Raw genomic sequence first — 57,671 nt, 5'->3', positions numbered from 1 at the left:
CGCGACCGAGATGAGCGCGCGCATCGGGCTGCCGGTGCTGCTCGAGCACGATGCCAACTCGGCGGCGTGGGCCGAGTACCGGTTCGGTGCCGCATCCGGTGGCCGCAACGTGGTGATGGTGGCCATCGGTACCGGAATCGGTGCGGCGTTGTTGATCGACGGCAGGATCTACCGCGGCAGTCATGGGGTGGCTCCGGAGCTCGGCCACATCCAGGTCGTTCCGGACGGTCGGGCGTGCCCGTGCGGTAAGCGTGGGTGTTGGGAGCGGTACTGCAGCGGAACCGCATTGGTGGACACCGCGGTCGAGTTCCTTGCTGCCGATCCGTCGTCGTCGACGACTTTGGCCCGTGAGGTGTTTCTCGATCCGGGCTCGCTGACGGGGCGGCGGATTGCAAGCGCCGCACACGACGGTGATCCGATCGCCCAACGCACCATGGAGGACTTCGCGCACTGGCTCGGAGTCGGGCTGTCCATGGTCGGTGATGTGTACGACCCGGATCTGATCGTGCTGGCCGGGGGAGTGGCGACGTCGTCGAGCCAGTTTCTCGCCCGCGCCACCGACAAATACGCGCAGCTTGTGACCGGTGCGGGCCACCGGCCGCTGGCTCGTATTCGCAGCACCCAACTCGGTGAGGCGGCGGGGATGATCGGGGCTGCGGAGCTGGCGCGGGCCCAGTTCGTCACCAGCGGACGCTGACCTTCTCGGACCGTATCCTGTGTCCTCTGTCCCTCGGAGGCCGACGATGTGGCTGGTGTCATAAACCGTGGGTACAGTTCACTACGCGGCACGGTTCGAGGATGCACGGCCGCAGTCGATTCGCTTCGGGGCGAAGCGGCACCAAACGATTTCCCGACCATCATCAGGGAGCATGTCAATGTGGTACTGGCTGGTTAAGTACATTTTCATCGGTCCCCTTCTCATCGCCCTGGGTCGGCCCACGATCGAGGGTGCGGAGAACATCCCGACGGAGGGTCCGGTCATTCTGGCCAGCAACCACAAAGCCGTTCTCGATTCTTTCTATCTCCCGCTCAAAACACCTCGACGCATCACCTTTCTCGCCAAGAGCGAGTACTTCACCGGACCGGGGCTCAAGGGCAAGTTCCAGAAATGGTTCTTCACTGCGGTCGGGCAGGTGCCGATCGATCGCACCGGTGCCGACGCGGCACAGGACGCGCTCAACGCAGGCGTGCGCGTGATCGAGGCAGGCAAGATTCTCGGCATCTATCCCGAGGGCACGCGGTCACCCGATGCGCGGCTGTACAAGGGCAAGACCGGGATGGCGCGTCTGGCGCTGCAGACCGGTGTTCAGGTGATACCGGTTGCGATGATCGGTACCGAGAAGATGAACCCGATCGGTTCGCGCGTGTGGCGTCCGGCGAAGGTCACCATCCGCGTCGGAAAGCCCATCGACTTCTCTCGGTTCGAGGGAATGGCCGGCAACCGTTTCGTCGAGCGCGCCGTCACCGACGAGGTGATGTACGACCTGATGCTGCTGTCCGGACAGGAGTACGTCGACGTCTACGCTGCGTCCATGAAGAAGGCCGTCCCGGTGGACGATTCGGCTCCCGTGGCTCGGCGTATCCCCGACTCCCAGGCCAGCTGACCACCGCGCCGCGATCAGCCGATCGTAGCGGCAGTGTTCGTTGTCCTGGTGCGCGACAAGTCGACCACTGCGAGGGCGACGATCGACACCAGAGCCCACCACACGTATCCCGAGGCGGCGAACTGATCGACGAGCGGCCAGCCGAGTCCGCTCCATCGTCCCTCGCCGAGATTCCAATGCGGCGGATACAGCATCAGCGCCAGTCCGACTGCCACCAGAGCCAGCAGAAGTGCATTGCGGCGGCGATAGCCGAGCACGGCGAGCACGATGGTGAACGGAACTGCCCACACCCAGTGATGCGACCAGGACACTGGTGAGACCAACAGGCCCAACATGGCGTTGATCGTCAGGGCGAGGGCAATCTGACCGGCTGCGAACGCCTTTCGTATCGCCACCGCAGCAACGGCCAGGACAATCACCGACAACGCGAGCCACAGGATGGACCGCGGTAGCTCGTCGAATCCCAGACGCGCGAGCACGCCGGTGATCGACTGGTTCGGTGGGTAGGCCGGGCCACCGATCCGATCGGAATCGACGATGGTCTCGGTCCAGTACTTCACCGAGTCCGACCACGTCAGCGCGAAGCCGACCGCGGTGAACACCGCAAAACTCAGAACCGACACCACGGCAGCACGAAAATCTTTGCGCAGCAGGAAGAACAACACGAATACCGCGGGAGTGAGCTTGACGGCGGCCACGAAGCCGATCAGCAGCCCTCGCGGCCACGGTGTCTTCTTCGGCAGGCAGTCGAGTGCTACGAACGCCATCAGGACAATGTTGATCTGACCGTAGTTCAGCGTCGAGGTGACCGGCTCGAGTACGAGCACCGACACTGCGAACGCGGCTCCCGCGGACCACCACACAAGCGTCTGGGGACGAATCCCGAGCGAGGTGAGTGTCGCCACGACGGTCACGAACAACAGAAGCATCGACAGTGCAGTCACCGTGATCGATGCGGCGTAGAGCGACACCGACGACAGCGGGCTGAACAGAGCTGCGGAAATCGGGGGGTAGGTGAACGGCAGCGTCGTGCCGGTCGCGATCGGGGGCAGCTGCCCGTAGAGATCCCCGCCCTCGGCGAACACCTGGCCGCCCAGTCGATACACATCCAGATCGAGTCGGTAGTGCTCACCCAGAGGGCGTAGACCCGGAAAGCCGTTGAGGTGAAACAGGACACCGATCGAGGCGGCGATCACGGCGACGATCCTGCTCACCGCGACCACCCATCGCGGCCATCGACGTGGCGTCGGCCCGGCCGGTCCCGATGCCTCGGCGATCGGACGGTTGGTGTCGGGCGAAGTCACTGTCGTTCCCTTTCAGGGCTTGTTCGGCTCGGTTCTTCGGTGCGTGGGAGACGCGCCCGGGCACGCGCTAGGGTGAGCCGCGTGCGCTACTTCTACGACACAGAGTTCATCGAGGATGGTCGCACAATCGAGTTGGTCTCGATCGGTGTGGTGTCCGAGGACGGTCGCGAGTTCTATGCGGTGTCCTCCGAGTTCGACCCCGAGCGGGCGGGCCGGTGGGTCCGGCGCAACGTCTTGCCCAAGCTGCCACCGTACTCGTCGCCGCTGTGGATGAGCCGATCCCGAATCCGCGAAGAACTGCTCGAATTCCTGGTCCCGCACTACGGTGCCGAGGTCGAATTGTGGGCGTGGGTAGCGGCGTACGACCACGTGGCGCTGTGCCAGCTGTGGGGATCGATGACCGAGCTGCCGCGGTCCCTGCCCCGGTTCACCCGCGAGCTGCGTCAACATTGGGAGGATCGCGGCAGTCCCGAGCTGCCGTCGGTGCCCGACGACGCACACGACGCCCTGGCCGATGCCCGCCACAACCTGGCCAAGTTCCAGGCGATCGAGGAGTACTCGCACCGCGGGTGAACACCCGTTGTCCTGCGACGACGGCGGTGCGAATATCCTGAAGCGGTGAACTGGACTGTCGACGTACCCATCGATCGCTTGCCCGACCTGCCGCCGCTGTCTCCGACGCTGCGCACTCGATTGGACGACGCGTTGGCCAAGCCCGCTGCGCAGCAGCCGCAGTGGGATCCCGAGCAAGCCGGCGAGATGCGCAAGGTGCTCGAGAGCGTTCCGCCGATCACCGTCGCAGGTGAGGTCGAGGCGCTCTCGGACAAGCTTGCTGCCGTCGCCCGCGGCGAAGCATTTCTGCTCCAGGGTGGCGACTGCGCCGAGACGTTCGTCGACAACACCGAACCGCACATCAAAGGCAACATTCGCACGCTGCTGCAGATGGCCGTGGTGCTGACCTACGGGGCCAGCATGCCGGTGGTCAAGGTCGCGCGTATCGCCGGCCAGTACGCCAAGCCTCGCTCGTCGAACATCGATGCTCTCGGCCTGCAGTCCTACCGCGGCGACATGATCAATTCGTTGGTGGCGGACGACAGCGTCCGCGGCCACGATCCGTCACGGCTGGTTCGCGCCTACGCCAACGCGAGTGCGGCGATGAACCTCGTTCGGGCACTGACCGGCGCCGGCATGGCCGACTTGCACAAGGTGCACGACTGGAACCGCGAATTCGTCGCGCAGTCGCCCGCGGGAGCTCGCTACGAGGCGCTGGCCGGAGAAATCGATCGTGGCCTGCGGTTCATGGATGCCTGCGGCGTCACCGACCCCAATCTGCACACCGCCCAGATCTTCGCGAGCCACGAGGCGCTCGTTCTCGACTACGAGCGCGCGATGCTGCGGCTCGACAACACCGACGATCATCCCAAGCTCTACGACCTGTCGGCGCACTTCCTGTGGATCGGTGACCGCACTCGCCAGCTCGACGGCGCGCACATCGCGCTGGCAGAACTGATCTCGAACCCGATCGGACTCAAGATCGGGCCCACGACCACTCCCGAGATGGCCGTCGAGTACGTCGAGCGTCTCGATCCGACCAACAAGCCCGGTCGCCTCACCCTGATCTCCCGTATGGGCAACGGCAAGGTTCGCGACATTCTGCCCGCCATCATCGAAAAGGTGCAGGCCACCGGCCACCAGGTCATCTGGCAGTGCGACCCGATGCATGGCAACACCCACGAGGCGTCCACCGGATACAAGACACGTCACTTCGATCGCATCGTCGACGAGGTGCAGGGGTTCTTCGAGGTGCACAACGGTCTCGGCACCCATCCTGGCGGTATCCACGTCGAGCTGACCGGCGACGACGTCACCGAATGCCTCGGCGGAGCACAGGACATCTCCGATCTGGACCTCGCCGGCCGCTACGAAACTGCCTGCGACCCGAGACTGAACACGCAACAGAGCATCGAGCTGGCATTCCTCGTCGCCGAGATGCTTCGCGACTGATTCGTCCGCCGGTCGGGCTCAGGGGAGCGAGACGACCGTGACCTCGGAGCCCGGTTCCACGCCGGAACCGGCTCCGGGGCTCTGGGTTATCACCAGCGACCCGTCTGTGTCGACCACCTGACGGACGTCGATCGTCAGGCCCAGGGCCGCGAGGGTGGTTCGAGCCGAGCCCACCGAACGCCCCAGCAATGACGGTACGGTCACGGCGTTGGACACCTCGAGCACGGCGGTGGTTCCCGACCGGACCGTCTGCCCGGCCTCCGGAGTCGTTCCGATCACCTTGCCGCCATCGGTTTCCTCGTCGAACGTCTCACGAACCTCGCCGACGGTGATGCCCACCGATTCGAGAGTCGTCCGTGCCTGGTCGACGCTCTGGCCGCGAACGTCGGGCACCTCGACGGGAGGTGCCCCCTTGCTGCGAAGCACCGTCACCGAACTTCCGGTGGTCAGAACTGTGCCCGGAGGTGGGTCCAATGCGGCGACCCCGCCGATCGGCGTGGTGGTGCTGAAGGCCTCGCCGCCGTCGACGGGAGTGAACGTTCGATCCCGCAAGAGCTGTTCCATGTCGTCGACCGATGCGCCCGAGTCGATGGAGGGGACACTCGGGCTGCCCAACGACACCAGAAGGAACACGGTGTCGCCCTTCGCGATTCGTGATCCACCGGTGGGGTCGGTGCCGATGAGAAGGTCGGTGTCCACGGAATCGGAGTAGGTTCCGCGTACCTCCGCCTCGAGTCCGGCCGCCTCGACGGCACTGGTGGCACCGGTGGTGTCGAGCCCGTCGACCATCGGAACGGCCGTGTAGCGACCGGACCCCATCCACCAGCCACCGAAGCCGACGAGGACCGCGAGCAGCGCGACGACGAGAAGCCAGACCACTATTGCTCGTCGCGAGCGCAGTCGGTCGGCCTCGAAGTCCGGGAAACTGTAGTGCCCGCGGCCGGTCGCGGGTGGGTCCGCGGCCGGCGCATCGTCATCCTGTCGGTACTCGACTTCTCGGGAGTTCGGCGACGTCACCGCTCGGGTGTGCTGCACCCCGTCCTGAGCGGGCGGGGAATCGTGGACCACCTGGGTGCGAGTGGACGGGGCCCGATCGCCGGCGACCGTGGTCGGAGCTCCTGCAGCCACGGAGCTCAGATGTTCGGCCGATCTCGTCGGCGCAGGCACGCGGTAGTCGGGCAGCGCCAACGCCGACGCAGCGCCGCGAAGCGCGCGGGCCATGTCGTCGGCGTTGCGATAACGGTGCTCCGGGGCGCGGACTGTCGCGTGTTGGACCACCTCGTCGAACTGCGGCGGAACGCCGGCGATGAACGTGGACGGACGGGGCACGTCGTTGTCGATGCGCTGATAGGCGATGGACAGTGACGTATCGCCGGTGAAAGGGGTGCGTCCGGTCAGCAGCTCGAACAGCACCACACCGACGCCGTACACGTCGCTGCTCGCGGACGCCGAGCCGGTCGTGACCTGCTCGGGGGACAGGTATGCGGCGGTACCCAAAATCACACTGCTCGACGTGACCGTGGACGCCGCAATGGCTCGCACCAGACCGAAATCGGCGATCTTGACGTCGCCGTCGTCGCTGATCAGGATGTTCTCCGGTTTGATGTCGCGATGTACAAGTCCTGCTCGGTGAGCTACTGCGAGCGCTTCGAGCACCGGCCGGACCACGGCAACCGCGGCGTGCGGTGGCATCGGGCCACGTTCGCGGAGGAGCTCGCGCAGAGTTCCGCCCTCGACGAGTTCCATGACGAGGAACGCGTGTTCGCCATCTCGCCCGTGGTCGTACACGGCGACGAGGCCTGGGTGGCTGAGCCTGGCCACCGCTCGGGCCTCGAACTCGAAACGTTGGACGAACTGTGGATCCTCGGCGAACTTCGGATCCATGATCTTCACCGCCACCGGGCGATCGAGCCTGGTGTCGAGGCCTCGGAAGACCGTCGACATACCGCCCCGTGCGATCGGCCCGTCGATACGGTACCGACGATCGAGCATCGAACCCGGGATCACCGAACCTCCTCTCGTCGTACCTACTTCGTCTGCGTTCGTGCCGGACCTCCGACGCCGATCGTATCGGTGCGTCGTCCAGTGGCCGGCGATCGTGTTCCTGCTCTCGCGCCGGCCCGCCGTTTTCGAGTCTGGACGCCGGACCCGTTAACGTTACCTGCGTGAGTGCCATTCCCTACGCCGACGACGTGCTCGATCCGTCGGTGTCTCTGTTGCAATTCGCCGACGTCGCGAAGATCCTCGACGTTCCCAAGACCCGCGTCGAACAGCTCGTTCGAGATCGTCAGTTGCTGGCTCTGAAGCGTTCTCGCGTGCCCGGTGTTCCCGAGCAGTTCTTCGACGTGAACAAGGGCACCATCGTCAAGGGCCTGCCCGGTCTGTTGGCCGTACTGCACGACGGCGGCTACGAGGACGAGGAAATCCTGCGGTGGCTTTTCACCGAGGACGAGAGCCTGCCCGGCGCGCCCGTCACCGCACTCCACGGCGATCTGATGCGCGAAGTCATCAGGCGTGCACAGGCGATGGCCTTCTAGCGAACTGTCGCGCGCTTGAAGCCGGTGACGGCGAACTGAGGAAGTGCGATCCGGGCTCGGGTCCACTGCGGCACCGTCGCCCGCTGAGAGAGTACGCGGTAGCCCTGCGACTCGACCTCGTCCAGAATTCGCCCGTACAGGATCGACGCCGTGCGCATGGACGGTCGCACTCGCGGATCCAGCATGTCGATGCCCGCGTCGGATGTGCGATAGATCGAGCGCGTGACGGCGATCAGGTGTGCGAGAGCGCGGGTGACCCGAGCATCCACACTCCCCGTCGTTCGGCACCAACGAAGCAACTCTTCGTCCACGCCGAAGGCCGCCAGCTCATCGGTGGGGAGATAGATGCGATCGCGATCGAGATCCTCGCCCATGTCCCGGATGAAGTTGGTCAACTGGAACGCCTCGCCCAGCGCTGCAGCAGGGGGCTCGGCCTCGGACCGTTCGACGACCGTGCCCAGAATCGGCAACATCTGCAGTCCGATGACCGCAGCAGAGCCGTACATGTATTCACGCAACTGTTCCATCGTGCGGTAGCGCGAGACGAACACATCGCTGCCCGGTATGTCCATGCGCATCGAGTGCATGAAGGCGAAGAAGTAGTCGTGTGGGATGTCGTACCGCAACACGGTGTCGCACAGAGCGCTCAATACCTGGTCGGTCACGCTGTGCGGCAACGGCTTTCCGGCGAGGGCGTCGCGCACTCGAGCTTCGATCACGTCGAGTTCGACGATGCGGCGGGCGTTGAGCTCGTCCGATCCGACCGCGATGTCGGTTCCTTCGAGGTCGACTATGTCGTCGACCATGCGAGCGAATCCGTACAGCGCATGCACCGCCGCACGCTTGTCGGTCGGCAGCAAGCGGGTGGCGAGGAAGTACGTCTTGCCGTGCTGGGCGTTGAGCTCGCGGCAGATTCGGTACGCCTCGTGCAGCGCCGGATCGATGTTGTCGAGTTCTTTCATAACGAATTTCTCATGACGTGGACTCATCTTCGGCCGGTACGGGTGCGGAGGACTTGGGGGCGTTCGGCACGGCTCGGTGCTCCCTGGAATGGTCGGAGCGCAAACGAAGCGGGTCGACGCGTGTCAGCGCGAGGGCAGCCACCACGGCCGCGACGATGGCGAGTGCGACATGCACGACGTTGTACAGGCCGATGGCACCGTCGGGTTGAAAGACGAGCATGAGCCAGGTCGACAGTCCGGTGAGAATCATCAGCGTCGTTCGTGACAGTGCGAACCCGGCGGCGATCGCCAGCGGCCACGAGTAGTACCACGGCAGAGCGGCGGGGGAGAGTACGACGGTGGCGACGAGGGCGATCAGGATGCCCTTGACGGCATTCCGCTCGGATTTGCGGCCCCACCACCACGCTGCGACGAGGACGGCGAGCAGGGCGATCGAGCACAGCAGCCGCGTGACGTAGAGAACCGGATCCAGGCGCAGATCGAGAAACCACGAGGTGCCGACGGTCACCAGGTGGGCGAGGATCGTCGGCAGCGAGAGCCAGTTGATGATCTTGGCCGATCCCGAGAGCGCTGTCAGCCACCCGATTCCGACGCCGGCCACGAACGACGAGACGGCGAACACAGCGACGAAGACCGATGCTCCGATTCCGGCGGTTCTCGTGAACATCAGCAGCGGCGATGGCGGCGTCCGGCCTTCGGTGCGGGCCTTGTCCCGGATGTGCAGCATCCAGATCCACACCAGGAACGGCAGAGCCAGGCCGGCTGTCGCCTTGATCGCTACCGCGATCGCGACCAGGGCAATACCGGCGACATGGCGATGTGCGAGGGACAGCACGATGCCGGCCGTCATCAGACCCACCATCAGCAACTCGTTGTGTACCCCGCCGATCAGATGGATCAGGACCAGCGGGTTGAGTACCGCGAGCCACACGGCAGTGGTCGCCCGGCCCCCGAGGTGATCGGCGAGCCGCGGAACTGCCCACATCATCAGCGCCAGACCGGGCAGCATGGTCAAACGCAGCAGCATCGTGCCGGCGATGACGTTGTCACCCGTCACAGTGGTGATGCCCTGGCCGAGTAGCAGGAACAGGGGCCCGTACGGTGCCGTCGTCGTGGTCCAGACATTGCTGACGTTGTCGAGCAGAATCCCGGGATTGGCAACGGGGCCGACGCCGTACGGATCGAACCCGTCACGCAGCAGTGCGCCCTGAGCCAGATAGGAGTAGGCGTCGCGGCTGAACATCGGTACCGAGAGCAGCAGCGGCGCGGTCCACGCCGGAACGATCCACCTCAGTTCGCCGACAGTGGTCCGACCGTGCAGGGTGGCCCGCCCGAGCCGGACCCAGGCGGTGATCATCAGCAACACGCCGACCCAGACGATGATGGTCGACAGTACGAATCCATGGCCGAATCGTAGCCACGACAGGTGCATTTCCTCGAGGAGCGGATCGCGTCGGCGCACGCTTCCGGCGCCGAACCCGCCGAACGTGATGCAGACGGCTCCGACCACGCCCAGAATTGCCGCTTTGCCCTCCGGGCTGCGCAGAAAGTTTCCCGTGGCGGTCATCCTCGACCGTGACGTGGTCGACGACCCGGGTGCGTCGTCCGGGGATCGACCCTCGGAGGTGGAGTGCGACGAAATCGAAGACATTGCCGCCTGCTCCTCCTCTGCGTTCTCGCCGGTCGTCGAACGATCATGGTCGCAGCAATGAGCGCGACCGGCAAACGATCGCGCTCAGCTTAGTTGGTCGGTGCAGTGAATCGAACGAACCCAGCGCGCTAGCGTCCCGTCACCCGCTCGGCGGCGAGCTTTCCGGACACCAGAACTGTCGGCACGCCTACGCCCGGCGTCGTACCCGAGCCGGCGAGAACCACGTTGTCTAGTCCGGCGACCATGTTCTTGCGTCGGAACGGACCGGTCTGCCGGAACACGTGCGCGGACGAGAACGGCGAGCCTTCGATCATGCCTTTCTCGGCCCAGGTCTCGGGTGTGTCGATGTGGTCGAGCACGAATCCGTCCAGAAGTCCGCTGTATCCGCGTCCCTCCATCGTCGTCATGATCTCGCGGAGATAGGGCTGCGCCAATTCGGTCCACGCCAGCGGAGCGCTGTCCAGGTTGGGGCACGGTGCCAGAATCGATACCGGCTCGCTGCGGACGCCGCCGCGCATCACTTCGAGTGTCGGATCGCTCACAGACGGGCGGGTGATGAGCAACGAGGGATCGGCCATCAACGAGCCCTTACCGGATTTCGCGGTGATCCGGCGGAAGGTTTCGGCCCATTCGTCGCCGAAGTCGATGGTGTGATGCGCACGAGCGGGCCATGTCGCGGTCGTATCGACGGGAACCGTTCCGTGCGCGACGACCGCGGACGGTGAGACGACGCCGTAGCCGTTTCGCCTACCCTTCTTCGACACCGACGCGCGGTCGAGGAGTCGATCGACGACGGGCAGATCGGCGGTGAGAACGAGTGCGTCGCACGCAATTCGATGGCCGGTCGCGGTGAGGACCGAATCGGCCCGACCGCGGTCGACGGTGATGTCCACGATCTCGGTGCCGAGCTCGAGTGTTCCGCCCGCGGTGACGAAGGCATCGGCCATGGCCCTGGCGATGGCCGCCATGCCGCCGTCGGGGAAGAAGACGCCGAGGGAGGTGTCCATGTGTGCAATGGCCCCGTAGACCGCGAGAGCCTTCTGCGGTGCCATGCCTGCGTAGAGCGCCTGAAAGGTGAACACGCGTCGCAGGCGGGTGTCTTTCAAGAACTTGTCGACGCGTGGTCCGAGCTTGCCGAACCCGCCCAGCTTGAGCAGCGATGCGGTGTCGCGCGCGGCCGCCTTGGACCCCACGAGATCGAGCGGGGAGTCGAAGTTCGAGTCGATGTACCGGTCGAACTCGGCGTCGAAGATGTCGGCGAGCCACTTCCGCAGATCGCGGTACCCCTGCGCCTCGGCGGGCCCGCAGGTCCGTTCGACCTCGGCTGTCATCGTTTCGGGGTCGGAGTAGACGTCGATGGACGTGCCGTCCGCGTACCGGGTGTGGTAGGACGGCGATAGTGCCGTCAGACGGATCTGTGGTGTCGTCGACTCGAAATCGGCACCCACAGCGGCCAGCGCCTCGAGTACGAGATTCGGCATGGTCAACACGCTCGCGCCGTTGTCGATGTCGTACAGGTGCGAGCCGTCGGTGTCCGATACCGGGTACACCCCGACTCGGCCGCCCACCGTCTCCTCTCGCTCGACGATGGTGACTTTCCTCCCGGCACCCAGCAGATGCAGTCCGGCGGCCAATCCGGCCAATCCGGCTCCCACCACCACGACCGTGTCGGTGGGTCCGGTGACCGTGCGAACAGAAGACATGACGCCTACTTTCAGTACTGCCGCTTGATAGCGGCGGTTGCCATGGCGCGCAGATGCGCCGCAGCGGCTGGTTCGATCGAACTGTTGTCCAGGGCTGCGACGGCCCGAGCGCCGAGCTCGTCGATCTGCCGTTCGACTGCGTCCACTGCGCCGAGTTCGACCAGAATCGAGCGAATATCGGCCACCGCATCGGCGTCGAGTTCGGTTCCGAGGCTGGCCCGGATCGTGGCTGCGTGATCGGGCCGGGTCTCGTCGGCCTGCTTCAGAGCCGACGCGATGAGCACGGTGCGCTTGCCCTCGGTGATGTCGTCGCCCGACGGTTTACCGGTCACTTCGGGATCGCCGAACACGCCGAGCAGGTCGTCTCGCAATTGGAACGCAATGCCGATGTCCGCTCCGAAATTGCGGTACGCGCCAATCAGGTCCTCGTCGGCATCGGCCAGAACTGCGCCGAGGTGCAGCGGTCGCTCCACGGTGTACGCGGCGGTCTTGTAGCGATTGACCCGCATCGCAGCCTCGATGCCCTCGTCGATGCCTGCTTCGGCCTCGATGTCGAGGAGTTGGCCACCCAGAACCTCGGTCCGCATGGCCGACCACACCGGCTGGACCCGTCGCATCGCGTCGTCGTCGATGCCCGATTCGCGGAGGAGGTCGTCAGCCCAGCACAGTGCGAGATCACCGACGAGAATGGCTGCCGACTCACCGAAGTGGTCCGAGGAACCCGACCAGCCAGCGTCTCGATGACGTCGAGCGAAGCCGACGTGCACAGTCGGAAATCCGCGTCGCGTACTGGACGAATCGATGATGTCGTCGTGGATCAGGGCGCACGCCTGAATCAGTTCGAGCGCCGAGCAGGCGCGAAGCACGGCGTCTGCCCGCGTACCGGTTCCTTCGCCGCCGGCACCGAGCCAAGCGGTCCAGGCGAACGCGGGGCGCATGCGTTTGCCGCCGCGGAACACGAACGCTTCGAGATCCGCCACGGCTGCGGGGTAACCGCCGCCGACGGTGTCGACGACTGCGCGACGCGAGGCGAAGAACTCGGCGAGTCCGGCATCCACGGCACTGCGCAGGGCGGTCGGTCCGGTTGCGATGGTGGGGGTGTCGACGACGGGCGAAGACAAGTCTTCGGACAGGACGATCCTCCAAGGTTTGCAGTGGGTACGTCGGAATATGGTTACCAGACTAGTGGCCCTCCGGACCGGCGCGCCGACGCGCAGCGAACACCGACGCCAGGGAGGCCCGACGGGCTGTGTTCGCGCGCAACCTATGATCTTCGGGTGAGCGAAGAATCCGTCCGGGGGCGCGCGAGTCGAGGTTTTGTGACGAGGACTCCGTCCATCGTCGACCGACTACGCACCGAACCGAACGCCAGAATCCCGTTCTCGGTGGAGTTCTCACCGCCGCGCGATGCCGCCGCCGAGGCCAGACTGTGGCGGGCGGTTCGTGAATTCGAGCAGCTTGCACCCGCCTTCGTGTCGATGACGTACGGCGCAGGCGGGTCCACGCGCGATCGAACTGTGCGGGTCACCGGCGAAATCGCCGAGGAAACGACGCTGCTTCCGGTGGCGCATCTCACAGCCGTGTCGCACAGCGTCGACGAGTTGCGGTCGATGGTCGGGTCCTATGCCGACCGCGGCATCACCAACATTCTCGTGCTGCGCGGAGACCCGCCGGGGGATCCGCTCGGTGACTGGGAGAAACATCCCGACGGAGTCGAATACGCGGAGGAACTCGTCCGGTTGGTACGAGATCTCGGCGACTTCCACGTCGGTGTGGCCTCGTTCCCCGAAGGACACCACCGCGCCGACGACCTGGAACAAGACACCAGATGCCTGGTCGGCAAGCTCCGTGCCGGTGCCGAGTACTCGATCACCCAGATGTTCTTCGACGTGGACGATTATCTGCGCTTGCGCGACCGGGTGTCTGCGCACGACGCAGAGCAGGGTGCCAAGCCGATCATCCCCGAGATCATGCCCATCACCTCGCTCCGGTCGGTCCGTCGGATGCTCGAACTCTCGGGCACGACGCTGCCGTCATCCCTGGACGAGAAATTCACTCGGGCAGCGGGATCCGGACCGGAGGAGGACCGCGCAGCCGTCCGGGAAGTGGGCATCGAACTCGCCACGAACATCGGCGAGCGGCTGATTTCCGAGGGTGCGCCGGGATTGCACTTCATCACATTGAACTTCGCCCGTGCCACCCGTGAGGTGTTGAGCAACCTGGGACTCGCGCCCGCGCGGGTATAGCCGCTACGGCAAGGGCACCGTTCGCGACTTCCAGGTCAACGATCCGCGGTGTCTGCGGATGTGGGATTCCGCGACGAGCGCGGAGAAGGCGAGAATCGACACCGGATGCAGCGCCGCGTCCACCACATCGTCGACGCCGAACTGCGGTCCCGCTTCGCGTCGACGTGCGACCATTCGTGACACCGTGCCCGCGAGATATCCGGCGCAGCCGAGCCGACGCGTCGTTCCCGTGGCCGTGAGGGCAGCTATCGGAGGAACGAGGTAGAGCGTCGACAATGCCAGCGTGGCGGCGGCCGAACCTACCGAGCCGCCGAACTCGTTCCACAGCCACCGGCTGTATCCGGATCGAAGATCGGCGGTGGAGTCGTACATTCGGCAGCTGACGAACCCGGCACCCGACGCCACCGCCGACGACAGGCCCCGGCGACGAAGCGCGCGTGCCAAATCCAAATCCTCGGTTGCGCTGGCCGCGACGCAGCTGTGGCCTCCGATGGCGCGATACGACCCGGCGTCGAAGACCATGAACTGACCACAGGCCACCGCCATCGAGGGCAGCAGGGTCGAGTTCGCCACCGACACGGGAAGAGTGGACATCCACGACCACCCGAGCAGTGGTTGAACCAGTCGCTCGGCGACACTGCCGGTCAGCTGTTCCGGCCACGGGCACAGCAGCGCTGCATCGAGCTCGCGCAGCATCCGCGACGCCGCGGCCACAGCGTCGGGTGCGAGTCGCACGTCGGCATCGACGAACACGACGATCGACGCCCGCGGGTCTGCTTGGTCGGCCATTCGTGCCAGCTCTGCGCATGCGGCGGCCTTGCCGGTCCAGCCGGACGGGGGAGCGGCCTTCGAGGTCACGACGTGAATCCTGGGGTCACCGGCAGCGGCGGCGCGGGCCGCCGCTGCTGTTCCGTCGCTCGAGTCGTCGTCGAGGACGATGACCCGCATGTTCGGGCACGATCGCTGACGAGTGAGGTCGCCGATCAGCAACGGCAGGGTCGCTCGCTCGTCGCGGGCGGGAATGCAGACGACCACGCGTTCGGCGAGGTCGTGATCCGCAGCACGCAAGCGCGGCATGGAACGAGAATTGAGTAGCGTCATCGCAGCCGATGCTGCTGCCAGAACTGCGGCGGCTGCCGTCGTCCGTGCGAGGAAGCGGCCGGTCACACCGACGTTCTGTCGGTCGAACTTCCGGAATCGGTACCGCGCGACCCACGGCCCCGCAGCGGCGGGTTGCGTGAGACCCACGCCATCGCTCCCACGATGGCTGCGACTCCGACCGTGACGCCGCCCACTATCCCGGCCCAGCCGGCGAAGCTTCTGGTGTTGGGGTCGGGGTAGTTGACTTCGGCGCGCAGGGACGTGGTTTCGCCTGCAGGCAGCTTCCAGGAGATCGAGTTGTCGCTCTCGCGGGTGCCGTTCGTCGTTCCGATGCGAGCAGGAAACGCAATGGTGAACTGCACGTCCGAACCCTGCACCGGAACCGAGGACAGGTCGGCGTTGCCCGACAGAGAGACGGTGTCACCCGATCGCTGCAGCTCGAGCTGAAACGATCCGGCCGCGTTCTGGAAGATGGAACCGAGTGTCTGGACATCGCCGAAGGAGAGGTCGTCGAACATCGCCTGCGAACCGACGTAACCGTCCTGGTTGTACGGCTCGACGCGAACCTTGTCCTCGATGGACGACGGAACCACGAGTTCCGGGCCGGTATCGGAGTCCGAGGTCGGTACGGTCGCTGCGACGATCTGACCAGCCACCCGGTCGTTCGCCGACACACCCATCGTGACCTGGACCCGAAGGCATCCGGCGAGCATCGGCGCGACCAGCAGCGCCAATGCGACCACCGAGAGAACTCGTCGTCGGTGGGTTCGGTGAGAGGTTTGCGATGTCGACTGCACAGCGACATCGTGCCAGGGCATCGCGCCGATGTCAGTCGGCAGGGGTTGTCAGCGAGGTGTGTCGGTGCCGGGACGAGATGCCGCAGCACGCGACCGCCGTCGAAGCGAGCGACCGCGAACACCCATCGATACCAGCGGGATGCCGACCGCACCCATCACGAGGAACCCGTACACGGCCGAGTAGCGAAGTTCCGGACCGTCCAGGAACACCGCGTGTGCGAGTGCGGACCCGAGCCATGTCCACATGAACAGCCCGATGGGTACCGCATCGTCGGACGGCCGTGGCTCGCCGGACGGCCTACGGTTCCCGATGGCACGGTCCAGCGTTTCCATGGCCGCTGCCATCAGCGTGGCCACCACGAGCCAGCCGAGGTAGTTGGTCAGCGGAATCGACGGCACACCCGGCAGGCCGACGGCACCCGATGTCCAGGTCCACTGGCCGTCGGTCACCATCTGGGGATCGAGATATAGGTCCCACCCGACCATGCCCACCGCGACCGCGGCGATCCGAAGACCGGTGGCTCGAACCTGGGTCTGGCCGAGTCTGCGGACGACGAAGGTCACCGCACACCAGATCGGATAGAAGCCGGCCGTCCAGGCCAGTGGAACCACCACGGGTACGTCGAAGAGGCTGGGCCCCAATCGGTTCTGAGCGTAGAAGTATTCGCCGAAGGGGATGCCGGTGGCTGTGCCCACCATTTCGGATGCAAACCCGGTGCCTGCCGTCACGAGGAACAGAACGACGGCCCACAGGGCCCCGCGGTGCAGCACTGCATGCAGGATCGACGCGAGTGCAAGGAACGCGACAACGGCTACCGTCACGGCGTCTCGGGTCGGCCCCGACACCAGGGGGTAGACGATCTGGCACCCGACGGCAGCGGCCGCGACGACGATCGGTGCAATCCTCATGCTCGCCTCTTTCGGAAGAATTCGCGACGGCGTCCGGCGCGCGCATCGGCGATCGCGATGCGCGCTGCCGACCGGCCGCTGGCTGCGGTGACCCCGCCACCGGGGTGAGTGGATGCCCCGGTGAGATACAGACCGTCGGCCCCCGGCACTCGATGACCGGCCAGTTGCGGGTGAGGCCGCCACATCATCATCTGGTCCAGTGACATGTCCAGGTGCATGATGTTGCCTCCGATCAGCCCGAGTTCGCGCTCGATGTCCGGCGGGGATTGCACGTGCCGATCCAGCACTGCATCGGCGAATCCAGGGGCGTATCGGTCCATCTCGGCGACGATCCGATCCGCCTCGAACTCGGCCAGCGAGCGTTCGCCGGGAGTATCGGAGCGCCAGCGTCGACCGTCGGCGAGAGTGTGCGGATGCCATTGCGACCACAGAGAGATCTGATGCTGGCCCGCCGGCGCGATGGTGGGGTCGACAGCGCTGAACGACATCCCCAGCACTGCCGGGGTGGGTGGCAGGTCGCCGGCGAGTGCATGTCCGTGTGCCAGACGTAGTTGGCTGCGGTCGCGTACCAGTAATGCAAGGCCGTGGGTGCCGTCCTCGACCCGATCGGCACTGGGGTAGATCGGCAGGGCGTCGGTGGCCAGTCGTACTGCGGTACCGAGCCCCGGTCCGACCCGTATCGTGCTGCGCCACCGCGCGAGCTGCGCCGGATCGTGCCCGCCGGCGGCGAGCAGGTCGAGAGTGGTCAGGATATGGCAGCCTGCCACCACGACGCGGCTGTCGATCTCCCGGCCCGACGCGGTCCTGGTGGTCCAGCCGTCCGACCGGCGCACGAGCGTGGTCACGGCGTCACCTAGGGTGAGCGCGGCACCGTCTCGCTGCAAACGGGCGATCATGGCCTCGGTCAGCGCGCCACTGCCGCCGACGGCACGGCCGGGCGGAAGCGTGTGCATGAGAGCGGCGAAACCCACCATGGGTGCGGTGCCGGGCTCGGACATCGGCGGTCCCGACTGTGCGCCGAACCATGCCAGAGCGGCCTTGAGGCGTTCGCTCGAGAACATTTCGTCCAGTAACGAATCTCCGGTGGCGAGGAACTCGCGCGAGAGCATGCTGCCACCGTCCGGTGCCCCCAGACCCCAGAAGGAACGCAGCAGCTTCGACCCGGTGGGCGGACCGCCGAATGCGCGCATCGTGCGTTGGCTGCGCGGTCCCCAGATCGAGACGAACGTCCGGTAGGCTCGCGCGTCGGCAGTTCCGCATGCTGCGGCGATGGAGTCGCAGGTGCGATCGAGGCTTCGATGGAAGACGATGGCGCGCTCGGTGGTGTCGACGGCTCCCGGTGCGAACGCCCAGGGATCGCAGTCGATGTAGCGCAGGCCGAATCGGGCCAGGTCGAGTTCTTCGATGATGCCGGTGTGCCGAATCATGATGTGCGCAGACGAGCCACGGTCCACCCGATGTCCGGGAAAGCGTTCCACCGTCGATACTGCGCCACCGGCGATGGTGTCGCGTTCGAGAATCTCCACCGACCAGCCGGCATCGGTCAGATAGCAGGCGGAGGTCAGGGCATTGTGGCCGGAGCCCACCACCACAGCATCGATCACCCCTTCATGCTACTGGCCCGTCCAGCGGCAACCGGCGACCCAGAACGGCGAAGGGCCGCCGATCGCCCGCGAAAGTGAAGTTCCGCAGTACGTCGGCGAAGCCCAGACGGCGATAGAGCCGCCAGGCTCGATTGTCCTCGTTCGCCACCTCGGGTGTGGACAACATCACGTTGTCCGCGTCGACACCGTCCAGCAGTCGGCGGCAGAGGCGCGCGCCGAGGCCGTACCCCTGAGCGCTGGGGAGGACATGTAGCTCGGTCAGCTCGAAATAGTTCTCCAGCGCGACCTCGACGTCGTGTGGGGTGTGCCCCGAGCGTCGCAATCCGTCGCGCACCTGCTGATGCCACCACTGGTGCGGTGCTCCGTGGTAGCCGTAGGCGACTGCGACCAGTGAATCCGGCCGGGTCGGATCCGAGGCCGGGAGCAGGGCTCCGACTGCTCGCCACCCGGAACGATGCAGGTGTTCGGTCCACATCGGGGCCCGGCTCTGCTCGGTTCCGCGCGGGTACCCCATGGCCTGGACGTAGATCGACAGGGCTTCGAGTAACCGCTGGCGGAACTCCGGGGGCGTCAGATCGACCAGGTAGGGCGTTGTCTGCGCGTCGGTAACGACTGTTCTCACCCTTCCTTCGGCAACTTGTCGGTGGGCAGAGCTATATTGAAAGGGTCGAACGGGTGTTCGATGATCGGGGCCGAGTGCGCCGGTGTTTTCGACTCGAGCAAGTGGGTCGGATTCTCCGGAGTTCGACTGTAAGGCTTCGTCACGGTTCCGGGCGCGTCAGGTACGCGCCGGAGATTCGAACTGGAGGTGTTCGAGTATGACGATCACGAAGGCATTCGATGCCGGCGTGCGGTCGCCGGTGCCGCGTCAGGCCCGGATTCTGCTCGGTCGGGCCGACGCGCTGTTGTCCGAGTCCATCGGAGAGGGCGATGCGGGGGATCGCTTTCTCGGAAGCTACGCCGCGGCACTCAAGGGTGCGGCGGCAGTACTGGCATCGTTGCCGAATTCGATCGGCGCGCGTCCTCGTTCGCGGAGCGCGTGGGTGTTGATGGCCAAGGCGGCCCCGGATCTTGCCGTCTGGTCGGACTACTTCGCATCGTTCTCGGCCACTCGTGCGGCGGTCGAGGCCGGTGCATCGAGCACGACGGGAGATCTCGACGCCGACGATTTCTATCGGCACGTGAGTCGTTTTCTGAACGAGGTCGACGATCGACTCGGGGGTCAGTCCCGGTTCGCGTCCGACGAGTCGATGAACACACCGTTGTCGGCTTAGCTCTCCGAGTTGGTCGAACAGTGTGAACTGCCACGTCATACGGTGTTCGGTCGTAGTTTCCGAGACGCCCGTCTCGAAATCTTCGGCGTTTCTCAGGAACACATCGTCCGAGTAGGTGGTAAGCAGCGGATTCAGCTCGTATCATCGACAACAGGTAGCCGCCAAGGTCAGCTTCCCGTCGTTTCGCAACCGAAGCGACCTTCAATATCAGTGCAGGGGGAGGTACCGTGCCACTCTCCGAGCACGAGCAGCGCATGCTCGATCAGATCGAGAGCGCTCTCTACGCCGAGGATCCCAAATTCGCGTCTCATGTGAGAGGCGGTCGCGTTCGTGCGGCGTCGAGCAGAAGGCGTTTTCAGGCTGCCGCGTTGTTCGTCGTGGGACTCGTGTTGCTCGTCGCCGGTGTTGCGTTGTCGACGAACAGCTTGGCTTTTCTCGTCGTCAGTCTCATCGGCTTTTTGTTCATGTTCGGTGCCGGGGCGCTGTTCTTGTTCGGCGGTTCCAAGAAGGGGACGGCCGCAACGTCGGACGAAGGCGGCGCTGACAACAGTGCCACCGAAGGTTCCGGTCGCAGCTCCGGTCAGAAGCCGAAGGGTGGCCGCAAAGGCGGCAGCTTCGGCTCTCGGATGGAGGATCGGTTCCGCAAGAGGTTCGAGCAGGACTGAGCGGGCCGGGTTCCGACCCGCAACCGTCAGCCCGTACAACTTCACGCGTCACGCACAGCACCTCACCTTTGGGTGAGGTGCTGTTGTCGTTTCCGGCTGTCACAGGATGAACACGCCGCCCGCCGATCGTGCCCGACCGTTGTCGGCCGATGCGCACGCACGGTGCGGCGACCCACTGCGGTATCCAGCGTGGTTTCCACTGCAGGTATCTACTGCAGGCATCCACTGCGGGTGGCCTCCCCACTTCTCCCCACCATCAGCAGGAATCCCCACTTCTCCCCACCTGAGTAGCGCCGCGGCGTCTCGAGCTGGATCGTTGCTCCTCGCACAGGGTGAAACCGCTGGTCGAGAAGGGGAAATCGCAGTGGTGCAGCGCTCCATCCCTGGCGGGAGCTACTCCCAGCCATAACATTTCAGCCGTCGATTCGAGCAGTCTCACCGTCGTTGGCCTGCGGATACGTGTATTCGCCCAAAGTTTTCTCGCAGTGAATGGTTCGAAGTGGGGGAGAGTGGGGTAAAGTGGTCCGCAGCGGAGAGTCGAGGCTGGAGGTGGCGAGTGTTTCTCGGTACCTACACGCCGAAACTCGACGACAAGGGTCGACTGACGTTGCCGGCCAAGTTTCGAGACGCGCTTGCAGGAGGTGTCATGGTGAGCAAGGGGCAAGATTTCAGCCTTGCGGTCTACACCGCGGCAGACTTCGCGGAGCGGTCTCGGAAACTGACGGCTGCGTCGCGTGCCAACCCCAAAGCTCGTGCCTACGTTCGTCAGTTCTTCTCTGGGACCGACGAGCAGAGGCCGGACGGACAGGGGCGCATCACCATCAGCCCGGAGCACCGTCGCTACGCCGGTCTCGAACGCAATTGCGTGGTGATCGGTTCGATGGACTTCATCGAAATATGGAACGACGAAGCGTGGGCCCGCTACTCCGCCGAGAACGAGCAGGACTTCTCCGACGCATTCGATGAATCGCTCGGAGGAATCTTGTAACCCGCCCAGGTCGCCTGCGAGTGCAGCGAGGCCTCTGCCCGATCAGAACCCTGACGTTCTTCCCCAACGCCAGGTTTCGCAGATCAGGACCCTGACGTTCTTCCCCAACGCCAGGTTCCCTATCGGACAGGGACCTCGAAGCATTCGCACCGGCGCCCCTGGGCAACCGCATGGCCCGGACCCGGGCGAGACGCACGTACGCACGACCGGGAGGAACCATGACGGAGGGCGACGGGCGGGACGAGAGCGCATCGTCCGCCGAACGAACCCACCGTCGATCTCCGGGTCCTCTGCACGTACCGGTTCGACTCGATCGGGCCGACGAATTACTTGGCCCAGCAATCGATTCGGCCGATGGCCCCCGCGTCATGATCGACGCGACCCTCGGACTGGGCGGTCACGCCGAACACTTTCTCCGCACTTACCCGCACCTGCACCTCATCGGGCTCGATCGCGATCCCGAGGCGCTGCGACACGCCGGATCGCGGCTCTCGCCGTTCGCGGATCGAATCACGTTGGTGCACACCACCTACGACGGTATTGCCGAGGCGCTCGACGAGGCAGGTCTGCCTGCACTCGAATCGGTGCACGCCATTCTGTTCGATCTCGGAGTGTCGTCGATGCAATTGGACGAGTCCGATCGAGGGTTCGCGTACTCCGTCGATGCGCCCTTGGACATGCGCATGAACCCGACGATCGGCATCACCGCTGCCGACGTACTCAACACCTACTCGCACGGCGAGATCGCGCGGGTACTCAGTACGTACGGCGAGGAGCGGTTCGCCGGCAAGATCGCCTCCGCTGTTCTGCGACGACGAGAGCACACCCCGTTCACCACGAGTGGTCCGTTGGTCGAGTTGCTCTACGCCGCGATTCCGGCCGCGACACGGCGCACCGGTGGGCACCCGGCCAAGCGCACCTTCCAGGCGCTGCGTATCGAGGTCAACGGCGAGCTGGACTCACTGAAGTCTGCGGTGCCTGCCGGGCTCGACGCGTTGGCTGTCGGTGGCCGCGTGGTCTTCATGTCGTATCAATCTCTGGAAGACCGAGTTGTGAAGCAAGAGTTGGCACCTCGTATCAAGTCGCGTAGCCCCGAGGGGCTGCCGGTCGAGCTTCCCGGAATGGGTCCGGAGTTCCAGCTCCTGACCAGAGGTGCCGAGCGAGCCTCGGATGCAGAAATCGAAGACAACCCACGTTCGGCTCCGGTGAGATTGCGCGCCGCCGAACGGATTGCAAGGAGAGCGGAATGACGGTTCCAGGCGGCACTGTTGGAACACGGCGCAATCGGGTTTCGGCGACGAGAAACAGGGTCGTTCCGCAGGCTCCACTCTCGCGCCCCGAACGTTCGGGCAAGGGCGGTGGCCGGTCCGGTGCCGCTCTTCGTGCGTACGAGCGCAAGCAGGCCCGCGCTTCGATTCACACGTCGGATTCCGCTCGTGTTGGTGGCGGTCGTCGTTCGATCGACGGGAGCGCCATCGCTGCCCGAATTCCGTTCGTTGCGTTGATCATCGGGCTACTGGCTCTCGGTCTCGGCTTGACGTTGTTGCTCACCACGCGGTCGGCCGGCGACTCCTACGATCTCAGCGCCGCCAAGGCCGTCAACACCGAACTCGCTCAACAGCGGGCGTCGTTGCGCAGTGATGTCGAGTTGGCGCAATCGGCACCGGAATTGGCGCGCAGGGCCGCCGAGTTGGGAATGGTTCCCGCCAAGAATCCGGCCCGCCTGATCGTCGCGCCCGACGGCGGCGTGCAGGTCGTCGGTACCCCGGCTCCGGCCGACGGTGCGCCGGTGGCCCCACTCGATCCGGTAGCGCCCGCAACCGCGGGTTCGAGCAACGTCCCCACCACAGCTGCAGTGCAGCAGCGGACGCCACGCAGCGCATCGCAGCCCAACAGCACCTCGGGCTCGATCGATACTCGGGCCGCCACGCCGAGTGCGCCTAATGGGGCCGGAAACGTTGCTCTTGCCGAACAATTGGTTCCCATGAGCATCCCCTCGCTCGAAACGCCGGCGGCCGAAGATCCGTCGTCGGCTGTCCCTTCGTCGGACCCCGCCGCCGACTCCGCCGCCGCCGCCGACGTAACCGCGGGTGACGGGCAGTGACCAGGCCCGCGCCTGCTCCGAGCCGGAGGCCACCGAGCCGAAAGCGTATGGACTCGTCCACGTTTCGGTTTCGGCACGGGACCGGCAGAATCCTCATGTACGTCGCATTAGCCGTCGCTGCAGCACAATTGCTGTGGATTCAAGGGTTCGACGGTCCAAGGCTGTCGGCCGAGTCGGCGTCGCAGCGCACCACCACGCTGGTGGATCCCGCGCTGCGCGGGTCCATTCTCGATCGCAACGGCAATCCGATCGCCTTCACGATGGAAGCGAAAGCGCTGACGTTCCAGCCGGTTCGGGTTCGTAGGGAACTCGACGAGGCCAGGGCGAAAGATCCCACCGAGCCGGAGACCGAGCAGTACCTCGAGGACATCGCCGCGCGCATCCACAGTGATCTCGGCGACGTGATCAGCGAGAAGGATCTGCTGGCGAAGTTGAAGAGCAACGACGAATTCACTTATCTCGCACGGGGTGTGGACGCAACCGTTGCGTCGAAGATCAGTGCTGACTTCAAGCAGGTCGGTCTCGAGCGTCAGGACATCCGGGAGTATCCGGGTGGCTCGCTCGCGGCGAACATCGTCGGTGCCACCGGTTGGGATGGACACGGTCTGCTCGGTCTCGAGGATTCGCTCGACGCGACCCTGGCCGGAACCGACGGTTCGCAGACCTACGACCGAGGGTCCGACGGTGCCGTCATTCCCGGTAGCTGGCGCGACAAGCAGCCCGCGGTCAACGGATCCGATGTCGAACTGACCATCGACGCGGACCTGCAGTACTACGTACAGCAACAGGTGCAGTTGGCGAAGGATCTGTCCGGAGCCAAGAATGCATCGGCCTACGTGCAGGATTCACGGACCGGTGAAGTGTTGGCGATGTCGAACGACAACACCTTCAACGCCGGTATCGGTGTCGGCAACAACGAGCGCACCAAGGAGATGGGCAACCTGCCCGTCACCACTCCGTTCGAGCCGGGTTCGGTGAACAAGATCATCACCGCGGCCGCGGCTGTCGAATACGGACTGACCACTCCGGACGAGGTGCTTCAGGTACCGGGCAGCATCTTCATGTCCGGTGTGTCGGTCAAGGACGCGTGGGACCACGGGGTGGTGCCGTACACCACCACGGGCGTGTTCGGAAAGTCCTCGAACGTCGGCACATTGATGCTGGCGCAACGCGTGGGCGAAGACCGATACGCCGACATGCTCGGCAAGTTCGGACTCGGCCAGCGCAGTGATGTCGGTCTGCCCAACGAGAGCGCGGGAAGCGTTCCCAGTCGGGATCAGTGGTCCGGAGGAACGTTCGCCAACCTGCCCATCGGTCAGGGCTTGTCGATGACGCTGCTGCAGATGACCGGGATGTACCAGGCGATCGCCAACGATGGTGTGCGTATTCCGCCGCGGATCGTCGAAGCGACGGTGGATGCCAACGGACAGCGGACCGAGGCCGAACGGCCGGAAGGGGTGTACGTGGTCAGTCCCGACACAGCGAAGACGGTCCGCAACATGTTCCGATCGGTCACCCAGGACGACACGGGTAATCAGCGCGGAACGGGAGTGGCGGCCGGTGTCGAGGGCTACCAGATCAGTGGCAAGACCGGTACGGCGCAGCAGGTCGATCCGGAATGCAAGTGCTATTCCAACTCGAACTACTGGATCACCTTTGCAGGAATCGCGCCTGCCGACGATCCTCGCTACGTGATCGGGATCATGCTCGATGCTCCGACGCGCAGCGCCGATGGTTCGGGCGGGCAGTCTGCGGCCCCTCTGTTCCACAACATCGCCAGCTGGATGCTGCAGCGGGACAGCGTTCCCATGTCGGCAGACCCCGGACCCAAGCTGGTTCTGCAGGCGGACTGATTCCCGAACTCACCGTTCCTGGACTCGGGGCGGCAACATCGCGATGCCGGTCGCCGGTAATCTGACACATCGGTTCGGGCGCGTTCGTTCGGCTGCCCTCGCGTGATCGAGCCGGGGCAGGTGCGCGGCCTGCAGGAGAGAGGAAGGGAGCAGGAGTGACTGTCTCAGCGGATTCACAACCGGCTCCGGGTTCACGTCCGGCGCATCCACCGCACACCGAGGTGTCCGAGGTGGCGTCCGCTGCCGGAGCGACGATCGGTGCCGGAGACCCGACAGGCGTGCGCGTGACGGGCATCGACCTTCGGGCGCAGTCCATCCTTCCCGGCGATCTCTTCGCAGCATTACCCGGTTCCACTCGCCACGGAGCGGAGTTCGCGGCCGATGCGGTCGGTCGAGGTGCCGTGGCAGTGCTGACCGACGCTGCCGGACTCGACGTGGTCGTGCGCGCCCTCGCCGGCGTCGACCGGCAGGTCCCGGTGCTCGTGCACGACCGGCCGCGTCAGGCGTTGGGGGCGGTGTCCGCGCTGATCTACGGCAATCCGTCGTCGAAGATGACCGTCGTCGGGATCACCGGTACCTCAGGGAAGACGACGACCGCCTATCTGGTGGAGTCGGGTCTGACGGCCGCCGGTCGTCGGTGCGGGTTGATCGGCACCATCGAGACGCGAGTCGCGGGCCGGCATGTGCCCAGCGCACTCACCACACCCGAGGCACCGCAGTTGCACGCGCTGTTCGCGGTGATGGTGGAAGAGGGCGTCGACACGGTTGTGATGGAAGTGTCCTCGCATGCGTTGTCCCTGGGCCGAGTCGACGGGACTCGCTTCGCGGTCGGAGCGTTCACCAACCTCTCCCAGGACCATCTCGATTTCCACGGCTCTCTCGAGGACTACTTCCTGGCCAAGAGCCGGCTGTTCGCGGCCGATTCTGCTGTTCGAGCCGACACCGCGGTCGTCTGTGTCGACGACGCGTGGGGCAGGCGGATGGCAGACATCGCGCACGCGGCCGGTTCGACGGTGGTGACCGCCTCGACCGGTGACGATTCGCAGTGGACGGTGTCGGACTGGGCCCAGCACGACGACGGCACGCAGTCGTTCGTCGTCGGGGATCCGGACGGTGCCGAGTTGCCGGTCTCGGTCCGGCTACCGGGTCGCTACAACGTGGCCAATGCCGTTCTGGCGTTGGCGACTTGCGCGGCAGCCGGTGCGGACGCGCCGATGGCCGTGGCCGGGCTCGCAACCGTGGACGTGCCGGGTCGCGTACAGCGCATCGATCGGGGTCAGAACTTCCTGGCCGTGGTGGACTACGCGCACAAGCCTGCGGCCGTCGAGGCCGTGGTGGCGACGTTGCGCGAGTCTTCCCGCGGCCGCATAGCAGTGGTGCTCGGAGCGGGTGGAGACCGCGACACCGCCAAGCGTCCGCTCATGGGAGCGGCCGGGGCGCGCGGTGCCGATCTACTCGTGGTGACCGACGACAATCCCCGCAGCGAGGATCCGGCCGCCATTCGGCAGGCCGTGGAGGCCGGAGCGCTCTCGGTGCGGGACGATGTTCGTGGTGAAGTCAGAAATGTGGCAGGCCGCGCGGCGGCGATCGAACAGGCTGTGGTGTGGGCGCATGAAGGGGACGTTGTGTTGATAGCAGGTAAAGGACACGAGACCGGCCAGGAGGTCGCAGGGGTGAAGCACCCGTTCGACGACCGAGTGGTACTCGCTTCGGCGATCGATGCGCGGTTGGTCGGCACGAGCGCGGGCGCACGGTGATTCCGCTCTCGATCGGCCGTATCGCCGAAATCGTCGGTGGCACGGTGCACGACGTGTCGGATTCGACGGTAGTGGTGGCCGGACCGGTGGAGTTCGATTCCCGCAAGGTGACCCCCGGCAGTATCTTCCTTGCCCTTCCCGGAGCCAAGGTGGACGGGCACGATCACGCCGCCGACGCGGTCGCCGCTGGCGCGGCGCTGGTGTTGGCCGCCCGGCCGGTGGGCGTACCGGCCGTGGTCGTTCGTCCGATCCTGCACGACAGCCGCGCGATGGCCCTCGAGAACGATCCGGACGGCTCCGGCGCGGCAGTGTTGACCGCACTCGGCGCTCTCGCCCGGGCATCGGTGCAGGCTCTGACCGCCGAGCACGGGTTGACCGTCGTCGGCGTGACGGGCTCCTCGGGAAAGACGTCCACCAAGGATCTGATCTCCGCGGTTCTTGAACCACTCGGTTCGGTGGTGGCCCCGCCCGGATCGTTCAACAACGAACTCGGTCATCCGTGGACGGCTCTACGGGCAGACGCCGACACGCGATTCCTGTGTCTCGAGTTGTCTGCCAGGGGAATCGGCCACATCGCCGAACTCGCCACGCTCGCACCGCCCCGGATCGGCGTGGTGCTCAACGTCGGAACCGCGCACCTGGGCGAGTTCGGCTCGCGTGCGGCCATCGCATTGGCGAAGGGTGAACTGGTCGAAGCGCTGCCGAGTGCCGCCGACGGGGGAGTGGCGATTCTGAACATCGATGATCGCCTCGTCGCCGAGATGGTCACCCGCACAACGGCATCGGTCGTGACAGTGGGACGCAACGCAGATGCCGACGTCAGGGCGGTCGACGTGCAGGTCGATACCGACGCCCGCGCGTCGTTCACGCTCGAATGCTCAGCTGGTTCGGCAGCGATCACCCTGGCGGTGCACGGTGAGCATCAGGTCGGCAATGCCCTCGCCGCAGCGGCCGTCGCGCTCGAGTGCGGGGCGACGCTGACGCAGGTTGCCGAGGCGCTCGGATCTGCCGCGCCCACATCGATCCGCCGGATGGACGTGCGCACTCGCGCCGACGGGGTGACCGTGGTCAACGATTCCTACAACGCAAATCCGGATTCGATGCGCGCCGCCCTCAAGGCACTGGCGTCGATGTCCCGCCGTGACGACGGACCGAAGCGTCGCAGCTGGGCGGTCCTCGGGGAGATGGGCGAACTCGGTGCCGACTCCGTGGTCGAGCACGATGCCATCGGTCGGCTCGCAGTCCGGCTCGACGTCGACCGATTGATCATCGTCGACTCGGGACGGCCCACGCGGGCGCTGCATCAGGGTGCGGTCATGGAAGGTTCGTGGGGCGAGGAGTCGATGCTCGTACCCGACCGTGAATCGGCGATCGAAGTGCTGCGCGACGAGGTGCGTCCCGGCGACATCGTTCTGGTGAAAGCGTCGCAGTCCGGAGCGATGTGGACCGTCGCCGAAGCCGTGCTGGCCGATTCGAGCGCCCGCGCGGAGGGCGAGCAGTGAGGCAGATCCTCTTTGCCGGTGGCATCGCACTCGCCGTCGCGATTCTGCTCACCCCGGTGCTGATCAAGGCCTTCTCGAAACAGGGCTTCGGTCAAGAGATCAGAGTGGAAGGTCCGGCCAGTCACCAGTCCAAGCGGGGTACGCCGACGATGGGCGGCGTGGCGATCCTGGTCGGAATCTGGGCCGGTTACTGGGGCTCTCATCTGATCGGGATCGGGTACGACGCCGACGGCCCGTCGGCGTCGGCTCTGCTCGTTCTCGGACTGACGACCGTGCTCGGGCTCGTCGGTTTTCTCGACGACTTCATCAAGATCCGCAAACAGCGCAACCTCGGTCTGAACGCCACCGGCAAGTACGTCGGCCAGATAACGGCAGCTGTGCTGTTCGCCATCCTGGTTCTGCAGTTCCGCAGCGACAGCGGGCTCACACCCGGCAGTACCCAGCTCTCCTACGTTCGCGACATCGCCACCTGGTCGATGTCGGCGGTCGTGTTCGTCTTCTTCGTCTGCTTGCTGGTGATCGCGTGGTCCAACTCGGTGAATCTCACCGACGGCCTCGACGGCCTCGCCGCAGGGTCGATGACGTTGGTGCTCGGCGCATACACGGTCATCACTTTCTGGCAGTACCGGCAGGCGTGCGCCGGTCCAGCCGGGCCTGCCCCGGGGTGTTACGACGTTCGAGATCCCCTCGACCTGGCTCTGGTCTGTGCTTCCGCCGCGGGCGCGTGCATCGGTTTCCTGTGGTGGAACGCCGCGCCGGCCAAGATCTTCATGGGTGATACCGGATCACTCGCCCTCGGCGGCCTGATCGCAGGTCTGTCGGTGGTCACCAAGACCGAACTGATCATGGTCGTCATCGGTGCGCTGTTCGTCGCCGAGGCTGCATCGGTAGTGATTCAGGTCGCGGTGTTCCGGTCCAGTCGCCGACGCGTGTTCCGCATGGCCCCGTTCCATCATCACTTCGAGTTGGCGGGATGGGCCGAGACGACGGTGATCATCCGGTTCTGGTTGTTGGCCGCCATCGCGTCTGCCGTCGGACTCGCACTGTTCTACAGCGAATATCTCGCTGCAGTCGGCGGATAGAGCATGAACGAATCTCCCCACGACGCTCGGACCGATCTGACCTGGTTGCGCGGCCGTTCGGTGCTGGTGACCGGTGCCCGCGTATCCGGCCTCGCCGTGGTCCGCCCACTGCTCGACCTCGGCGCAGTCGTCACCGTCACCGACTCCGATCGCGGGGCACTCGACGCCGCGTCGAGCATCGGTGCCGCGGTGGTGTTGCAGGACGACCTGCTCACCGATGCCGCTGCCCTGGCACGGTTTTCGCTCGTGGTCACCAGTCCCGGCTTTCGCCCCGACTCTCCGGTGTTGGCAGCTGCCGCCGAACACGGCGTGCCGGTGTGGGGCGATGTCGAGTTGTCCTGGCACGTGGACCGGGCCGAGCTGTACGGTGCCAGAACGCGCTGGCTGGTGGTTACCGGAACCAATGGCAAGACGACGACCACCTCGATGCTGGCGTCGATTCTCGACGCTGCCGGTATCGACTCCGTGGCGTGCGGAAACATCGGACTCCCCATCGCCGACGCGTTGCGTGGTACCCCGCATCCGAGTGTGCTCGCCGTGGAGTTGTCGTCGTTCCAGTTGTTCTGGGCGCCGTCGGTGCGTCCCGCGGGCGGGGTGGTGCTCAACATCGCCGAGGATCACCTCGACTGGCACGGCGGCATGGACGGATACGTCGCCGCCAAAGCCGGAGCACTCTGCGGTGAGGTCGCTGTCGTCGGACTGGACGATGCGCGCGCGGCGAGTCTGGCGTCCGGCTCACCTGCGGCCCACGTCGTCGGTTTCCGGCTGGGCGAACCCGCCTCGGACGAACTGGGAGTGCGGTCGGGCGTTCTCGTGGACAACGCGTTCGGTGAGAACGTCGAACTCCTCGCTGCCCGGGACGTCGAACCGAGCGGGCCGTCCGGCATTCTCGATGCGCTCGCAGCGGCAGCATTGGCTCGTTCGATCGGAGTGCAGGCCGACGCGGTACGTACCGGTCTGCAGGCCTATCGGGTAGGACCTCATCGGGCGGCGGTGGTCCGAGAGCTCTCCGGCGTGACGTTCATCGACGATTCCAAGGCGACGAACCCGCACGCTGCTCGGTCGTCGATCCTGGCGCACGAGCGTGTCGTGTGGATCGCGGGTGGGTTGCTCAAGGGTGCCGTGATCGACGATCTGGTCGCGGAGATCGCCGATCGGCTCGTTGCCGCGGTGGTGCTCGGCCGCGATGGGATGCAGATCGCTGAGGCTTTGGCGCGACACGCGCCCGATGTTCCGGTCGTCAGGCTCCCTTCGGGAGACGATGCTGGTGTGACTCATGGTGCTGAAGATGCTGATGCGGTGATGCGAGCGGTCGTCGCTCACGCGGCCGGACGAGCTGCGCCGGGGGATACCGTCCTGCTGGCCCCCGCGGCCGCATCGCTGGACATGTTCGTCGACTACGGGCACCGGGGTCGGAGCTTCGCCGAATCGGTATCGCGGCTGGATGTCACCGACATCGGATCGTCGCGATCGTGAGCACCGCTGCTCGAACGTCGCGCCCACCCCGTCGCACCTCACCGCCCCGCACTCGGATCGGCCTGTGGTTCGGCCGTCCGTTGGTGTCCTTCCATCTCATCGTCACTATCGCGGTACTGCTCACCGTATTGGGCCTGGTGATGGTGTTGTCGGCGTCGTCGGCCGAGTCCTTCGCGGCCGACGAGTCCGGGTACGCGCTGTTCACGCAGCAGCTGATCGGCGTCGCGCTGGGAGCCGTCGCGTTCTACGTCGCTCTCCGGCTCCCGATTCGATACCTCAGAAAGCTGTCGTTTCCGCTGTTCCTGGTCTCGATCACGATGTTGATGCTCGTGCTGATTCCCGGAATCGGTGCCGAGCGTCAGGGTGCGCGGCGCTGGTTCGATTTCGGCGTCGTCTCCTTCCAGCCATCCGAGCTGGCCAAGGTAGCGCTGGTGCTGTGGGGCGCTCATCTGTTGGCCTCACGTCGCAGTGAACACGGCAACATCAAGTCTCTGCTGGTGCCGTTGCTGCCTGCCGGTCTGCTGATGTGTCTGTTGGTGGTTCTCCAGCCCAACCTCAGTACGGCCATCGCCCTCGGCATCATCCTGGTGGCCCTGCTGTGGTTCGCCGGTCTCAACGCCCGTTTGTTCGGCGCGGTGGTGATGACCGGTCTGGCGCTGGCGACGGTGCTCGCGTTCACTGCCGGCTACCGCTCCAACCGCGTCAAGGCCTGGCTCAATCCGGGTGAAGACACCTCGGGATTGTCCTACCAGTCGACCCAGGCGAAATACTCGCTGGCCGACGGCGGGCTGTTCGGTCGCGGGTTGGGTCAGAGCAGAGCGAAGTGGAGCTATCTTCCCAACGCGCACAACGACTTCATCTTCGCCATCATCGGCGAAGAACTCGGCATGATCGGCTGCTTGGCAGTCATCGGCTTGTTCGGCCTGTTCGTCTACACGGGTCTGCGCATCGCCATGCGGTCGGTCGATCCCTTCCTGCGCCTGTTGACTGCCGGTGCTACGTGCTGGGTATTCGGGCAGGCAATGATCAACATCAGCTATGTCGTCGGATTGCTGCCGGTCACGGGTCTGCAGTTGCCGCTCGTGTCCTACGGCGGCACCTCGACGGCAATCACCCTGCTGATGTTCGGCATCATCGCGAGCGCTGCCCGGCACGAGCCGGAGGCGATCGCCGCGCTGCATGCCGGACAGGAGGGTCGAATCGCCCGCGCCCTCAAACTTCCACTGCCCGCCGTCTTCTCACCCCAACGCGCAGCAATGGCCCGCTCGAAGTCCACGCGGCCCACCCTGGCTGCGCAGGACCGCAAGCGGCTCGAAGCCCGAGGAGGCAAGAACGGTCGGGGAGCGCAGGCAACCGAGCCGGGGCGGACCCGGGTGTCGAGTTCTCGTGCCGACACGAGGTTGCCGAACTCGACCGACCGGCGGGGCGAGCCGGTCCGCGGGCGGGCTCGCCGCGCCGAACCGCAGCGTCGGGAGCCGGCCGCCGGACACCCCGCAGGATCCCGGTCGTCCTACCGGCCCCGTCCGGAACCCCGCGAGTCGTACCGTCAGCGACCGGAACCGCAACCCGGTCGCCCACCCGTCCGCTCGGGTGAGCGAGGATATCGACGGTGAAGCAGACATCCCGACCGATCTCCGTCGTTGTCGCTGGGGGTGGGACGGCCGGGCACATCGAGCCCGCACTGGCCGTCGCCGACGCTCTTCGCGTCCTCGACCCCACCGTCACGGTCACTGCCCTCGGCAGTAGCCGTGGCCTCGAGACGACGCTCGTTCCGGCCCGTGGTTACGCCCTCGAGCTCATCCCACCCGTTCCACTGCCGCGCAAGCCCACCGTCGATCTGCTGAAACTCCCCGTCCGCGTCGTGCGGTCGGTGCGTCGAACACGCGAGGTGTTCGCGGCCGTCGAGGCCGATGTGCTCGTCGGATTCGGCGGCTACGTCGCGTTGCCCGCGTACCTTGCCGCGCGCGGCCGGCTGCTCGGTCGCGGTGGCCGAATTCCGGTGGTCGTCCACGAGGCGAATGCCAGCGCAGGCATAGCCAACAAGGTCGGGGCACGGTCGGCTCAGCGTGTGCTCGCGGCTGTCGCGGGATCGGGCATCGCCGCACGCGGGTCGGCCGACGCAGAGGTGATCGGAATCCCCGTGCGGCCCACCATCACCGGGCTCGACCGGGCGGCGATGCGCGCACAGGCCAGGGAGCACTTCGGGCTACCCGAGCACGGACCGGTGCTGTTGGTGTTCGGCGGCTCCCAGGGCGCACGGTCACTCAACGATGCAGTATCCGGTGCGTCGTCCGCCCTTGCCGAGGCCGGTATCTCGGTTCTGCACGCGCACGGACCCAAGAATTCGCTCGACATCGAGCAGTACAACCCGAACGCGCCGTACGTGGCGCGTGCATACATCGACCGGATGGATCTGGCGTATGCGGCGGCGGACCTGGCTATCTGTCGGTCGGGTGCCATGACGGTGGCCGAGGTGTCTGCGACCGGCCTGCCCGCTGTCTACGTTCCGCTGCCGCACGGGAACGGCGAACAAGAACTCAACGCCCGTCCGGTGGTCGATGCCGGAGGTGGCATCCTGGTGGCCGATGCGTCGGTGACAGAGCGGTACGTGCGCGAGTCGGTGGTGGCGCTGCTGGCCGACACCGAACGAATCGCCACGATGTCTCGTGCCGCCGCCGGTGCCGGGCACAAGGACGCAGCGACTGCCGTCGCGCAGATCGTGCTCGATACCGCGCACGCGGCGCGGGGCTGAGCTGGGCGTCGTCGTGAATGCGAACAGAACGAGGGAGACGTCCGCGTGACAACAGAGGGTGCAATGTCGGATCTACCGACCGAGCTCGAACGAGTACACATGGTGGGCATCGGTGGTGCGGGAATGTCCGGTATCGCGCGGATCCTGCTGGCTCGTGGGGGACAGGTGTCGGGTTCCGACGCCAAGGAATCCCGTGGCGTGCTCGCGTTGCGCGCCCGCGGTGCCCAGGTGCGTATCGGTCACGACGCCAGTGCTCTCGACATGATCGACGGCGGTCCTACCGTCGTGGTGACGACCCACGCCGCGATTCCCAAGACCAACCCGGAACTTGTCGAGGCTCGTGAACGCGGAATTCCGGTGGTGCTGCGGCCGGCCGTCCTGTCCTCCCTCATGCAGGGATACCGCACCGTGTTGGTGTCGGGCACCCATGGCAAGACGTCCACCACCTCGATGCTCGTGGTGGCGCTCCAGCACTGCGGGTTCGATCCGTCGTTCGCCGTCGGGGGCGAGCTCAACGAGGCCGGGACCAATGCACATCACGGCAGCGGTGAGGTGTTCGTGGCCGAGGCGGACGAGAGCGACGGTTCGCTCCTGCAGTACACCGCAGACGTCATCATCGTGACCAACATCGAGGCCGACCACCTGGACCACTTCGGCACCACCGAGGCCTACGTGCAGGTATTCGACGACTTCGCTGCCGTGCTTCGCCCGGGCGGCGTGCTCGTTGCGTGCATGGACGATCCCGGTTCGGCTGCCCTGGCGCGTCGCGTGGTGGAGAAGCAGGTGCCCGGCGTGACGGTGCTCGGCTACGGGTCGTCCGACGTCGACGCCGGGCCGGTGGAGATGGCCGTGCGACTGTTGGCGTGGGAGCCCGAAGACATCGGCGGCGTCGCTCAGTTGCAGATTGCCGGTGAGGACGCGGCTCGCACGGTTCGGCTGGGAGTCCCCGGTCGGCACACCGCACTCAACGCGCTCGCCGCCTTCGTCGCCGCGCGTCAGGTGGGTGCCGGCACCGAGGAACTGCTGGCGGGGCTCACCGGCTTCGGCGGGGTCCATCGACGCTTTCAGTTCACCGGCCGAGAGCATGGTGTCCGGGTGTTCGACGACTACGCGCATCATCCCACCGAGGTGCGGGCGGTGTTGACCGCAGCGCAGGCGCTCGTGGCCGGTCAGGACCGCGGCGGTGCGGCGCGGGGACGGGTGGTCGTGGTGTTTCAGCCGCACCTGTACTCGCGGACCGCGACGTTCGCAACGGAGTTCGGTGCCGCGTTGTCTCTGGCCGACGAGATCGTGGTGCTCGACGTGTACGGCGCGCGCGAGGAGCCGCTACCCGGTGTGACGGGCGCACTGGTTGCCGCCGCGGTGAGCAAACCGGTGAACTACCAACCGGATCTGTCGTTGGTGGCCAAGCAGGTCGCCCATCTGAGCATGCCCGGCGATGTGGTCATCACCATGGGTGCCGGCGACGTGACGATGCTCGGCGGCCCAATTCTGGACGCACTTCGCTCGAAAACCGATTTCGGTGCTGCACCCGGCCGCGGCGTACCGAAGGATCGGCCGGCGACGTGACCCGCCGTGCCGATCGAGCTCGTACTGCGAGGTCGGGAACAGCCGCAGGGCAAGATGATTCACCGTCGGTGCCGGGTGACAAGCAGGCTCGCGCACTGGCGCGGGAAGAAGAGCGCGCCCGGGTGAGGCGGTCTCGCCGCACAGCGCTGCTGATCGCGCTTGCCGTCGTCGTTGTGGTGGTGGGATCGGCTGCGACGGTGTACTTCACACCGCTGCTGTCGGTTCGGAACATCGCGGTCGCGGGAGAGTCCTCGGTGTCCGAGCAGGACATCCTCGATCGACTCGACGTCCCCACCGGTCTTCCGCTGGTTCGGGTGGACACCGCGGCGGCGGCGCAGCGGGTTGCGGCGATTCCGGCGCTGGCGACCGTACGCGTGCAACGCAAGTATCCATCGACCGTGCAGGTGACGGTGGAGGAGCGAACGCCGGTGGCGTTCTTCGACTCTCCGGACGGTACCCATCTGCTGGACTCCAGCGGAGTGGATTTTGCCATTGCACCGCCACCGCCCGGTGTGGTGCGGTTGGTGACCGACAACCCGGTGTACGGCGATCCGGTGACGAAAGATGCACTGGCCGTTCTCGATACGCTCCCGCCGCTGTTGCGCGATCAGGTCGGGGAGCTGCGAGCGAGCACGTTGTCCGACATCTCGATTCAGCTGCTCGACGGACGCACCGTGGTGTGGGGAGACAAGGAAGACTCCGAACGCAAGGCCGCGGTAGCCATTGCACTGCTCTCACAGCCCGGGCAGATTTTCGACGTGTCGAGTCCGGATCTACCCACCACGAAGTAGTTTCGGCGCGAGGGATGCATATTTCCGGCGCGGTGTCGGCGCGCCTAATGGCGATACCCGTCGGGGATGAATAGCGTTCCGAGCAGTTCAGTACTTGACATAACTCTAAGCCTGTGGTTTAGGTTGAGGGTTTTCCACATTTCACGCAACACTCCACGGAAGGCGAGAGCCCATGACGCCCCCGCACAACTACCTCGCCGTAATCAAGGTCGTCGGCATCGGCGGCGGCGGCGTGAACGCGGTCAACCGCATGATCGAACAGGGACTCAAGGGAGTCGAGTTCATCGCGGTCAACACCGACGCTCAGGCCTTGTTGATGAGTGACGCCGACGTCAAGCTCGACGTGGGACGCGAATTGACCCGCGGCCTCGGTGCCGGTGCCGATCCCGAGGTGGGTCGCCGCGCAGCCGACGATCACAAGGACGAGATCGAAGAGGTGCTCAAGGGTGCCGACATGGTCTTCGTCACCGCAGGTGAGGGCGGCGGCACCGGTACCGGCGGCGCTCCCGTCGTGGCCAACATCGCGCGCAAGCTCGGTGCCCTCACCGTCGGTGTCGTGACCCGCCCGTTCTCCTTCGAGGGCAAGCGTCGCGGTGGGCAGGCCGATACCGGCATCCAGCAGCTGCGCGAGTCCTGCGACACGCTCATCGTGATTCCCAACGACCGCCTGCTCCAGCTCGGCGATGCAGCAGTGAGCCTCATGGACGCCTTCCGCAGTGCCGACGAGGTCTTGCTCAACGGCGTTCAGGGCATCACCGATCTGATCACCACCCCGGGCCTGATCAACGTCGACTTCGCCGACGTCAAGGGTGTCATGTCCGGCGCAGGCAGTGCACTGATGGGCATCGGATCCTCTCGCGGCGAGGGCCGCGCGATCAAGGCCGCCGAATCGGCGATCAATTCGCCGTTGCTCGAAGCCTCGATGGAAGGCGCACGCGGAGTACTCCTGTCGATTGCCGGTGGCTCGGACCTCGGTCTGTTCGAGATCAACGAGGCCGCGTCGCTGGTGCAGGAGGCAGCACATATCGACGCCAACATCATCTTCGGCACGGTCATCGACGACTCGCTCGGTGACGAGGTTCGGGTGACCGTCATCGCTGCCGGCTTCGACGGTGGCACACCCACCCGTCGCCCGGTCGAGGCAACGTCGTCCACCCGCGGCCCGATCGGGTCCGCCCGCTCGGGAGAGGTGTCCTCGCGGTCCAACGAGAGTTCCGACGGTGCCGTGTTCCGCGATCCGATCGGTGCACCGAGTGGCAGCAGCCTGCCGCCGCTGAACTCGTCGAGCTCGTCCAACCGCGAGTCGTCCAGCCGCGAATCCGGCCACGGTCGCGATTCGGGTGGGCAGGGTCGTGAGTCCGTCGGGTCCGGCCGTCGAGTGCCGGTCGCCGAGGACGAGGGCGAAGACGAGGTCGATGTGCCGTCCTTCATGCGGCGGTGAGTGGCTACACAGCTGCCGACCCGATTCGGGTCAGGCGCGTGTCGACGACACGCGCCGGCGGCGTGTCGGCTCCGCCGTTCGACACCTTCAATCTCGGTGATCACGTAGGGGACGACCCGGCTGCCGTGCAGGCCAATCGGCGACGCCTCGGTGATCGGTTGGGCATGGGCATCGAGCGCATGGTGTTCATGGAACAGGTCCACGGCCGGACCGTGACGGTGGTCGAGGGCCCGGTTTCCGAACCCGTTCCGATGACCGATGCGCTGGTGACGACGCAACGTGATCTCGCGTTGGTGGTGTTGACGGCAGATTGCGTCCCGGTTCTGTTGTCCGACGACGAGGCGGGCGTGATTGCCGCCGTGCACGCGGGCCGCGTCGGAGCTCGCATCGGCATAGTTCCGCGGGTCTTGTCCGCGATGGTCGAGTTGGGTGCCGCTCCCGAGCGGATCGGTGCCTTTCTGGGTCCCGCGGCGAGCGGGCGCCAATACGAGGTGCCCGCGAACATGCGAGCCGATGTGGACAAACATCTTCCCGGAAGTGCGACCACGACGGTTCGGCACACTCCCGGCCTGGACATTCCCGCAGGAATCCGTGCGCAGTTGCTCGCTGCGGGTGTGCGCGGAGTCGCCCAGGACCCTCGGTGCACCATCGAGGATCGAACGCTGTTCAGTCACCGTCGAGAAGGGTCCACCGGCCGGATCGCCAGTGTCGTGTGGATGGATTCCCAGGCCGGCGACGGGGAATCGCAGCTCGATGTGGAGGTGAAGTCGTGACTGGGTCCACCGACCGCGGCCAAGAGATTGCTGCATCGCTGGCGTCGGTCCGTGAGCGGCTGGAGAGCGCGTGCGCCGCGGCTGATCGAGCCGTCGACGACGTGACCCTGTTGCCGGTGACGAAGTTCTTCCCGGCGTCGGACATTCGGATCCTGTATGGGCTGGGCTGCCGCGAATTCGGTGAGTCCAGGGAGCAGGACGCGTCGCCCAAGGTGAACGACACCGCCGACGAGTTCAGTGTTGACCCTCCGCGTTGGCACATGATCGGCCATCTGCAGCGGAACAAGGCGAAGTCGATCGCTGCGTGGGCACACTCCATCCACTCCGTGGACAGCGCCCGCTTGATCACTGCGCTGTCGAAGGCAACGACCGCGGCACTCGACGACGGGACGCGGTCCGTGCCGCTCGACGTCCTGCTGCAGGTCAGTCTCGACGGCGATGTGCACCGCGGAGGCATCGACCGCGACGAACTCCTCGCTCTCGCCGAGGCCGCGTCGAATGCCGCCGGTTTACGTCTGGCCGGGTTGATGGCCGTGCCGCCCCTGGGCGCCGAACCGGACGCCGCATTCGCCGATCTCGAGAACCTTCACCATCGGCTGTTGGCCGATCATCCCGAGGCGGTCGAGTTGTCCGCGGGTATGACCGGCGACCTGGAAGCTGCTGTGCGCCACGGATCGACGTGCGTGCGTGTCGGTACCGCAATACTCGGGGCGCGGCCGATAACCTCGCAATAACAGTCCACGGATCACATCAGTCACAACAGACACTTGCGAACCTGGGGATCGACGGTAGACACACCTCCACGGAAGGCAGAACGATGAGCACCCTGCACAAGTTCAAGGCGTACTTCGGCATGGTTCCGCTCGCCGACTACGAGGACGACTACCTCGACGATCCGGACGTGCGACGTAGTTCTCGCGGCGGGCGTGACAGCTACGACGACATCGACGAGCGCGAGTTCGTGAAGCCGTCGTTCGGTGGATCCCGGCATGCGCAACTCGACGACGATTACGACGACTACGAAGCACCCCGGCCGGCAGCCACCCTTGCACCGATCGGTGGACGAGGACGTCCGTCGACACCGTCGAGCCGAGGCACTGTTACGCGAGGAGCGTTGGCCATGGACACCCGTATGGACGTGCGTGCCGAAAGCCGGCGCAGTCCCATCGTCGACGACGGTGGCCCGCTGTCGAAGATCACCACCTTGCGTCCCCGTGACTACAGCGAGGCCCGCACCATCGGCGAGCGCTTCCGGGACGGCACCCCGGTGATCATGGACCTGGTGGAGATGAGCAACGCGGACGCCAAGCGTCTGGTCGATTTCGCCGCCGGTCTGGCTTTCGCGCTCCGCGGATCTTTCGACAAGGTCGCGACGAAGGTCTTCCTGCTCTCGCCCGCCGATGTCGACGTCTCGCCGCAGGAGCGCAGGCGTATCGCCGAGACCGGCTTCTACAGCCAGCAGTGAGAGTTTCTCTGTTTCGAGCTGGGTTTCGAGGCTGTGACCAGCGCGCTTTGCTCAGGGCCGCGAAGTCAGGCAGAGTATAACCGTGATCGTGTTCACGGTGATCAACATCGTATTGTTTCTTTTTTGGCTCCTTCTCATCGGTCGAATCATCGTCGAGTTCATCAGGACTTTCGCGAGAGATTGGCAACCGACCGGGGTTGTCGTCATCCTGCTCGAGGCGATCTTCACGGTCACCGACCCGCCTGTGAAGTTCCTTCGTAGGATTATTCCGCCGCTCAACCTGGGTGGAGTGCGACTGGACCTGTCCATCATGGTCCTGCTGTTCGTCGTCTTCATCGCATGGAATCTGACCAGCGGTCTCGCGGCCTGAGGCCGAAGATGGAATGTTAGAACGCGGGACCCGCGCAAGTCGCGTGTCCTGTGTGACAGAATGGACGCCAGTTACAGTTTGATTGTTCTGCACTCGCGCGGAATGGCATATAACTGAATGCTTGCTCTACCGCCCCAAGACGCGTGAAGGGATCCTTCCATGCCGCTGACTCCAGCTGATGTGCACAACGTAGCGTTCAGCAAGCCGCCTATCGGTAAGCGTGGTTACAACGAAGACGAAGTCGATGCTTTCCTCGACCTCGTCGAGCAAGAGCTGTCGCGACTGATCGAAGAGAACGCCGATCTCCGCCAGCGAGTCGGTGAACTCGACCAGGAGCTCTCCGACGCCAAGAGCTCGGCACGGCAGAACCCGCAGCCGACGCAGGCGCCGGCACCCAAGGCCGAGCCCCAGCGCCCGGTGGATCCCCCGAAGCCGGCACCTGTGGTCCAGCAGCCGGCACCGGTTGCGCCCGTGGCCGCGGCCCCTCAGCAGGGTGGCGACTCCAACATGCAGGCCGCAAAGATCCTCGGCCTCGCTCAGGAGATGGCAGATCGCCTCACCGGTGACGCGAAGTCCGAGTCCGAACAGCTGCTCGGAAATGCGCGCACCAACGCCGAGCGTCTGGTGTCCGATGCCCGCACGCGTTCCGAGTCGATGATGTCCGAGGCGCGGCAGAAGTCCGAATCGCTGCTCTCCGACGCGCAGACTCGCTCAGAAACCCAGCTTCGTCAGGCCAAGGAGAAGGCCGACGCGCTGCAGGCGGATGCCGAGCGCAAGCACACCGAGATCATGGCAACCATCAACCAGCAGCGCTCTGTTCTCGAAGGCCGTATCGAGCAGCTCAAGACGTTCGAGCGCGAATACCGGGTGCGGCTCAAGTCGTACCTCGAATCGCAGCTCGAGGAGCTCGAGAACCGCTCTTCGGCTCTGCCGGTCGACAACGGCCAGGACAACTTCAATCAGGACAACCAGTCGTCGGGGTACAGCCAGTCGTACGCCAAGGGCAACTGACGCAGGATTGCGTCCGCCGGCGCTGCCCATGACGGCAGCGTCGGACCCGGTTGTCGTGGCAAGTGGTGAGCGAGGAAGCCCGTGTTGGTCCTGACTCTCGGCGCGGCGGCGATCGGCTTCGGATTCTTGATTCTTGCCCTCATGACGGGGTCCGTCGTATGGGCATGGGCGTGCATCGTCGTGTGTGTCCTCGGCGCGATCCTTCTGTTGGTCGGTGCCCTCACAGGCCGCCGACCACCGACCGAGTTCGACGGGTAGCATCGCTCTCGATCAGTACTCGAGAAACCAGGCATCGATCCGGCCATCACCGGGGAGCCTTCGGAAGAACGACGCCGGCACGAGCCCCTGAACGGGCTCGGATCCGCGTTCAGTAGAACCGAACGGGTGAGCCCGTCACAGCTCGTGTGGAGTGGCTCGCACCGGCGGCAACACCGTCGGCTGCGGGCAAGCGGGGTGGTACCGCGGTATCCGGCGTCCAGTTCGCCGCATGTCGTCCCCGTGCCAACAGGTGATGCGTCTCGCACGCGTCCGGCACGGAGGAGAGACGATATGTCAGATTCGAGCGCACGTCCGAGCACACCGTCCTACCCGCTGGTCGATCTGGCCGAAGGTCGCTCGGGCAGTGTTCCGTTCCCCGATCTCGAGCGCATCGTGCTGCACGAGTGGGCCGAGGACGGCACTTTCCGGGCCAGCATCGACAACCGCGCCGACGCCGAGGAATTCGTCTTCTACGACGGTCCTCCGTTCGCGAACGGCTTGCCGCATTACGGCCATTTGCTCACCGGCTACGTCAAGGACCTGGTCCCACGTTTTCAGACCATGCGCGGCAAGAAGGTCGAGCGACGCTTCGGTTGGGATTGCCACGGCCTGCCCGCCGAATTGGAGGCGGAGAAGCAGCTCGGTATCAAGGACAAGTCCGAGATCGACGAGATGGGCCTGGCGAAGTTCAACGCCTACTGCAAACAGTCGGTACTCCAGTACACGGACGAATGGCGGGACTACGTCACCCGGCAGGCCCGCTGGGTCGATTTCGACAACGACTACAAGACGCTCGACGTCGACTTCATGGAATCGGTCATGTGGGCGTTCAAGACGCTGCACGACAAGGGGCTCATCTATCAGGGCTATCGGGTGTTGCCGTACAGCTGGTACGAACAGACGCCGCTGTCCAACCAGGAGACCCGCCTGGACGACGCCTACAAGATGCGTCAGGATCCCGCGGTCACCGTCACGATGCCGTTGACGGCTCCCGGCTCGCCGCTGGACGGCGCGAACGCTCTGATCTGGACCACCACTCCGTGGACCCTTCCGTCCAATTTGGCGATCGCGGTCAACCCCGAGGTGCAGTACGTACAGGTGCGGGGGACGGACGGTGAGCGTTACGTGCTTGCCGCTGCGCGTCTTTCGCATTACGCGAAGGAACTGGGGGAGGAGCCGGAAGTGCTCTCGGAGCACACCGGCACCGAACTGGTCGGGCTCACCTACGCCCCGCCGTACGACTTCTTCCTCGGCCACGAGAACGCGCACCGTGTGCTGCAGGCCGACTACGTCACCACCGATTCCGGCACCGGAGTGGTGCACCTCGCACCGGCTTTCGGTGAGGAGGACATGGACGTCGCCACGGCGAACGGTATCGAAGTGGTGCAGCCGCTCGATCCGGGCGGAAAGTTCACCTCGCTGGTGCCACCGTACGAGGGCCTGATGGTGTTCGACGCCAATCCGGTGATCATCAAGGACCTCAAGGCCTCGGGCCGCCTGCTGCGACACGAGACCATCGAGCACTCCTACCCGCACAGTTGGCGCAGTGGTCAACCGCTGATCTACATGGCGGTGCCGTCGTGGTTCGTCGCGGTCACCAAGTTCCGTGATCGGATGGTCGAACTGAACCAGGAGATCACCTGGGTACCCGAGCACATCAAGGACGGCCAGTTCGGCAAGTGGCTCGAGGGCGCGCGAGACTGGAACATCAGCCGAAACCGCTACTGGGGCAGCCCTATCCCGGCGTGGACGTCAGACGATCCGGCCTACCCCCGTCTGGACGTGTACGGCAGCCTCGACGAGCTCGAGCGCGATTTCGGCGTGCGACCGACCGATCTGCACCGGCCGTACATCGACGATCTGACGCGACCCAATCCCGACGACCCGACCGGCAAGTCCACGATGCGCCGCGTCCCCGAGGTGTTGGACTGCTGGTTCGAGTCCGGCTCGATGCCGTATGCGCAGGTGCATTTCCCGTTCGAGAACGAGGAATGGTTCTCCACGCACAACCCCGGCGATTTCATCGTCGAGTACAACGGGCAGACTCGCGGCTGGTTCTACACCCTGCATGTGCTCGCCACTGCGCTGTTCGACCGTCCGGCGTTCAAAACCGTTGCTGCACACGGCATCGTGCTGGGCGACGACGGTCTGAAGATGAGCAAGTCCAAGGGCAACTACCCGGACGTCAAGGAGGTCTTCGACCGCGACGGGTCCGACGCCATGCGGTGGTTCCTGATGTCGTCGCCGATCCTGCGCGGCGGCAACCTCATCGTCACCGAGCAGGGTATCCGCGAGGGGGTTCGGCAGGCGCTCTTGCCGATCTGGAACGCGTGGAGCTTCCTGCAGTTGTACGCCTCGACGCCCGGGCAGTGGCGTACCGATTCGCCGCACGTACTCGATCGATACGTGCTGGCGAAGCTGTCCGCCACGCGCGATGCCATCACCGATGCGCTCGAGGGCAACGACATCGCCGGTGCGTGCGACGAGCTGCGCACGTTCTGTGACGCGCTGACCAATTGGTATGTGCGACGGTCGCGTTCACGTTTCTGGAGCGAGGACGCCGACGCGATCGACACCCTGCACACGGTGCTCGAGGTGCTCACGCGCATCGCGGCTCCGTTGTTGCCGTTGATCAGCGAGGTGGTCTGGCGTGGGTTGACCGGTGGTCGATCGGTACACCTGACCGACTGGCCCGAGGCGGGCGAACTGCCGTCGGATCCCGAGCTGGTCGAGAGCATGGATGAGGTCCGTACCGTGTGCTCGACGGTTCTGGGGCTGCGCAAAGCCCAGAACCTGCGCGTGCGGTTGCCACTGCCCGAGGTGACGGTAGCCGCGGCCGATGCGGAGCGGCTGCGTCCGTTCGTCGACATCATCTCCGACGAGGTCAACGTCAAGAAGGTCGATCTGACCGAAGACGTTGCTGTACATGGGAAGTTCGAGCTCGTCGTGAACGCGCGCGCTGCCGGGCCGCGGATCGGCAAGGATGTCCAGAAGGTCATCAAAGCCGTCAAGGCCGGCGACTGGTCCGAGGACGACGGCGTCGTGAGCGCCGCCGGCATCTCGTTGCTGCCGGAGGAGTACACGCGCAAACTCGTTGCCGCCGAGCCCGAATCGACGGCACCGCTGCCGGGCAACGCAGGGCTCGTGGTGCTCGACTCCGCCGTCACCGAGGAGCTGGAGGCGGAGGGCTGGGCGAAAGACCGCATTCGTGAGTTGCAGGATGCGCGTCGCAGTCTCGGACTCGACGTCTCGGACCGAATCGACATCGTCGTCGAGGTGCCCGAACACCGCCGCGCGTGGCTGGATACTCACCGGGACCTCATCGCGCGCGAGGTGCTCGCTCTGTCCCTCGTGGACGGACGCGTCGGGGACGACGGCAGCGATCTCGGTGAGGGAGTGCGGGTAGCGATCACCAAGTCGTCATGATCGGTGGCGACGTAGTCGATGCCGTCCGCACGCTTCTCGCCGAAGCTCGCGGCGGCGTCGTCCCCATCGTTACAGCGGGTGATCCGGTTCTCCGTTCGCGGGCAACGGACTACGACGGGCAACTCGACTCCGAGACCTTCGCGGAGTTGATCGAGGTGATGCGAGCGACGATGCATGCCGCACCCGGCGTTGGGCTCGCTGCTCCGCAGATCGGCATTCCGCTGCGGATCGCGGTGATCGAGGACCTGTTCGAGGTCGCCGAGGCCATAGCTCACGCGCGCGAGCGCACCCCACTCCCGTTTCGAGTCCTGATCAATCCCCGGTACACCCCGGTGGGATCGAGAACGGCCAGCTTCTACGAGGGATGCCTCAGTATCCCCGGCTACCAGGCAGTGGTGACCCGAGCAGCGGAGGTACGGCTCCAGTGCACCGACGAACTGGGACACCGGAGCGACGAGGTGGTCCGCGGTTGGCCGGCCAGGATCGTGGCCCACGAGATCGACCATCTCGGCGGAACGCTGTACATCGACACCGCGGACACTCGGTCGCTGACCACGACCGAGAACTACGGTGAGCTGTGGTCGGATCCGACACCCGCACGCGCTGCTCGGGCGCTCGGCTTCACCGTCGATCCTCGCTGACCGTGCCGAACATCGCCGACGACACTCTGCGGAGTCGCCGATGGGTACTGCATATGGACATGGATGCGTTCTTCGCCTCCGCCGAGCAATTGACCAGGCCCACGCTGCGCGGTCGACCGGTTCTCGTCGGGGGAGCAGGCGGGCGAGGTGTGGTGGCGGGCTGCAGCTATCAGGCGCGTGCGTTCGGAGCCCGATCGGCGATGCCGATGCATCAGGCGCGTCGGCTGGTCGGGGCAGGTGCGGTGGTATTGCCACCCCGGTTCCCGTTGTACTCCGAGCTGAGTCGGCGGGGGTTCGAAGCACTGCGCGGGCGGATGCCGATCCTCGAACAACTCTCGATCGACGAGGCGTTCGGTGAGCCGATCGAACTGGCAGGCGCAACCGTGAGCGAGGTCGAGAAGTTCTGCGCCGATCTGCGGGCCCGGGTGCTGTCCGAGACCGGCTTGGTGGCCTCGATCGGTGCCGGATCGGGAAAGCAGATCGCCAAGATCGCGTCGGGCCTGGCCAAGCCTGACGGCATCACCGTCGTCGCTCCGGGAATCCAGGCCGAGTTGATGGCCACGCTACCGGTGCGCAAGCTGTGGGGGATCGGCCCGGTGGCCGGAGAGCGGTTGCGGCGCTTGGGAATCGACACGATCGGTAAGTTCGTGGCCACCCCCGAGTCCGAGGTGGCATCCATTCTCGGTGCCACGATGGGGCCGAGCCTGCATCAGCTGGCGCGCGGCATCGACAATCGAGTGGTGGCCGAGCGCGCCGAGGCCAAGCAGGTCAGTGCCGAAACCACGTTCGCGCAGGATCTCATCTCCCTCACGCAGCTTCGTCCGGCCATCGAGTCCATCGTCGAGTCCACCCATCGCCGATTGCTGAAGGACGGTCGGGGTGCCAGGACGGTGGTGCTCAAACTGCGCAAGTCCGACATGAGCATCATCACCCGATCGGCGACGTTGCCCTATGCGACCGTGGACAAGCAGACCATCGTGGCGACCGCGCAGCGATTGGCGGTCGATCCCGTCGACGTCGGGCCGATTCGGCTGGTCGGGGTCGGGTTGGCCGGACTCTCGGCCGTTCGGCAGGGGTCGCTGTTCCCCGAACTCGAACACGAACCCGTTGCGGACGTGACGGAGGAGTCGACACCGACGGTCGAGGCATCGCCCGAGATTGCCGTACCGGACGGTCCGCGCTGGCAGACCGGCATGGATGTTCGGCATTCCGACTTCGGTCACGGTTGGGTGCAGGGTGCCGGCCATGGGGTGGTGACCGTCAGATTCGAGACCCGCACCACCGGGCCCGGAACCGCGCGCACGTTCGCCGAATCGGACGAGAACCTGGTCGTCGCCCATGTTCTCGACAGCCTGAAGTGAGTTGTGGCAGAGCTGAGGAAACTCTGTGAGGTTTCACAGGTAGCGGTTACGGGTTGTGCCTGGACCGATCCGAGCTGACATAGTGGACTCCGGTCCGAGACGACCTTTACCCAGACGACCGACGAGTCACAGAACGATCGAGACGTGACTCAGAGTGAAAAGGACAAGCACTTGAAGCTTCGCAACACCCGACGGGCAATGGTTGCCGGTATCGCCATCGCCGCAGCGCTCACCATGACCGCCTGCAGCTCCGAGGAGGGCGAGACGGCGGATACGACGACGACGGCCGCCACGACCACCTCCGCGGTGGCACCACCCGAGGGCGGCGCTTACCCGCCGGCACCCACGGTCGAGGAGCTCAACACTCAGCTCATGCGCGGACTGGACCCCAACGTCCCGGTCGAGGAGAAGGCGGCTCTCATCCAGGGCGCGTCCGAGGACCCGGATCTGATCAACCAGGTTGCCGCGGCTGCGGTGGCCAACAACGCTCAGATCGAGATCACGAGCATCGACGACCTCGGCACCGGCGTTCTCAATGCAGGCATCACCATCACCCTCAACGGGCAGGCCAACCCGGGCACGTTCCAGTTCGTCCCCGAGGACGGCGTGTGGAAGCTCTCCAAGGAGAACGCCTGCGGCATCGTTTCTCTCGCGCAGCTGACCAGCCCGGCGTGCCCCGCACCCTGAGTCCTGCCGATCGTCTCTGACCGCACCTGACACTGCCGGTGACATTCCCTTCGGGGGATGTCACCGGCAGTTTCTCGTGGAAGCGGCAGTTTCTCGTGGGAGCGGCAGTTTCTCGTGGGAGCGGTAGTGCTCAGGCGTTCGGTGTCGCCGACCGGATACGGTCGGCGGCGGCTTCGGCCACAGCAGTGACGGTCTCGGGTTCGAGGCCGCTCTGATCGGAGACGACGATCTGCACGACGGTCGAATCGACCACGGCTACGACGACGTCGGAGATCAGCGTGAATCCTTCGCTGTTGGTGGTCAGACGGATGGAAGCGGACGCATCGCCGATCTGCGGCTGCTCGCGGCCGGCCAGCGCGTACTCGACGCTCACCCCGTCGGCATCCGTGCCGGTGAATTCGGCGCATCCGGTCCACGCCTGCTGCACCGCTGCGAATGCATCTGCGGTCCCGGTCCCTACGTAGCTCGCCGCGTCCTCGTCGATCGACGAGAAGTTCGGCCCCGAGAAGCGAACCACCGCAGACGTGGCCGCTCCGGCGACCTGCTCCGACACCGGTGCGATGACGGCAGCACACTCGGCCGGATCGGTGCTGGATTCGTCGGGTGAATCGTAGTCCGGAGCAGGGTCGAGTCCCAGGTCGCGTACCGGGTCGGGGATGGAGGAGAAGCCGTCCGGCAGGTCGCCGAGCCCCAGCATCGATGCGGTCAGGACGTCGGAGTCGGTGATGGGGGTACCGAGCAGGGGATCGGGTGCGGCGACGACGGTGGTCGGTACCGGCGCAGGGGCCTGTCCCGGATCGTCCGAGCCACATCCGGCGGCCGCGGCCAGTCCGAGCAGCGACAGCCCGGCAAGAAACCGAGTCTGAGTGCGAGTTGGCGTCGGGGTCATCGGTCACCCCAGGTGATCGAGTCTCCGACGGTCTGCCGCAGCACTGTGGTGCTGTCGGGATCGGTGTACATCTGCTCACCTGCCGCGGTGATGGAACCTCCGACGGGAAGTGGCTGCGTCAGATCGATGTCCAGGGTTCCCGAACCGGTGTACGTGTACGAGGCGATGTTCAGCGTGCCGGCATTGTCGGGGAGGTTCCACACCGAGGATTCGGGCGTCTGGGTGATGGCGACATCCACGGTCGCTCGGTTGCCGTCGAGTGCTCGCAGGGTGACGGTCGTGCGCTGGTTCAGCGTGATGCCGCTCAGTACCTGTTGATCGACGGTCCACACGGCACCGACTCCGACTTCGTCGTCGGGAAAAGCGACGGAGCGGTACACCGCGGCATTGAACGAGCGTTCGATCGCTGCCCTGGCGGTGTCGAGCGCGGCCTCGGCCGGAGTGATGTGCAACGCGGTGATCGCTCCGGTATCGGTGGTTGCCAGCCGTGCCGTGGAGCCCTCCGACGCGGACAGCGCATCGTTCAGACTCTCGTCGGGCGACGTGGCCGCGCCGACGGTCAGGTCGATCGACCGGGTTGCCCCGTTCGACGCGTCGTCCTCCGGTACGGCAGTGGCAGTCGATGCGCTCAGGGGCAACGTCAACTCCGGACTGGAGAAGTCCTGCGGTGCGCCGTCGTTGATCTGCTGCTGCACCGTGGAGGTGGTGGTGAGGTCCACGTCCTGGGAGTCCGTGTCGCTCGTGGCGAACGCCAGTACGCGACGGGGCTCGGCTCCCGGGTCCACGACCGTGATGGTCGTCGGTGTCACCGCGATCGTCACCTCGCTGGTGGAGGCCGCCTGTTCGGCGTCTTGTTCGGGTTCGGCGTCGGTACTCGAACATCCGGCCACCAGAACCGCCGCACAGCAGGCAGCGAGAAAGCCGGAGCGGACGCTACGGGAGCGAGCGGTGCGGGAACGGACGGTGTGGGTGCGGGCGGTCGACTTCACGGCCACCAGGCTACTGACAGCCTGCCCGGTGACCGGTATCGCGCGGCACGGATGAACGTGCGCCGGCGTCGATGCGCCATGATGGAGAGGTGAGTGACGACCGCGCCGACGACCCGACGCCCGAGACCAGCGATGTCCCGGCACCGAACGAGACCGCGGACCCGCAGGTGACCGATGCCGACAGCGCCGTCGACGGGCCGGCGAAGCCGCTCAAGACTCGTCTGCTCATTGCCATCGCCGCGGTGATTCTGCTGTTCGATCTGGTGACCAAGGTTCTGGCCGTGCACTTCGTCCGGCCCGGCAGCCCGATCGAGATCATCGGCGACGTGGTGACGCTGCGGTTGGTGCGCAACCCCGGTGCGGCGTTCTCCATGGCCACCGGCATGACGTGGTTGCTGACCGTGGTGGCCGTTGCGGTTGTCATCGGTGTGATCAAGATCGGTCGGACGCTGCGATCACCGTGGTGGGCGTTGGGGCTGGGTCTGGTTCTCGGCGGAGCGCTCGGCAACCTGATCGACCGCTTCTTCCGCGCTCCCGGTCCGTTTCAAGGGCACGTAGTCGATTTCGTGTCGGTGGGGTGGTGGCCGGTGTTCAACGTCGCCGACTCGTCCATCGTCTGTGGAGCTATCCTCCTGGTCGCGCTGAGCCTGTTCGGCTTCGAGCCGAACGGCGAACGTGTCACGAAGGCGAAGTCCACCACCTCGGAACAGGCCGACACGTGAGGGAATCGCGTTCGATGCCGGTGCCCGACGGTTTGGACGGAATGCGGGTCGATGCCGGGCTCGCCCGATTACTGGGACTCTCGCGCACCGTCGCCGCCGCACTGGCCGAGGAAGGCGCGGTTCTGGTCGATCACGGTGCCGTGGGCAAGTCCGATCGGTTGGCCGCAGGTTCATGGCTCGAAGTGACGCTGCCCGAGCCCGCTCGTGAGCTGACGATCGAAGCCGAACCGGTGGAGGGCATGGAAATCCTCTACGCCGACGACGACGTCGTCGCGGTGGACAAACCCGTCGGGGTCGCTGCACATGCCAGTGTCGGCTGGACCGGTCCGACCGTCATCGGCGGACTGGCTGCCGCGGGGTTCCGAATCTCCACGTCCGGTGCGCACGAGCGCCAAGGCATTGTGCACCGTCTCGATGTCGGGACGTCCGGGGTGATGGTGGTCGCGACGTCCGAGCGGGCCTACACGGTGCTCAAGCGCGCGTTCAAGGCGCGGACCATCGACAAGCGTTATCACGCACTGGTGCAAGGACATCCCGATCCGAGTAGCGGAACCATCGATGCTCCGATCGGGCGACACGGCAGCAACGACTGGAAGTTCGCGGTGCGCGCCGATGGCAAGCCCAGTGTGACCCACTACGACACCGTCGAGGCGTTCCAGGCGGCGAGCTTGCTGGACGTGCACTTGGAAACCGGCCGCACACACCAGATTCGCGTCCACTTCTCGGCGCTGCGACACCCGTGTTGCGGGGATCTGACCTACGGCGCCGATCCACGGCTGGCCGAACGGTTGGGTCTCGAGCGCCAGTGGTTGCATGCACGTTCGCTCGGCTTCGCGCATCCGTCCGACGGCCGCTGGGTGGAGATCGAAAGCAAGTATCCGGCCGACCTCGAACATGCTCTCGAGGTTCTCCGGAAGGCGTGATGCGCGGATTCTCGGGTGTGGTCGGTGTCGTGATCGTTGCCGCTCTGATGGTCGGTGGCCTGGCCGTCGTCGGACATCTGAACCCGCAGCGGCAACCGGGCATTGCTACCGACCGGCTCGGCCCGGACAGGGGAGAGCAGGTGAGCGACTACCTGGCTCGAGCCGAAGCGAGCCTGCGAACCGACGACACCGAACCCCGCTGGGGGTCTGTGTCGTTCGATCGCGAACTCACGGCCGAACAGGCCTACGCCGCCGCGAGCGGGGTGCGCATTTCGCAGGTGCTCTTTCGTGTGCCGCTCGATCGCGTACAGACACCGATTCTCACGGTCGGCGTTCCGGGCAGTGAGCGGTCGGTGCTGAACTCGACCGCACGCGCAGCGAGCCAGGCGCAGGAATATTCCGGCGCAGGGGAGCGGCAGATGCGGATATCTGCAGTGGCGCAGCGCCGGTTGCTGGCCGGATGCGCGTGCGTGGCGACGCTGGTGGTGCGTGGTACCGCGGCAGAGTTGAGCGAGGTGGCCGGACGCGCGGAAGTGCGGGCGGTGGAGGCGCTTCCGCCCGACGCGGTGTCCGGGAAGTTCGCTGTGGAGCCGCTGCTTCCGGAGTACGTCGACGTCGTAGGGCCATTGCCGGACGACGGGCAAGTTCCTGCCGAATGAGGCAACTTCAGTCTCGTTCGTCACACCTGTCACGTCCTCCCAGGACACACCGGCGGCCTGAAAAATCTGTCGGTTGCACCGCCTAGAGTGAGTGCATTCGCGGCTCGTCTTCATCGAAAACGCACGACCTTCAGGAGAGAACCTTCGTGGCCGATTCGTTCGTTCATCTGCACAACCACACCGAGTATTCGATGCTCGACGGTGCCGCCAAGATCGGGGCCATGTTCGCCGAGGCGGCGCGGTTGGAGATGACGGCGGTCGGCATGACCGACCACGGCAACATGTACGGGGCCAGCGAGTTCTACAACGAGGCCAAAAAGGCCGGCATCAAACCGATCATCGGCATCGAGGCCTACATCGCTCCGGAATCTCGGTTCAACAAGAAGCGTGTCCTGTGGGGTGATCGAAGCCAGAAGTCCGACGACGTCTCCGGTAGTGGTGCGTACACCCACATGACGATGGTGGCGGAGAACGCCACCGGCGTTCGGAACCTGTTCAAGTTGTCCTCGCTCGCGTCGATCGAAGGCCAGCTCGGCAAATGGGCGCGCATGGACGAGGAGATCATCGCCTCGCACGCGGAGGGCATCATCGCCACCACCGGCTGCCCGTCCGGGGAGGTGCAGACTCGGCTTCGTCTCGGTCAGGAGCGCGAGGCACTCGAAGCTGCCGCCAAGTGGCAGGAGATCTGGGGACCGGACAATTTTTTCCTCGAACTGATGGATCACGGCCTGTCCATCGAGCGACGCGTCCGCGAAGGTCTGCTCGATATCGGCAAGAAGCTGTCCATCCCGCCGCTGGCCACCAACGACTGCCACTACGTCACCAAGGACGCCGCCGAGAATCACGAGGCGTTGCTGTGTATCCAGACCGGTAAGACGTTGAGCGACCCCACCCGCTTCAAATTCGACGGCGACGGCTACTACCTCAAGTCCGCTGCCGAGATGCGCGCGCTCTGGGACGACCAGGTACCCGGTGCCTGCGACAGCACACTGCTCATCGCCGAGCGAGTACAGCCGTACGACGAGGTGTGGGCGCACCGAGACCGGATGCCGATCTTCCCGGTTCCCGAGGGCCACACCCAGGGCACCTGGTTGCGCCACGAGGTCATGACCGGGCTGGAGCGTCGGTTCCCCGACGGCCCCGCCGAGGACTACCTGGCGCGGGCCGAGTACGAGATAAAGGTCATCCTGGAAATGGGATTCCCGGCCTACTTCCTGGTGGTCGGTGACCTGATCAATCACGCCAAGGCCGTCGGCATTCGCGTCGGGCCCGGCCGAGGTTCCGCAGCGGGATCGCTGGTCGCCTACGCCATGGGCATCACCAACATCGACCCGCTGCCGCACGGGCTGCTCTTCGAGCGATTCCTCAACCCGGAACGTGTGTCGATGCCCGATATCGATATCGACTTCGATGATCGCCGTCGCGGTGAGATGGTTCGCTACGCCACCGAGAAGTGGGGCAGCGATCGCGTCGCCCAGGTGATCACGTTCGGCACCATCAAGACCAAGGCCGCGATCAAGGACTCCGCGCGCGTGCAGTTCGGCCAGCCCGGTTTCGGCATCGCCGATCAGATCACCAAGGCGTTGCCGCCGCCCATCATGGCCAAGGACATCTCCGTGGCGGGCATCACCGACCCCGCGCACGAGCGCTACAAGGAGGCCGTCGAGGTTCGAGCGCTCATCGACTCCAACCCCGACGTCGCGACCATCTACAAGACCGCCAAGGGGCTCGAAGGCCTGATTCGCAACGCGGGCGTACATGCCTGCGCGGTCATCATGTCGTCGGAGCCGCTCACAGACGCCATTCCGGTGTGGAAGCGAGCGCAGGACGGCGCGATCATCACCGGGTGGGACTACCCGTCGTGCGAGGCCATCGGCCTGCTCAAGATGGACTTCCTCGGTCTGCGCAACCTCACCGTCATCGGTGACGCCATCGACAACATCAAGGCCAACCGCGGCATCGACATCGACCTCGACGCTCTCCCGCTCGACGACCCGGCCACCTTCGACTTGCTCTCTCGCGGAGACACTCTCGGCGTCTTCCAGCTCGACGGCAGCGCCATGCGCGATCTGCTCCGCCGTATGCAGCCCACCGGCTTCGAGGACATCGTTGCCGTTCTCGCGCTGTACCGCCCGGGTCCGATGGGCATGAACTCCCACAATGACTACGCCGACCGTAAGAACGGGCGGCAAGAGGTCAAGCCGATTCACCCCGAGCTCGAAGAGCCGCTCAAGGTGATCCTCGGCGAGACGTACGGCCTGGTGGTCTACCAGGAGCAGATCATGCAGCTTGCGCAGAAGGTCGCCGGGTACACCCTCGGCCAAGCCGACCTGCTGCGTCGTGCCATGGGCAAGAAGAAACTTTCCGAGCTCGAAAAGGCCTACGCCGGGTTCCGGCAGGGCATGTTGGACAACGATTTCTCCGAGGCGGCCATCAAGGCGCTGTGGGACACCGTGCTTCCGTTCGCCGGCTACGCGTTCAACAAGTCGCACTCGGCCGGATACGGCCTGGTCTCGTACTGGACGGCATACCTCAAAGCCAACTACCCGGCCGAGTACATGGCCGGCCTGCTCACCAGCGTCGGCGACGACAAGGACAAGGCCGCGATCTACCTCGCCGACTGCCGCAAGCTGGGCATCACGGTGCTGCCACCGGACGTCAACGAATCCGAGCTCAACTTCGCCTCGGTGGGCAAGGACATCAGGTTCGGACTCGGCGCGGTACGAAACGTCGGAACGAACGTGGTTGCGGCGATCATCAGGGCGCGGTCGGAGAAGTCCAAGTACACCGATTTCTCGGACTATCTTGGCAAGATCGATGCGGTCGCGTGCAGTAAGAAGGTCACCGAATCTTTGATCAAGGCAGGCGCTTTCGACTCACTCGACCATCCGCGCAAGGGTCTGATGCTCATTCACGCCGACGCGATCGACGCAGTGATGGGTACCAAGAAGGCCGAGGCGATCGGTCAGTTCGATCTGTTCGGCGGCGAGGATGCCGACGAATCCATCTCCGCAGTGTTCAACGTTCGGGTGCCGGACGAGGAGTGGGAATCCAAGCATCGGCTCGCTCTCGAACGCGAGATGCTGGGGCTCTACGTCTCGGGCCATCCACTCCTGGGCGTCGAGCACATGCTCGCTTCGAAGTCCGACTGCAACATCCCGACCATTCTCGAGGGTGACATCAAGGACGGCACTCAGGTCACCGTCGGCGGGATTCTGGCTTCGGTGAATCGGCGGATCAACAAGAACGGCCTGACGTGGGCTTCGGCTCAGCTCGAAGATCTTGCGGGCGGTATCGAAGTGCTGTTCTTCCCACAGGCGTACTCGGTGTTCGGTGCCGATGTCACCGAGGACTCGGTGGTACTGGTCAAGGGCCGGGTATCGGTGCGTGATGATCGAGTGTCGTTGGTCGCCAATGACCTGGCGGTGCCCGATCTGTCGATGGTGGGGATCGACAAGCCGCTCGCGGTCAGTCTGCCGACGCGGCTGTGCACCGCGGACAAGGTCGGGGCCCTCAAACGAGTACTGTCCAGTCACCCGGGAACCTCGGATGTGCACCTTCGGCTGGTCAGTGGCGACAAGATCACCACGATGAAACTGGACGACAGCCTCCGCGTGACGCCGACATCGGCGTTGATGGGAGACCTGAAGGCGCTACTGGGGCCGGGTTGCCTGACGGGGTGATGCCTGGCCGGGCGCATGCAGGCCGGTCAGGGCATGCAGCTCGGTGAGGCGCAGCGTCCACCAGGCCGCGACGGCAGCGGCTGCACCGGTGAGTACCGCTGCCTGCAGCGAGCCGGCCAGGACAAGCGTCGCGAGAAATACCAGCGATCCCAGAGCGAGGGCTTCGAGTTTGTAGACCGGCCACGCAATGCCTGCCACGTCGACGCTGCGGAGGACGGCTGCGGGTCGTCGGCTCACCCGAGTGCTCGTGAAGGTCATCGCGTTCTTCTTGGCTGCGTCCGGTGATGATCGATTCGGCCGTCCGGCGGGTGAAGTTCAGACTATACCCATCCAGTATTTCGGGCTACCGAACTTCACATCTGGACCAGGCAATGTTCCCGATGGTGTGGCGTCGCGACGCCGCGAGGTGTTGACTGAAAACCATGCCATTGACAGGAGAATACGAACCGAGTTCATCGGATTGGGCCCGTAAGCAGGCCGAGCTGTACGAGAACTCCGGCGGAACCGAAGGCACGATGATGAACGGCATGCCGGTCGTGCTGCTCACGACCAAGGGCAACAAGAGCGGCAAGCTGCGTAAGTCGCCATTGATGAGGGTCGAGCACGACGGTGAATATGCCATCGTCGCCTCGCTGGGCGGAGCTCCCAAGCATCCGGTCTGGTATCACAATGTCAAAGCCGAGCCGCTCGTCGAGCTGCAGGACGGGACCGAGAAGCACGACTACGTCGCTCGCGAAGTGACCGGCGACGAGAAAGCCGTGTGGTGGGAACGCTCGGTCGCGGCGTACCCCGACTACGCCGACTACCAGAAGAAGACCGACCGCGAGATCCCTGTTTTCGTGCTCGCGCGCGCCTGAAGGCGGTATCGAGCGCGTCTGCCCACTCGATATTCAGATGCCCACCTGTCCAGCTGGGTATTTGAATATTCGGTGGGCACACACCGAAGATCGGTATCGGTCGCCGCTCACCCGGTCCCGAGTGGGGGACCGTTCCACGCTGGTGGCAGCATGTGCTGGTGTCCTCATCCCCTGACCTCGCCGCCCAGCAATCATCGTCGGTAGCCGTCACCGCGGCCGACATCGATGCCGCTGCGCTGCGAATTTCGTCGGTCGTGGATGCGACACCCCTGCAATTGTGCGAGCGCTTGTCGGCAGAGACCGGTGCGACGGTGTACCTCAAGCGCGAAGACCTGCAGATCGTGCGGTCGTACAAAATTCGTGGTGCGTACAACCTGATGGACCAGCTGACCGATGCCGAGCGGGCGGTGGGCGTCGTGACCGCCAGCGCCGGAAACCACGCCCAGGGAGTGGCATTCGCGTGTCGCTCGATGCAGGTGCACGGGCGGATCTACGTCCCGGCGAACACCCCCAAGCAGAAGCGTGATCGCATCCGGGTGCACGGCGGCGATTTCGTGGAACTTATCGTCATCGGCGATACCTTCGATGCCGCGGCCGCGGCTGCGGCCACCGATGTCGCCCGTACCGGTGCCACCATGGTGCCGCCGTTCGACGATCCGCGAACCGTGGCCGGCCAAGGCACCATCGCGTCCGAAATCGTCGAGCAACTCGGCACCGCACCCGACGTCGTCGTGATGCCTGTCGGCGGAGGCGGATGCATTGCGGGCATCTCCAGCTATCTGCGTGAACGCGCACCGCAGACGTCGCTGGTGGGTGTGGAACCGTCCGGAGCGGCATCCATGACCGCAGCGCTGATCGCCGGCGGTCCGGTGACGCTGTCCACCATCGATCCGTTCGTCGACGGGGCCGCGGTACGTCGCATCGGCGATGTGCCGTACGCAGCGTTGCAGTCGTTGGGGGCAACCGTGGTCTCCCATGCGTCGTTGCCACTGATCACTGCGCCGGTGTTCGACAGTTCAGGGCCCAGTGCGTTCATCGTCACGCAGATCGACGAGGGCGCGGTGTGTACCGCGATGCTCGACCTTTACCAGAACGAGGGCGTCATCGCCGAGCCTGCGGGCGCGCTCGCCGTCGCCGCGCTCGACCATCTCGATATAGCGCCGGGAAGCACCGTCGTGTGTCTGGTGTCCGGTGGCAACAACGACGTCTCGCGGTACGGCGAAATCCTCGAGCGGTCGTTGGTTCATCTCGGCCTCAAGCACTATTTCCTGGTGGACTTTC

The 57,671-nt window shown here is 65.5% G+C and carries 51 protein-coding genes (2 of these 51 cut by a window edge); 37 read left to right on the top strand and 14 right to left on the bottom strand.

Annotated features, from left to right (window positions below; all coding sequences use genetic code 11):
- Both ACIGGF_RS00785 and ACIGGF_RS00780 read left to right on the top strand, forming a co-directional pair.
- On the top strand, positions 1-697 hold the 3' portion of the coding sequence (locus ACIGGF_RS00785) for an ROK family protein (RefSeq protein ID WP_397519547.1). The gene continues 281 nt to the left of window position 1, outside the view; only the last 697 of its 978 coding nucleotides appear in the window; the start codon falls outside the window, past its left edge; the stop codon is at positions 695-697.
- Positions 698-875: 178 nt separating this feature from the next.
- Positions 876-1,604 (top strand): lysophospholipid acyltransferase family protein, encoded by a 729-nt coding sequence (locus ACIGGF_RS00780; RefSeq protein WP_397519836.1) that lies wholly within the window; start codon positions 876-878, stop codon positions 1,602-1,604.
- Positions 1,605-1,618: 14 nt separating this feature from the next.
- On the opposite strand, the gene ACIGGF_RS00775 is transcribed toward ACIGGF_RS00780, so the two are convergent.
- A complete protein-coding gene (locus ACIGGF_RS00775; protein WP_397519546.1) occupies positions 1,619-2,908 on the bottom strand; it encodes a glycosyltransferase 87 family protein in 1,290 nt (429 codons plus the stop codon).
- Between the two features lie 81 nt (positions 2,909-2,989).
- On the opposite strand from ACIGGF_RS00775, the gene ACIGGF_RS00770 reads away from it, so the two are divergent.
- On the top strand, positions 2,990-3,481 hold the full coding sequence (locus ACIGGF_RS00770; RefSeq protein ID WP_057476103.1) for a polyadenylate-specific 3'-exoribonuclease AS: 492 nt from the start codon (positions 2,990-2,992) through the stop codon (positions 3,479-3,481).
- A 45-nt stretch (positions 3,482-3,526) separates the two neighbouring features.
- Entirely contained in the window at positions 3,527-4,912 is a 1,386-nt protein-coding gene (locus ACIGGF_RS00765; protein WP_397519545.1) for a class II 3-deoxy-7-phosphoheptulonate synthase, read from the top strand.
- Positions 4,913-4,930: 18 nt separating this feature from the next.
- On the opposite strand, the gene pknB is transcribed toward ACIGGF_RS00765, so the two are convergent.
- Complete coding sequence (gene pknB, locus ACIGGF_RS00760) at positions 4,931-6,904, bottom strand: Stk1 family PASTA domain-containing Ser/Thr kinase (RefSeq protein WP_397519835.1); 1,974 nt, start codon at positions 6,902-6,904, stop codon at positions 4,931-4,933.
- A 173-nt stretch (positions 6,905-7,077) separates the two neighbouring features.
- Here pknB and ACIGGF_RS00755 point away from each other — a divergent pair, with 173 nt between their 5' ends.
- A complete protein-coding gene (locus ACIGGF_RS00755; protein ID WP_397519544.1) occupies positions 7,078-7,449 on the top strand; it encodes an Rv2175c family DNA-binding protein in 372 nt (123 codons plus the stop codon).
- On the opposite strand, the gene ACIGGF_RS00750 is transcribed toward ACIGGF_RS00755, so the two are convergent.
- The 4 genes from ACIGGF_RS00750 to ACIGGF_RS00735 form a co-directional block, all read right to left on the bottom strand.
- Positions 7,446-8,411: a phytoene/squalene synthase family protein gene (locus ACIGGF_RS00750; RefSeq protein WP_397519543.1), complete on the bottom strand. Its 966-nt coding sequence runs from the start codon at positions 8,409-8,411 to the stop codon at positions 7,446-7,448. The genes ACIGGF_RS00755 and ACIGGF_RS00750 overlap by 4 nt on opposite strands.
- Before the next feature lie 10 nt (positions 8,412-8,421).
- Positions 8,422-10,062: an alpha-(1->6)-mannopyranosyltransferase A gene (locus ACIGGF_RS00745; RefSeq protein ID WP_397519542.1), complete on the bottom strand. Its 1,641-nt coding sequence runs from the start codon at positions 10,060-10,062 to the stop codon at positions 8,422-8,424.
- 128 nt (positions 10,063-10,190) lie between these two features.
- Positions 10,191-11,765 (bottom strand): phytoene desaturase family protein, encoded by a 1,575-nt coding sequence (gene crtI, locus ACIGGF_RS00740; RefSeq protein ID WP_397519541.1) that lies wholly within the window; start codon positions 11,763-11,765, stop codon positions 10,191-10,193.
- Between the two features lie 11 nt (positions 11,766-11,776).
- Positions 11,777-12,886 (bottom strand): polyprenyl synthetase family protein, encoded by a 1,110-nt coding sequence (locus ACIGGF_RS00735; protein WP_397519540.1) that lies wholly within the window; start codon positions 12,884-12,886, stop codon positions 11,777-11,779.
- Positions 12,887-13,084: 198 nt separating this feature from the next.
- On the opposite strand from ACIGGF_RS00735, the gene metF reads away from it, so the two are divergent.
- The gene (metF, locus tag ACIGGF_RS00730) at positions 13,085-14,011 is read left to right on the top strand and encodes a methylenetetrahydrofolate reductase [NAD(P)H] (protein WP_397519834.1); all 927 of its coding nucleotides are present in this window, start codon (positions 13,085-13,087) and stop codon (positions 14,009-14,011) included.
- A 3-nt stretch (positions 14,012-14,014) separates the two neighbouring features.
- On the opposite strand, the gene ACIGGF_RS00725 is transcribed toward metF, so the two are convergent.
- The 5 genes from ACIGGF_RS00725 to ACIGGF_RS00705 all read right to left on the bottom strand — a co-directional run bounded on the left by ACIGGF_RS00725 (position 14,015) and on the right by ACIGGF_RS00705 (position 19,044).
- Positions 14,015-15,112, bottom strand: a complete 1,098-nt coding sequence (locus tag ACIGGF_RS00725; RefSeq protein ID WP_397519833.1) for a glycosyltransferase — start codon at positions 15,110-15,112, stop codon at positions 14,015-14,017.
- A gap of 62 nt (positions 15,113-15,174) precedes the next feature.
- Positions 15,175-15,930 (bottom strand): LppM family (lipo)protein, encoded by a 756-nt coding sequence (locus tag ACIGGF_RS00720; protein WP_397519539.1) that lies wholly within the window; start codon positions 15,928-15,930, stop codon positions 15,175-15,177.
- A gap of 27 nt (positions 15,931-15,957) precedes the next feature.
- Entirely contained in the window at positions 15,958-16,818 is an 861-nt protein-coding gene (locus tag ACIGGF_RS00715; protein ID WP_397519538.1) for a carotenoid biosynthesis protein, read from the bottom strand.
- Positions 16,815-18,422, bottom strand: a complete 1,608-nt coding sequence (locus ACIGGF_RS00710) for a phytoene desaturase family protein (protein WP_397519537.1) — start codon at positions 18,420-18,422, stop codon at positions 16,815-16,817. Before ACIGGF_RS00710 ends, ACIGGF_RS00715 begins: the two co-directional genes overlap by 4 nt.
- Positions 18,423-18,426: 4 nt before the next feature.
- Positions 18,427-19,044 (bottom strand): GNAT family N-acetyltransferase, encoded by a 618-nt coding sequence (locus ACIGGF_RS00705; protein ID WP_397519536.1) that lies wholly within the window; start codon positions 19,042-19,044, stop codon positions 18,427-18,429.
- Positions 19,045-19,240: 196 nt separating this feature from the next.
- Between ACIGGF_RS00705 and ACIGGF_RS00700 the strand changes: the two genes are divergently transcribed.
- The 25 genes from ACIGGF_RS00700 (at position 19,241) to ACIGGF_RS00580 (ending at position 47,668) form a co-directional block, all read left to right on the top strand.
- A complete protein-coding gene (locus tag ACIGGF_RS00700) occupies positions 19,241-19,696 on the top strand; it encodes an SAV_6107 family HEPN domain-containing protein (protein ID WP_397519535.1) in 456 nt (151 codons plus the stop codon).
- A 227-nt stretch (positions 19,697-19,923) separates the two neighbouring features.
- Positions 19,924-20,361 (top strand): DUF3040 domain-containing protein, encoded by a 438-nt coding sequence (locus ACIGGF_RS00695; RefSeq protein WP_397519534.1) that lies wholly within the window; start codon positions 19,924-19,926, stop codon positions 20,359-20,361.
- Between the two features lie 556 nt (positions 20,362-20,917).
- Positions 20,918-21,349, top strand: a complete 432-nt coding sequence (mraZ, locus tag ACIGGF_RS00690) for a division/cell wall cluster transcriptional repressor MraZ (RefSeq protein WP_027497352.1) — start codon at positions 20,918-20,920, stop codon at positions 21,347-21,349.
- A gap of 218 nt (positions 21,350-21,567) precedes the next feature.
- Positions 21,568-22,599: a 16S rRNA (cytosine(1402)-N(4))-methyltransferase RsmH gene (gene rsmH / locus ACIGGF_RS00685; protein ID WP_397519533.1), complete on the top strand. Its 1,032-nt coding sequence runs from the start codon at positions 21,568-21,570 to the stop codon at positions 22,597-22,599.
- On the top strand, positions 22,596-23,453 hold the full coding sequence (locus ACIGGF_RS00680) for a hypothetical protein (RefSeq protein WP_397519532.1): 858 nt from the start codon (positions 22,596-22,598) through the stop codon (positions 23,451-23,453). The genes rsmH and ACIGGF_RS00680 overlap by 4 nt, the downstream gene beginning before the upstream one ends.
- 47 nt (positions 23,454-23,500) lie before the next feature.
- Positions 23,501-25,306, top strand: a complete 1,806-nt coding sequence (locus tag ACIGGF_RS00675; RefSeq protein WP_397519531.1) for a peptidoglycan D,D-transpeptidase FtsI family protein — start codon at positions 23,501-23,503, stop codon at positions 25,304-25,306.
- Positions 25,307-25,461: 155 nt separating this feature from the next.
- A complete protein-coding gene (locus ACIGGF_RS00670; RefSeq protein WP_397519530.1) occupies positions 25,462-27,063 on the top strand; it encodes a UDP-N-acetylmuramoyl-L-alanyl-D-glutamate--2,6-diaminopimelate ligase in 1,602 nt (533 codons plus the stop codon).
- Positions 27,060-28,565: a UDP-N-acetylmuramoyl-tripeptide--D-alanyl-D-alanine ligase gene (gene murF / locus ACIGGF_RS00665; RefSeq protein WP_397519529.1), complete on the top strand. Its 1,506-nt coding sequence runs from the start codon at positions 27,060-27,062 to the stop codon at positions 28,563-28,565. The genes ACIGGF_RS00670 and murF overlap by 4 nt, the downstream gene beginning before the upstream one ends.
- Positions 28,562-29,647 (top strand): phospho-N-acetylmuramoyl-pentapeptide-transferase, encoded by a 1,086-nt coding sequence (gene mraY / locus ACIGGF_RS00660; protein ID WP_397519528.1) that lies wholly within the window; start codon positions 28,562-28,564, stop codon positions 29,645-29,647. The genes murF and mraY overlap by 4 nt, the downstream gene beginning before the upstream one ends.
- 3 nt (positions 29,648-29,650) lie before the next feature.
- Entirely contained in the window at positions 29,651-31,123 is a 1,473-nt protein-coding gene (gene murD / locus ACIGGF_RS00655) for a UDP-N-acetylmuramoyl-L-alanine--D-glutamate ligase (RefSeq protein WP_397519527.1), read from the top strand.
- The gene (ftsW, locus tag ACIGGF_RS00650) at positions 31,120-32,736 is read left to right on the top strand and encodes a putative lipid II flippase FtsW (RefSeq protein WP_397519526.1); all 1,617 of its coding nucleotides are present in this window, start codon (positions 31,120-31,122) and stop codon (positions 32,734-32,736) included. The genes murD and ftsW overlap by 4 nt, the downstream gene beginning before the upstream one ends.
- On the top strand, positions 32,733-33,875 hold the full coding sequence (gene murG, locus ACIGGF_RS00645) for an undecaprenyldiphospho-muramoylpentapeptide beta-N-acetylglucosaminyltransferase (RefSeq protein WP_397519525.1): 1,143 nt from the start codon (positions 32,733-32,735) through the stop codon (positions 33,873-33,875). Before ftsW ends, murG begins: the two co-directional genes overlap by 4 nt.
- A 63-nt stretch (positions 33,876-33,938) precedes the next feature.
- Positions 33,939-35,444: a UDP-N-acetylmuramate--L-alanine ligase gene (gene murC, locus ACIGGF_RS00640; RefSeq protein WP_397519832.1), complete on the top strand. Its 1,506-nt coding sequence runs from the start codon at positions 33,939-33,941 to the stop codon at positions 35,442-35,444.
- Positions 35,441-36,235 (top strand): cell division protein FtsQ/DivIB, encoded by a 795-nt coding sequence (locus ACIGGF_RS00635; protein WP_397519524.1) that lies wholly within the window; start codon positions 35,441-35,443, stop codon positions 36,233-36,235. Before murC ends, ACIGGF_RS00635 begins: the two co-directional genes overlap by 4 nt.
- A 172-nt stretch (positions 36,236-36,407) precedes the next feature.
- Entirely contained in the window at positions 36,408-37,676 is a 1,269-nt protein-coding gene (gene ftsZ, locus ACIGGF_RS00630) for a cell division protein FtsZ (RefSeq protein WP_397519523.1), read from the top strand.
- Positions 37,677-37,699: 23 nt separating this feature from the next.
- Positions 37,700-38,449, top strand: coding sequence for a peptidoglycan editing factor PgeF (gene pgeF, locus ACIGGF_RS00625; protein ID WP_397519831.1), 750 nt, complete (start codon positions 37,700-37,702; stop codon positions 38,447-38,449).
- Entirely contained in the window at positions 38,446-39,183 is a 738-nt protein-coding gene (locus tag ACIGGF_RS00620; RefSeq protein WP_397519522.1) for a YggS family pyridoxal phosphate-dependent enzyme, read from the top strand. The genes pgeF and ACIGGF_RS00620 overlap by 4 nt, the downstream gene beginning before the upstream one ends.
- A gap of 83 nt (positions 39,184-39,266) precedes the next feature.
- Positions 39,267-39,914: a cell division protein SepF gene (locus ACIGGF_RS00615; RefSeq protein ID WP_397519521.1), complete on the top strand. Its 648-nt coding sequence runs from the start codon at positions 39,267-39,269 to the stop codon at positions 39,912-39,914.
- An 82-nt stretch (positions 39,915-39,996) separates the two neighbouring features.
- Positions 39,997-40,284 carry a YggT family protein gene (locus ACIGGF_RS00610; RefSeq protein WP_397519520.1) on the top strand — a complete coding sequence of 96 codons (288 nt, stop codon included), beginning with the start codon at positions 39,997-39,999 and terminating at the stop codon, positions 40,282-40,284.
- A 159-nt stretch (positions 40,285-40,443) separates the two neighbouring features.
- Entirely contained in the window at positions 40,444-41,295 is an 852-nt protein-coding gene (locus ACIGGF_RS00605) for a DivIVA domain-containing protein (RefSeq protein WP_397519519.1), read from the top strand.
- 81 nt (positions 41,296-41,376) lie between these two features.
- Complete coding sequence (locus ACIGGF_RS00600) at positions 41,377-41,553, top strand: hypothetical protein (RefSeq protein WP_397519518.1); 177 nt, start codon at positions 41,377-41,379, stop codon at positions 41,551-41,553.
- 291 nt (positions 41,554-41,844) lie between these two features.
- Positions 41,845-44,979: an isoleucine--tRNA ligase gene (gene ileS, locus ACIGGF_RS00595; protein WP_397519517.1), complete on the top strand. Its 3,135-nt coding sequence runs from the start codon at positions 41,845-41,847 to the stop codon at positions 44,977-44,979.
- Positions 44,976-45,620 carry a peptide deformylase gene (locus tag ACIGGF_RS00590; protein WP_397519516.1) on the top strand — a complete coding sequence of 215 codons (645 nt, stop codon included), beginning with the start codon at positions 44,976-44,978 and terminating at the stop codon, positions 45,618-45,620. The genes ileS and ACIGGF_RS00590 overlap by 4 nt, the downstream gene beginning before the upstream one ends.
- A 53-nt stretch (positions 45,621-45,673) precedes the next feature.
- Complete coding sequence (locus tag ACIGGF_RS00585; protein ID WP_397519830.1) at positions 45,674-46,981, top strand: DNA polymerase IV; 1,308 nt, start codon at positions 45,674-45,676, stop codon at positions 46,979-46,981.
- Positions 46,982-47,179: 198 nt separating this feature from the next.
- Positions 47,180-47,668, top strand: coding sequence for a hypothetical protein (locus ACIGGF_RS00580; RefSeq protein ID WP_397519829.1), 489 nt, complete (start codon positions 47,180-47,182; stop codon positions 47,666-47,668).
- A 130-nt stretch (positions 47,669-47,798) separates the two neighbouring features.
- Here the strand turns inward: ACIGGF_RS00580 and ACIGGF_RS00575 are convergent, their stop codons facing one another.
- Positions 47,799-48,557, bottom strand: a complete 759-nt coding sequence (locus ACIGGF_RS00575) for a hypothetical protein (protein WP_397519515.1) — start codon at positions 48,555-48,557, stop codon at positions 47,799-47,801.
- Positions 48,554-49,546, bottom strand: coding sequence for a hypothetical protein (locus tag ACIGGF_RS00570; RefSeq protein ID WP_397519514.1), 993 nt, complete (start codon positions 49,544-49,546; stop codon positions 48,554-48,556). Before ACIGGF_RS00570 ends, ACIGGF_RS00575 begins: the two co-directional genes overlap by 4 nt.
- 71 nt (positions 49,547-49,617) lie before the next feature.
- Between ACIGGF_RS00570 and lspA the strand changes: the two genes are divergently transcribed.
- From lspA to dnaE, 4 genes are all read left to right on the top strand, one after another.
- On the top strand, positions 49,618-50,268 hold the full coding sequence (lspA, locus tag ACIGGF_RS00565; protein WP_397519513.1) for a signal peptidase II: 651 nt from the start codon (positions 49,618-49,620) through the stop codon (positions 50,266-50,268).
- The gene (locus ACIGGF_RS00560; RefSeq protein ID WP_397519512.1) at positions 50,265-51,191 is read left to right on the top strand and encodes an RluA family pseudouridine synthase; all 927 of its coding nucleotides are present in this window, start codon (positions 50,265-50,267) and stop codon (positions 51,189-51,191) included. The genes lspA and ACIGGF_RS00560 overlap by 4 nt, the downstream gene beginning before the upstream one ends.
- Positions 51,191-51,850, top strand: coding sequence for a hypothetical protein (locus tag ACIGGF_RS00555; RefSeq protein ID WP_397519828.1), 660 nt, complete (start codon positions 51,191-51,193; stop codon positions 51,848-51,850). The genes ACIGGF_RS00560 and ACIGGF_RS00555 overlap by 1 nt, the downstream gene beginning before the upstream one ends.
- Positions 51,851-51,996: 146 nt before the next feature.
- Entirely contained in the window at positions 51,997-55,533 is a 3,537-nt protein-coding gene (gene dnaE / locus ACIGGF_RS00550; RefSeq protein ID WP_397519511.1) for a DNA polymerase III subunit alpha, read from the top strand.
- Here dnaE and ACIGGF_RS00545 read toward each other — a convergent pair.
- Positions 55,504-55,791: a hypothetical protein gene (locus tag ACIGGF_RS00545; RefSeq protein ID WP_397519510.1), complete on the bottom strand. Its 288-nt coding sequence runs from the start codon at positions 55,789-55,791 to the stop codon at positions 55,504-55,506. The two genes, dnaE and ACIGGF_RS00545, sit on opposite strands and share 30 nt — an antisense overlap.
- A 164-nt stretch (positions 55,792-55,955) precedes the next feature.
- Here ACIGGF_RS00545 and ACIGGF_RS00540 point away from each other — a divergent pair, with 164 nt between their 5' ends.
- Together ACIGGF_RS00540 and ilvA are read left to right on the top strand one after the other, a co-directional pair.
- Positions 55,956-56,390: a nitroreductase family deazaflavin-dependent oxidoreductase gene (locus tag ACIGGF_RS00540; protein WP_397519509.1), complete on the top strand. Its 435-nt coding sequence runs from the start codon at positions 55,956-55,958 to the stop codon at positions 56,388-56,390.
- Positions 56,391-56,548: 158 nt separating this feature from the next.
- Positions 56,549-57,671: the 5' portion of a threonine ammonia-lyase IlvA gene (ilvA, locus tag ACIGGF_RS00535; protein WP_397519508.1), read on the top strand. It continues 233 nt past the right edge of the window; only the first 1,123 of its 1,356 coding nucleotides appear in the window; its start codon is at positions 56,549-56,551; its stop codon lies off the right edge, out of view.

The organism is Rhodococcus sp. NPDC078407, assembly GCF_044542515.1.
Taxonomy (GTDB): domain Bacteria; phylum Actinomycetota; class Actinomycetes; order Mycobacteriales; family Mycobacteriaceae; genus Rhodococcoides.
Note: the sequence above shows the minus strand (reverse complement) of the source record. Positions and strands in the feature narration are given on the sequence as shown.

Coding starts and splice junctions, on each gene's coding strand:
- ACIGGF_RS00780 (WP_397519836.1), top strand. CDS start 876: ATGTGGTACTGGCTGGTTAAGTACATTTTCATCGGTCCCCTTCTCATC.
- pknB (WP_397519835.1), bottom strand. CDS start 6,904: ATGCTCGATCGTCGGTACCGTATCGACGGGCCGATCGCACGGGGCGGT.
- ACIGGF_RS00750 (WP_397519543.1), bottom strand. CDS start 8,411: ATGAAAGAACTCGACAACATCGATCCGGCGCTGCACGAGGCGTACCGA.
- ACIGGF_RS00745 (WP_397519542.1), bottom strand. CDS start 10,062: ATGTCTTCGATTTCGTCGCACTCCACCTCCGAGGGTCGATCCCCGGAC.
- crtI (WP_397519541.1), bottom strand. CDS start 11,765: ATGTCTTCTGTTCGCACGGTCACCGGACCCACCGACACGGTCGTGGTG.
- ACIGGF_RS00725 (WP_397519833.1), bottom strand. CDS start 15,112: ATGACGCTACTCAATTCTCGTTCCATGCCGCGCTTGCGTGCTGCGGAT.
- ACIGGF_RS00720 (WP_397519539.1), bottom strand. CDS start 15,930: ATGCCCTGGCACGATGTCGCTGTGCAGTCGACATCGCAAACCTCTCAC.
- ACIGGF_RS00715 (WP_397519538.1), bottom strand. CDS start 16,818: ATGAGGATTGCACCGATCGTCGTCGCGGCCGCTGCCGTCGGGTGCCAG.
- ACIGGF_RS00700 (WP_397519535.1), top strand. CDS start 19,241: ATGACGATCACGAAGGCATTCGATGCCGGCGTGCGGTCGCCGGTGCCG.
- rsmH (WP_397519533.1), top strand. CDS start 21,568: ATGACGGAGGGCGACGGGCGGGACGAGAGCGCATCGTCCGCCGAACGA.
- ACIGGF_RS00680 (WP_397519532.1), top strand. CDS start 22,596: ATGACGGTTCCAGGCGGCACTGTTGGAACACGGCGCAATCGGGTTTCG.
- ACIGGF_RS00675 (WP_397519531.1), top strand. CDS start 23,501: ATGGACTCGTCCACGTTTCGGTTTCGGCACGGGACCGGCAGAATCCTC.
- murD (WP_397519527.1), top strand. CDS start 29,651: ATGAACGAATCTCCCCACGACGCTCGGACCGATCTGACCTGGTTGCGC.
- murC (WP_397519832.1), top strand. CDS start 33,939: ATGTCGGATCTACCGACCGAGCTCGAACGAGTACACATGGTGGGCATC.
- ftsZ (WP_397519523.1), top strand. CDS start 36,408: ATGACGCCCCCGCACAACTACCTCGCCGTAATCAAGGTCGTCGGCATC.
- ACIGGF_RS00615 (WP_397519521.1), top strand. CDS start 39,267: ATGAGCACCCTGCACAAGTTCAAGGCGTACTTCGGCATGGTTCCGCTC.
- ACIGGF_RS00605 (WP_397519519.1), top strand. CDS start 40,444: ATGCCGCTGACTCCAGCTGATGTGCACAACGTAGCGTTCAGCAAGCCG.
- ileS (WP_397519517.1), top strand. CDS start 41,845: ATGTCAGATTCGAGCGCACGTCCGAGCACACCGTCCTACCCGCTGGTC.
- ACIGGF_RS00590 (WP_397519516.1), top strand. CDS start 44,976: ATGATCGGTGGCGACGTAGTCGATGCCGTCCGCACGCTTCTCGCCGAA.
- ACIGGF_RS00585 (WP_397519830.1), top strand. CDS start 45,674: ATGGACATGGATGCGTTCTTCGCCTCCGCCGAGCAATTGACCAGGCCC.
- ACIGGF_RS00580 (WP_397519829.1), top strand. CDS start 47,180: ATGGTTGCCGGTATCGCCATCGCCGCAGCGCTCACCATGACCGCCTGC.
- ACIGGF_RS00575 (WP_397519515.1), bottom strand. CDS start 48,557: ATGACCCCGACGCCAACTCGCACTCAGACTCGGTTTCTTGCCGGGCTG.
- lspA (WP_397519513.1), top strand. CDS start 49,618: ATGCGCCATGATGGAGAGGTGAGTGACGACCGCGCCGACGACCCGACG.
- ACIGGF_RS00555 (WP_397519828.1), top strand. CDS start 51,191: ATGCGCGGATTCTCGGGTGTGGTCGGTGTCGTGATCGTTGCCGCTCTG.
- ACIGGF_RS00545 (WP_397519510.1), bottom strand. CDS start 55,791: ATGACCTTCACGAGCACTCGGGTGAGCCGACGACCCGCAGCCGTCCTC.
- ACIGGF_RS00540 (WP_397519509.1), top strand. CDS start 55,956: ATGCCATTGACAGGAGAATACGAACCGAGTTCATCGGATTGGGCCCGT.